The 42,023-nt window shown below is 58.4% G+C and carries 40 protein-coding genes (1 of these 40 only partly in view); 31 read left to right on the top strand and 9 right to left on the bottom strand.

Features of this window, described 5'->3' with window-relative positions; all coding sequences use genetic code 11:
• The coding region (locus tag ACEVJL_RS05035) for a transposase (RefSeq protein ID WP_374737088.1) at nt 1-628 on the top strand (628 nt) is incomplete at its 5' end.
• A gap of 160 nt (nt 629-788) precedes the next feature.
• On the opposite strand, the gene ACEVJL_RS05030 is transcribed toward ACEVJL_RS05035, so the two are convergent.
• The 3 genes from ACEVJL_RS05030 to ACEVJL_RS05020 all read right to left on the bottom strand — a co-directional run bounded on the left by ACEVJL_RS05030 (nt 789) and on the right by ACEVJL_RS05020 (nt 2,725).
• A complete protein-coding gene (locus tag ACEVJL_RS05030; RefSeq protein WP_374737087.1) occupies nt 789-1,079 on the bottom strand; it encodes a putative quinol monooxygenase in 291 nt (96 codons plus the stop codon).
• Nucleotides 1,080-1,094: 15 nt separating this feature from the next.
• Entirely contained in the window at nt 1,095-1,517 is a 423-nt protein-coding gene (ruvX, locus tag ACEVJL_RS05025) for a Holliday junction resolvase RuvX (RefSeq protein WP_008981622.1), read from the bottom strand.
• A 74-nt stretch (nt 1,518-1,591) separates the two neighbouring features.
• Nucleotides 1,592-2,725 carry a tyrosine-type recombinase/integrase gene (locus ACEVJL_RS05020; RefSeq protein ID WP_374737086.1) on the bottom strand — a complete coding sequence of 378 codons (1,134 nt, stop codon included), beginning with the start codon at nt 2,723-2,725 and terminating at the stop codon, nt 1,592-1,594.
• Nucleotides 2,726-3,153: 428 nt separating this feature from the next.
• Here ACEVJL_RS05020 and ACEVJL_RS05015 point away from each other — a divergent pair, with 428 nt between their 5' ends.
• A complete protein-coding gene (locus ACEVJL_RS05015) occupies nt 3,154-4,740 on the top strand; it encodes an NAD(P)/FAD-dependent oxidoreductase (RefSeq protein WP_374737085.1) in 1,587 nt (528 codons plus the stop codon).
• Between the two features lie 292 nt (nt 4,741-5,032).
• On the opposite strand, the gene ACEVJL_RS05010 is transcribed toward ACEVJL_RS05015, so the two are convergent.
• Nucleotides 5,033-5,602, bottom strand: a complete 570-nt coding sequence (locus tag ACEVJL_RS05010; protein WP_374737084.1) for a uracil-DNA glycosylase — start codon at nt 5,600-5,602, stop codon at nt 5,033-5,035.
• Between the two features lie 340 nt (nt 5,603-5,942).
• Here ACEVJL_RS05010 and mraZ point away from each other — a divergent pair, with 340 nt between their 5' ends.
• The 16 genes from mraZ (at nt 5,943) to ACEVJL_RS04930 (ending at nt 21,979) form a co-directional block, all read left to right on the top strand.
• Complete coding sequence (gene mraZ, locus ACEVJL_RS05005) at nt 5,943-6,356, top strand: division/cell wall cluster transcriptional repressor MraZ (protein ID WP_008981626.1); 414 nt, start codon at nt 5,943-5,945, stop codon at nt 6,354-6,356.
• Nucleotides 6,357-6,362: 6 nt separating this feature from the next.
• A complete protein-coding gene (gene rsmH / locus ACEVJL_RS05000; protein WP_151076243.1) occupies nt 6,363-7,346 on the top strand; it encodes a 16S rRNA (cytosine(1402)-N(4))-methyltransferase RsmH in 984 nt (327 codons plus the stop codon).
• 5 nt (nt 7,347-7,351) lie between these two features.
• Complete coding sequence (locus tag ACEVJL_RS04995) at nt 7,352-7,909, top strand: hypothetical protein (RefSeq protein WP_020989894.1); 558 nt, start codon at nt 7,352-7,354, stop codon at nt 7,907-7,909.
• 92 nt (nt 7,910-8,001) lie between these two features.
• Nucleotides 8,002-10,452: a penicillin-binding transpeptidase domain-containing protein gene (locus ACEVJL_RS04990; RefSeq protein ID WP_374737082.1), complete on the top strand. Its 2,451-nt coding sequence runs from the start codon at nt 8,002-8,004 to the stop codon at nt 10,450-10,452.
• A gap of 61 nt (nt 10,453-10,513) precedes the next feature.
• Nucleotides 10,514-12,001, top strand: a complete 1,488-nt coding sequence (locus ACEVJL_RS04985) for a UDP-N-acetylmuramoyl-L-alanyl-D-glutamate--2,6-diaminopimelate ligase (protein WP_302668542.1) — start codon at nt 10,514-10,516, stop codon at nt 11,999-12,001.
• 68 nt (nt 12,002-12,069) lie between these two features.
• Entirely contained in the window at nt 12,070-13,059 is a 990-nt protein-coding gene (gene mraY / locus ACEVJL_RS04980) for a phospho-N-acetylmuramoyl-pentapeptide-transferase (RefSeq protein ID WP_008981631.1), read from the top strand.
• 71 nt (nt 13,060-13,130) lie between these two features.
• The gene (locus tag ACEVJL_RS04975) at nt 13,131-14,333 is read left to right on the top strand and encodes an FtsW/RodA/SpoVE family cell cycle protein (RefSeq protein ID WP_235395602.1); all 1,203 of its coding nucleotides are present in this window, start codon (nt 13,131-13,133) and stop codon (nt 14,331-14,333) included.
• 33 nt (nt 14,334-14,366) lie between these two features.
• A complete protein-coding gene (gene murG / locus ACEVJL_RS04970) occupies nt 14,367-15,488 on the top strand; it encodes an undecaprenyldiphospho-muramoylpentapeptide beta-N-acetylglucosaminyltransferase (protein ID WP_151076241.1) in 1,122 nt (373 codons plus the stop codon).
• A gap of 60 nt (nt 15,489-15,548) precedes the next feature.
• Entirely contained in the window at nt 15,549-16,889 is a 1,341-nt protein-coding gene (gene murA / locus ACEVJL_RS04965) for a UDP-N-acetylglucosamine 1-carboxyvinyltransferase (RefSeq protein ID WP_235395613.1), read from the top strand.
• Nucleotides 16,825-17,667, top strand: a complete 843-nt coding sequence (locus ACEVJL_RS04960) for a cell division protein FtsQ/DivIB (RefSeq protein ID WP_374737080.1) — start codon at nt 16,825-16,827, stop codon at nt 17,665-17,667. Before murA ends, ACEVJL_RS04960 begins: the two co-directional genes overlap by 65 nt.
• 143 nt (nt 17,668-17,810) lie before the next feature.
• A complete protein-coding gene (ftsZ, locus tag ACEVJL_RS04955) occupies nt 17,811-18,962 on the top strand; it encodes a cell division protein FtsZ (RefSeq protein ID WP_020989895.1) in 1,152 nt (383 codons plus the stop codon).
• A gap of 75 nt (nt 18,963-19,037) precedes the next feature.
• Complete coding sequence (locus tag ACEVJL_RS04950) at nt 19,038-19,568, top strand: RNA polymerase sigma factor (protein ID WP_374737079.1); 531 nt, start codon at nt 19,038-19,040, stop codon at nt 19,566-19,568.
• Nucleotides 19,565-20,257 (top strand): DUF4367 domain-containing protein, encoded by a 693-nt coding sequence (locus ACEVJL_RS04945; protein WP_374737078.1) that lies wholly within the window; start codon nt 19,565-19,567, stop codon nt 20,255-20,257. The genes ACEVJL_RS04950 and ACEVJL_RS04945 overlap by 4 nt, the downstream gene beginning before the upstream one ends.
• A 152-nt stretch (nt 20,258-20,409) precedes the next feature.
• Entirely contained in the window at nt 20,410-20,835 is a 426-nt protein-coding gene (locus tag ACEVJL_RS04940; protein ID WP_235395624.1) for a hypothetical protein, read from the top strand.
• Between the two features lie 59 nt (nt 20,836-20,894).
• Nucleotides 20,895-21,518, top strand: a complete 624-nt coding sequence (locus ACEVJL_RS04935; RefSeq protein WP_325207710.1) for a hypothetical protein — start codon at nt 20,895-20,897, stop codon at nt 21,516-21,518.
• Between the two features lie 20 nt (nt 21,519-21,538).
• Complete coding sequence (locus tag ACEVJL_RS04930; RefSeq protein WP_325207711.1) at nt 21,539-21,979, top strand: hypothetical protein; 441 nt, start codon at nt 21,539-21,541, stop codon at nt 21,977-21,979.
• A 497-nt stretch (nt 21,980-22,476) separates the two neighbouring features.
• Here the strand turns inward: ACEVJL_RS04930 and ACEVJL_RS04925 are convergent, their stop codons facing one another.
• The 3 genes from ACEVJL_RS04925 to ACEVJL_RS04915 all read right to left on the bottom strand — a co-directional run bounded on the left by ACEVJL_RS04925 (nt 22,477) and on the right by ACEVJL_RS04915 (nt 25,367).
• Complete coding sequence (locus ACEVJL_RS04925) at nt 22,477-23,304, bottom strand: glycosyltransferase family 8 protein (protein ID WP_374737077.1); 828 nt, start codon at nt 23,302-23,304, stop codon at nt 22,477-22,479.
• 121 nt (nt 23,305-23,425) lie between these two features.
• Nucleotides 23,426-23,827: a hypothetical protein gene (locus tag ACEVJL_RS04920; protein ID WP_008981639.1), complete on the bottom strand. Its 402-nt coding sequence runs from the start codon at nt 23,825-23,827 to the stop codon at nt 23,426-23,428.
• A gap of 175 nt (nt 23,828-24,002) precedes the next feature.
• On the bottom strand, nt 24,003-25,367 hold the full coding sequence (locus ACEVJL_RS04915; RefSeq protein WP_008981640.1) for a uracil-xanthine permease family protein: 1,365 nt from the start codon (nt 25,365-25,367) through the stop codon (nt 24,003-24,005).
• 334 nt (nt 25,368-25,701) lie between these two features.
• Between ACEVJL_RS04915 and ACEVJL_RS04910 the strand changes: the two genes are divergently transcribed.
• The 3 genes from ACEVJL_RS04910 (at nt 25,702) to ACEVJL_RS04900 (ending at nt 28,087) form a co-directional block, all read left to right on the top strand.
• The gene (locus tag ACEVJL_RS04910; RefSeq protein WP_374737075.1) at nt 25,702-26,961 is read left to right on the top strand and encodes a diaminopimelate decarboxylase; all 1,260 of its coding nucleotides are present in this window, start codon (nt 25,702-25,704) and stop codon (nt 26,959-26,961) included.
• An 86-nt stretch (nt 26,962-27,047) separates the two neighbouring features.
• The gene (locus ACEVJL_RS04905; protein WP_235395646.1) at nt 27,048-27,410 is read left to right on the top strand and encodes a CidA/LrgA family protein; all 363 of its coding nucleotides are present in this window, start codon (nt 27,048-27,050) and stop codon (nt 27,408-27,410) included.
• Nucleotides 27,410-28,087, top strand: a complete 678-nt coding sequence (locus ACEVJL_RS04900) for an LrgB family protein (RefSeq protein WP_008981643.1) — start codon at nt 27,410-27,412, stop codon at nt 28,085-28,087. Before ACEVJL_RS04905 ends, ACEVJL_RS04900 begins: the two co-directional genes overlap by 1 nt.
• A gap of 136 nt (nt 28,088-28,223) precedes the next feature.
• Here ACEVJL_RS04900 and coaBC read toward each other — a convergent pair whose 3' ends face one another.
• Entirely contained in the window at nt 28,224-29,423 is a 1,200-nt protein-coding gene (gene coaBC, locus ACEVJL_RS04895) for a bifunctional phosphopantothenoylcysteine decarboxylase/phosphopantothenate--cysteine ligase CoaBC (protein WP_374737074.1), read from the bottom strand.
• A 207-nt stretch (nt 29,424-29,630) separates the two neighbouring features.
• Here coaBC and ACEVJL_RS04890 point away from each other — a divergent pair, with 207 nt between their 5' ends.
• From ACEVJL_RS04890 to mreB, 4 genes are all read left to right on the top strand, one after another.
• Complete coding sequence (locus ACEVJL_RS04890; protein WP_374737073.1) at nt 29,631-30,398, top strand: type III pantothenate kinase; 768 nt, start codon at nt 29,631-29,633, stop codon at nt 30,396-30,398.
• Between the two features lie 977 nt (nt 30,399-31,375).
• On the top strand, nt 31,376-31,561 hold the full coding sequence (locus ACEVJL_RS04885) for a hypothetical protein (RefSeq protein WP_374737092.1): 186 nt from the start codon (nt 31,376-31,378) through the stop codon (nt 31,559-31,561).
• Entirely contained in the window at nt 31,558-32,217 is a 660-nt protein-coding gene (locus ACEVJL_RS04880; protein ID WP_235395664.1) for a ComF family protein, read from the top strand. The genes ACEVJL_RS04885 and ACEVJL_RS04880 overlap by 4 nt, the downstream gene beginning before the upstream one ends.
• 146 nt (nt 32,218-32,363) lie before the next feature.
• Nucleotides 32,364-33,398, top strand: a complete 1,035-nt coding sequence (gene mreB, locus ACEVJL_RS04875; protein WP_008981648.1) for a rod shape-determining protein — start codon at nt 32,364-32,366, stop codon at nt 33,396-33,398.
• 465 nt (nt 33,399-33,863) lie between these two features.
• On the opposite strand, the gene ACEVJL_RS04870 is transcribed toward mreB, so the two are convergent.
• Entirely contained in the window at nt 33,864-34,745 is an 882-nt protein-coding gene (locus ACEVJL_RS04870) for a LysR family transcriptional regulator (protein WP_302668554.1), read from the bottom strand.
• Nucleotides 34,746-34,969: 224 nt separating this feature from the next.
• Between ACEVJL_RS04870 and argC the strand changes: the two genes are divergently transcribed.
• The 6 genes from argC to ACEVJL_RS04840 all read left to right on the top strand — a co-directional run.
• Nucleotides 34,970-36,043, top strand: coding sequence for an N-acetyl-gamma-glutamyl-phosphate reductase (argC, locus tag ACEVJL_RS04865; RefSeq protein WP_008981650.1), 1,074 nt, complete (start codon nt 34,970-34,972; stop codon nt 36,041-36,043).
• Nucleotides 36,044-36,089: 46 nt separating this feature from the next.
• Nucleotides 36,090-37,313, top strand: a complete 1,224-nt coding sequence (gene argJ, locus ACEVJL_RS04860) for a bifunctional glutamate N-acetyltransferase/amino-acid acetyltransferase ArgJ (RefSeq protein ID WP_040649747.1) — start codon at nt 36,090-36,092, stop codon at nt 37,311-37,313.
• A 15-nt stretch (nt 37,314-37,328) separates the two neighbouring features.
• The gene (gene argB / locus ACEVJL_RS04855) at nt 37,329-38,210 is read left to right on the top strand and encodes an acetylglutamate kinase (RefSeq protein ID WP_040649748.1); all 882 of its coding nucleotides are present in this window, start codon (nt 37,329-37,331) and stop codon (nt 38,208-38,210) included.
• 75 nt (nt 38,211-38,285) lie between these two features.
• The gene (locus ACEVJL_RS04850) at nt 38,286-39,509 is read left to right on the top strand and encodes an aspartate aminotransferase family protein (RefSeq protein WP_110442119.1); all 1,224 of its coding nucleotides are present in this window, start codon (nt 38,286-38,288) and stop codon (nt 39,507-39,509) included.
• A gap of 249 nt (nt 39,510-39,758) precedes the next feature.
• Nucleotides 39,759-41,216 (top strand): Na+/H+ antiporter NhaC, encoded by a 1,458-nt coding sequence (nhaC, locus tag ACEVJL_RS04845; RefSeq protein ID WP_325207581.1) that lies wholly within the window; start codon nt 39,759-39,761, stop codon nt 41,214-41,216.
• Between the two features lie 26 nt (nt 41,217-41,242).
• Nucleotides 41,243-42,023 carry the 5' portion of an alanine racemase gene (locus ACEVJL_RS04840; protein ID WP_235395677.1) on the top strand. Its footprint extends 314 nt past the window's final position, so only the first 781 of its 1,095 coding nucleotides appear in the window; it begins with the start codon at nt 41,243-41,245; the stop codon falls past the right edge of the window.

Below are 42,023 nucleotides of genomic sequence, written 5' to 3'. Positions count from 1 at the left end.
TACAGAGCGTTACCAGAAATGGTGCAAACGCAAGGGATACCATTTCAGAGCAGAGAAAGCGTTGGACATCTATGCCAGCAGCTGTGGCCACTTTACTACGCTGCCGAAGAACGACAATACGAAACTACTCATTACCACAGCAGCACAACAGCTTCTTACGGGCAAAATGACACTGGCGGCACTGCGGGCGGAGATGACGCGAATCGCGTCCCAACTCCCGGAATACGAAACTGTGTGCGCCATGTACGGCGTTGGTGAAACAACTGCCGCGCAGCTCATGGCCGAGATCGGTGATGTGCGTCGTTTTCCGCGCCGCAGCTCCATTGTGGGCTTTGCAGGTGTTGATCCGGGAATAGACGAGTCCGGAAAGCACAGCGCCAAAAGCGTTCCTACTACAAAACGAGGCTCTCCGCATCTGCGCAAAACGCTCTATCAGATCGTCTGTACTTACCTGAAAAAGTCTCCAGCAGATGAGCCGGTCTACCAGTTCCTCGATAAGAAACGTGCAGAAGGCAAGCCATATTTCGTTTACATGACTGCCGCCCAGAACAAGTTCCTGCGCATCTACTACGCCCGCGTGAAGGAATGCCTGGAGGCCTTTGATTCTCAAACAGCAGAGCAAAAATAACTATTAATAACTTAGACTCACTCCAGCTGGTGGAAGTCTTTTCTCCAGCTTGATTTGTTGCGCTTTTTTGATCTCGCAAACTTTGCGGGATTTTTTTCATTTTAGGACTTGACTTTTATTTGCAGGACTCCTCACAAATATTCCCGCCGGAGAAGTGGGGTCACTCCTCGGCAGTGCCGGATACGATCTGGGTCCCCACCACGCAGTCCGCCTTGATCTTGCCCAGGGCGGCCATATGGGGGGGAGTCAGGTGGACCTGCTGGGCTGCCCGGTCCCGCCAGCGCTCCACCAGCAGCAGGGTGTTGTCCTCCTGCGCGGGCAGGTAGTAGGCATACTGGAGGCAGCCGTCCTCCTGCCGTACGGCATCCAAAATGCCCTGGGCCTGTACCTCCTTTAAAAAGGTATCCCGCATACCGGGCTTCATGGTGTAGGTCACGTTAAGAAGCAGCATCGTTTGCCCTCCTGTTCAGCGGTTCTTCATGCGCTGAAAATCCAGATATCCCTCTAAAATCAGCGAAGCGGCCACCGCGTCCACGGTTTTCTTCCGCTTCTTTGCGTTTTTGCCCCCCTCGGCCAGAATGCGGTGGGCATCCACGGTAGTGCGCCGCTCGTCCCACAGCACCGGCTCCAGACCGGTGGCCTGGGCGACCTGGGCGGCAAAGTCCCGGTAGAGCTGGGCGCGGGGTCCCTCCGTGCCGTCCATATTTCGGGGAAAGCCCATGACCAGCTGGTCCACCTGGTGCTCTTTGACCAGCCGCGCCAGCTCCGAGAGCACCACCTCCGCCTTGCGGGAGTGGATGGTGGTAGTCATCCCGGCCAGAAAGCCGGTGGGGTCGGAGATGGCAACGCCGGTGTGGGCGTCGCCGTAGTCGATGGCCATGACGCGCAAACAATCAACTCCTTCCAATCTCTTCCCCTACACTATACAAGAAAAAACGCGGCCTTACAAGAGGAAGACGCGGCTTATTTCAGCGCGTCGGACACCCGCAGCATCAGGTCCTCGTGGGTGCGGTCCACCAGGTGGGTGTAGATGCGTCCGGTGGTGGAGGGAGTGGAGTGGCCCAGGGCCTTGCCGATGTCGAAGAGGGAGGCTCCCTGGCAGGATGCGATGGTGGCAAAGGTGTGGCGCAGGCCGTGGAAGGTGAGGCGGGGCAGATTATTGCGGCGCACAAAACGGGTGAAGGCCAGAGACAGGGCGTTGGGGGAGTAGGGGCGCTGCTTATGGTCCAGGACCACGTAGCCCTCGGGGTTAAAATTGGCCGGGTCCTGGCAGCGCAGGGCCTCCTGGCGGCTCTGCTCCTGCTCCAGCAGCAGGCACAGCTCATCGGCCAGATAGAGGGTGCGCACTGAGGCGCGGTTTTTGGTCTCCTTCTGCACGATGTTGGCTCCGTAGGCGGTGCGGGCCTCCCGGATGATGACCAGGCGGCGCTGAAGGTCCACATTGTCCCACTTCAGACCGCAGATCTCCTCCCGGCGCATACCCAGACTGCCCGCCAGCTTTACCGGCAGCTCCAGAGGTTTTCCCTGGATGAGCTGGTAGAGCTGCTTGAGCTCCAGGTTGTCGTAGAAGGAGGTCTCCTTGGGACGGGGACGGGGCGGCTCCACCCGGTTCATGGGGGAGACGGGGATCATCTCCTGGCGCACCGCCGAGCGCAGGGCGCTGGAGAGCAGGTCGTGGTGGCGGCGCATGGTGTTGGAGGAGAGGTTGGCCTCCCGCTGGGTGGTGGTGTAGTACTCCTGGACCTGTTTGGCGCTGAGCTTGGTCAGGGGCGTGTCTCCCAGGGCGGGGTCAATGTGGTTGTCGATGATCTTCTGGTAGGCGTACACCGTGGTCTCCGCCCGGTTGGGGCGCACGATGGAGTCCATCCAGTATTCCAGCCACTGGGACAGGGTCATCTCCTGGGCGGGAACAAACTGGGGCTGTTCCCGGGTGGCATGAAATTCCTTCAGACCGTTTCGGGCCGCGGCCAGGGTGGGGAAGGTACGGTATTGCTTGATGCGCTTACCATTTTCATCCCGCCCCAGGTCCATGCTGACGTAGTAGAGATGGCGTATGTCGTCGTATGAGATATTTCGTTCTACTGTTTTCCTGGCCATAGTCGGTCCTCCTTTTAAAACTGATGGATGGGCAATTACCAAACACACACAGGGTGCCCTCCGTGTTTATTTTTGGCAGCTCTGGGAATAAAAAATTCATGTCCGCCCACAAAAGTGCCTGGGAGCAAAAAACCCGGACGCCCGGGTGTGGACATTATGTGGGAACCCTTTCCACGAAAAAACGCGCCTGCCTGGCATGATGTCGGCAGGGCAGCTGGAAGAGAAGGATTGAAGCGGGAAAATTGTTAAGATACACCAAAAGAGAAGGGCAGATGAAATGGTGGCTTGTCACATTGTATCATATTCTGTCGAAAAAGTCATGCCTTATATCTCCTGGTAAAATTTTCAGAGCAAAAAGAGGAAAATACAGAGAAAAAACAAGCTTTTAAGAATGGCGGGGGTATGGTACACTGGGGGCGGGTGATAACATGATACGGATTCAAAATATTCCCCTGCCTGTGGGCGGGAGTTTGGAACAGCTGCGCCGCAAAGCGGCCCGGACGCTGGGGCTGCGTCCCGGGGCATTGAAGCAGGTGCGGCTGGTGCGTCAGTCCATCGACGCACGGAAAAAGCAGGATGTACACTATGTATATACCTTGGATGTGGAAGTGGAGCAGGAGGAGGCGGTGCTGTCGGCCTGCACGGCCCGCAACGTCTCCCTGGTCCATCCGGTACCCTACGCGTTCCCTGAGGTAAAGCGCCGTTCCACCAACATGCCGGTGGTGGCGGGAATGGGGCCGGCGGGCCTGTTTGCCGCCCTGTTTCTGGCCCGGAACGGGATTCCCTGCGTGGTGCTGGAGCGGGGCCAGGATGTGGATACCCGAACCAAAGATGTAGAGCGGTTCTGGAAGGACGGCACTCTGGACCCCAGCTCCAATGTGCAGTTTGGCGAAGGAGGTGCAGGCACCTTCTCCGACGGCAAACTGACCACCGGGACCCACGACCCCCGCATTGCCGCAGTGATGGACGCCCTCATTGAAGCGGGAGCGCCGGAGGACGTGAAGTGGTCCCACAAGCCCCACATCGGTACCGATATTTTGCGCCAGGTGGTGAAAACCATCCGTCAGGAGCTCATCTCCCTGGGCTGTGACGTGCGCTTTGGCAGCTGCCTCACTGGATTGGAACACAGCGGCGGACAGCTCAGTGGCATTTGGGTGGAGGGACCGGAGGGGCGCTACCGCCTGGACTGTGACGCCCTGGTGCTGGCGCCCGGCCACTCCGCCCGGGATACCTTCCGGATGCTGGAGCAGGAGGGGGTGCCCATGGAGCAGAAGAGCTTTGCCATCGGTGTGCGCATCGAGCACAAGCAGAAGCTCATCTCCCAGGCCCAGTACGGCCCCTTCTGGGACCAGCTGCCGCCCACCGACTATAAGCTGGCCTGCCATCTGCCCAACGGCCGCTCTGCCTTTACCTTCTGTGTGTGCCCCGGCGGCCAGGTGGTAGCCTCGGCCTCAGAGCCGGGCCAGCTGGTGACCAACGGCATGAGCTACCGCAGCCGGGATGGAGAGAACATCAACGGCGGCTTCCTGGTGGGAGTTGGTCCGGAGGATTTTCAGACCTTCGGCGCCGACCCACTGGCGGGAGTGCGCTTCCAGGAGCAGTGGGAGCGTGCAGCGTTTCAGGCGGGAGGCGGCGGCTTCATGGCTCCGGCTCAGCGGGTGGAGGATTTTCTGGCAAAGCGCGCCTCCCATGGACCTGGAGAAGTGCGGCCTACCTACCAGCCCGGCGTGACCTGGACTACACTGGAGGACTGTCTGCCTGATTATGTCACCGACACTCTCCGGGGAGCGCTGCCTGTTCTGGACCGGAAGCTCCACGGTTTTGCCCATCCCGACGGGGTGCTCACCGGAGTGGAGACCCGGTCGTCCTCCCCGGTGCGGATCGTTCGGGACGAGACGTACCAGTCCACCCTGCGGGGGTTGTATCCCTGCGGCGAGGGGGCTGGCTACGCCGGTGGTATCGTGAGCGCCGCCGTGGATGGCATCCGGGTGGCGGAAGCGGTGGCCCGGGGATAAAGAAAGCCCCCTCGCCGGGGGCCCCGCAAGGCGGGGCGGCGCCCAGCGCCGTACAAGCGTTTTGCCAAAGGCAAAACCTTGGCGCAGGGCGAATTCATTTCGACCGAGCATTTTAAATCCCAAAGGGTTCCCGGAAGGCTTTGCCTTCCGGGAAATGGGGGCGGGATACGCCGGTGGTATCGTGAGTGCTGCCGTGGATGGCATCCGGGTGGCCGAAGCGGTGGCCCGGGGATAATGGAATAAAAGAAAACACAGGGCGCTGCTTTTGGCAGCGCCCTGTGTTTTATACCTTTTAATACGTATGGTCGCAGATCTCCTGGATCTTGGCCTGGAGGTGCTTCAGGTCCTCGAAGGTCTCGGGGCGGCGGCGGGGGTCCCGCAGAATGGCCGCCGGGTGGAACAGAGCCATCATCTGCACGCCGGACTTTTCAAACCACTGGCCGTGCTCCTTGGTGATCTTGAAGTCGGGCTTGATCAAACGCATGGCGGCAATGCGGCCCAGACACACGATGATCTTGGGACGAATGAGGGCCACCTGGTTGCGCAGATAGCCGATGCAGGCGTCCTGCTCCGTGTTCAGGGGATCCCGGTTCTGAGGCGGACGGCACTTGACCATGTTGGCGATGTACACGTTCTTCTCCCGGCTCAGGTCGATGACCTCCAGCATGTCGTCCAGCAGCTTGCCGCCCCGGCCCACAAAGGGCAATCCCTGCAGGTCCTCGTTCTCGCCGGGGCCTTCTCCAATGAGCATGACCTCCGCATCCCGGGGGCCGGTGCCGAAGACCACGTTATGGCGGGTCTGGGACAGGGCGCACTTTTGGCAGGAGAGGCACTCCTGCTCCAATTCTTTCCAATCCAGCATAGCGTTTCCCTCACTCCGTGTTGATTTGTTCGAGTGTACCATAAAATGACGAAGGACGCAATGGTGGAAGATGGCAGATAAAAACCACAAGATATTGTGCCAAAAAAGAAACAAAAGCACAACGAAAAAACGAAATGAGAAATTATGTAAAATAAAATAGAACGTATGTTTTATGTGAAAAAGCGGTCGAAACCCAGGGAAACCTGCGGTTTTTTTCTGTGCAAATCGGAAAAAAAGGGTTGCTTTTTATGTCAACAGCTTTTATACTAAAACACAAGGGTGGGGGAAAGTGGAGCCATTCCCCACAAAAAGGGTTTCAAGTGGGGGAGAGGTGAATGGGATGACCGGCACGTACGAGCACAGCATCGACGCCAAAGGCCGCCTGTTCATCCCCGCCAAGCTCCGGGAGGAGCTGGGCGTCTCCTTTTACCTGGCCATGGGTATCGACACCTGTCTGGCCATCTACCCCCAGGCCACCTGGGACAAGTTTACCGAAAAATTTGCCTCCCTGCCCATGACACAATCCAGAGTGATGCGTCCCCTGTTTGCCAACGCGGTGAAATGCGAGCTGGACAGCCAGGGACGCATTGTTATTCCTCAGAAGCTGCGCAAGTACGCTCAGCTGGAAAAGGACGCGGTCATTCTGGGTGTGAACGACCGGGCTGAAATCTGGAGCGCCAAGCTCTGGCAGGAAGACGAGGAGGAGATGACCCCCGCCAAGATGGCCGAGTGCATGAGCGCTTTGGGGTTCTGATCTGATATGAGTGAGACATTTACCCACCGTCCGGTGCTGCTGGACGAGTGTATCGAAGCTTTGAATATCCGCCCCGACGGGATCTATTTGGATGGAACTCTGGGACGGGCGGGCCACAGCCGGGAGATCGCCCGGCGGCTGACCACGGGACGGCTCATCTGTGTGGACCGGGACCAGGCCGCTCTGGACGCGGCTCAGGACCGTCTGAAGGACTGGATGGACCGGGTCACCCTGGTGCACAGCAACTTTGATCAGCTGGACGCCATTCTGGACCGCCTGGGACTGGCCGGTGTGGACGGCATGCTGTTTGATCTGGGCGTGTCCTCCCCGCAGCTGGACGACGGCTCCCGGGGATTCTCCTACATGGCCGACGCCCCTCTGGATATGCGGATGGACCGCTCTGAGGGACTCACCGCCGCCGATGTGGTGAACCAGTGGTCTCAGGAGGAACTGCGGCGCATTTTGAGCCAGTACGGCGAGGAGCGCTACGCCCCTTCCATTGCCGCCGCCATCGTCCGCCGCCGCCAGGACAAGCCCATTGAGACCACCCTGGAGCTGGTGGATATCATCAAAAGTGCCATGCCCGCCCGGGCGCTGAAAGAGAAGCAGCACCCGGCCAAGCGGAGCTTTCAGGCCATCCGCATCGCCGTAAACGATGAGCTGGCCAGCGTGGACCGGATGGTCCGTGCCGCGGTTCCCCGCCTCAACAAGGGGGGACGGCTGGCCGTCATTACCTTCCACTCGTTGGAGGACCGGATCGTGAAGACCGATCTGGCCGAATTTGCCAAGGGATGTACCTGTCCGCCGGATTTCCCGGTGTGTGTGTGCGGGAAGACCCCGGACGTGAAGCTGACACCCCGCAAGCCCATCCTTCCCTCTGAGCGGGAGGTGGAGGAAAACCCCCGCGCCCGAAGCGCCAAGCTGCGGGTGGCCGAGAAATTAAAAGACCCCACGCAATCGTTTTGTGAAATCGGGAGAGAAATGGAGTGACCGGAATGGCAAGCCGCCATCGCACCAACACAGCCTCATATAATACCTACGGCAGCGTGGCATACGCTCCCGCTTACGAAGGCGGCGCCCTTCGCAGCCCCAAGGAGCGGACCCTTCAGCCCCAGCCCAAGGTCCGCACCCACGAGCGTACCCGCAGCCTCACCCGGACAAAGGTTCAGGTCCGGGAGGCAGGCGAGATTTCTCCCTTTGCCGTGGTTGGATTTTTGGCGGTGGGTGTGTTTGCGGTGCTGGTGATTTTCAGCTATGCCCAGTTCACCGTGGCCAACAGCCAGCTCTCCTCCCTGCGCAGTGAGCTGAGCGATCTGCAGGCGCAGAACGTGACCCTCTCGGCTGAGTATGAGCGGGTCTTTGACATGGAGCGTATCCAGGCCGCCGTGGGAGACACCATGGTCCGGCCCACCAACGACCAAGTGGTCTACCTGGATCTGTCCCAGCCCGACAACGTGGTGCTGAGCGAGGATCAGGAGCGGTCCACCGGTATCCGGGGAGCCCTGGAGGGTCTGGAGGACATTTTCCATCAAGTGATCGAATATTTCCGCTGAGATAGCGCATATAGTGAGCTGTAAAGCGGCACATCAGACAAGGGCGCAAGAAAGAAATTTCTTGCGCCCTTCTACCGCAAAGGAGGACTCAGATGTACAGACAACGGCAGCCCGAACCCCGGAAAAACCCCAGCGAGCGCAGCCGCCAGTCCAAACGGCTGGTGTTCCGCCGCTCTATGGTACTCATGGGCGTGTTTGGCCTGGGATTATTTATTCCTCTGCTGATCCAGCTGTGGAACATCGCCATCGTGCACCACGATGAGTATCAGACCAAAGCCATCGAGCAGCAGCTGATGGACGTGACCGTGTCAGCCAACCGGGGCGAGATCCTGGATGCCAACGGCGACGTGCTGGCCATGTCGGCCACGGTATACAACCTGATCCTGGCTCCCAAGGACCTGGTGGCCAGTGTGAGTGAGAGTAAGTTCAAGGATGAGGACGGCAACCTGGACGAGGATGCCTACAACGCCGAGATCCAGCGCAAGCGGGATGTGGTGGTGGACGGCCTGTGTGAGCTGATGCCTGACCTGGACCGGGAAAAGCTGGAACAGCGCATGGAGAAGACCAACTCCCAGTATGAGGTGCTGGCCACCCAGATCGAGGAGCAGGACGCCAAGGCCATCCGGGCCTTTATTGAGGAGAACAATACCTCCTACTACCTCTATCTCACCCCCAGCACCAAGCGCTACTACCCCTACGGTTCCCTGGCCAGCCAGGTGCTGGGCTTTGTGAACTCCGAGGGCGGCGCCTACGGCCTGGAGGCCTGGTACGAGGACCTGCTCAAGGGCGTGCCCGGCCGTGTGGTGACGGGCAAGACCGCCCAGAACGTGGAGATGTACAACAGCTACTCCAACTACATCGACGCCATCAACGGCTACGATCTGACCCTGACCCTGGACGCTACCATCCAGTCCTACGCTCAGCAGGCGTTGGAAAAGGGCATTGAGATGTACGACGTGCAAAACGGCGGCTTCTGCCTGGTGATGGATCCCCAGACCGGAAAGGTGCTGGCCATGGCCAGTTCTCCCAACTTTGATCCCAATAACTACTCGGTCATTACCGACAGCTTCCTGCTGGAGGATGTGGACACCGATACGGCCACCATCTACCAGCAGCTGAAGGCGGAGAACGACACAAAACCTGCAGACGAGCAGCTCACCGACGCGGAGCTTCAGGAGCAGGCCCAGGCTCAGGCCAAGGGCGCGGCCCGTGAGAAGCAGTGGAGCAACCGGACTGTTAAGGAGACCTACGAGCCCGGCTCTACCTTTAAGGCTCTGGTGCTGGCCGCCGCTCTGGAGGAGGGTGTGGTGTCTGAGAACGACACCTTCAACTGCCCCGGCTACTACAACATCGGCGGCTGGCGCATCAACTGTTCCAAGCGCACCGGCCACGGACACCAGACACTGGCCGAGGCGGTACAGAATTCCTGTAACCCCGCCTTCATCGAGATCGGTCAGCGGCTGGGAGCGGAGAAGTTCTATGAATACTTCCAGGCCTTTGGTATGACGGAGAAGACCGGCATCGACCTGCCCGGCGAGGAAAAGGGCGTCAACTGGGGCAGCAACATGGGCATCGTAGACCTGGCGGTGGCCTCCTTCGGTCAGCGCTTCAACGTCACCCCCCTGCAGATGGTCACCGGCTTCTCCGCCGTCATCAACGGCGGCAATCTGTACCAGCCCTATGTGGTGCAGAAGGTCACTGATTCGGAGGGAAATACCGTCAAAGAGAACAGCTCCACCCTGGTGCGCCAGGTTGTGAGCGAGCAGACCAGCCAGCGGGCACGGGCCATCCTGGAGACCGTCGTCTCTGAGGGCGGCGGCAGCAACGCCTACCAGGCAGGCTACCGCATCGGCGGTAAGACCGGTTCCGCCGAGACCCTGGAGGACGGACGTACCATCGTCTCCTTTATGGGCTTCGCTCCGGCGGACGATCCCCAGGTCATTGTCCTGATGGCCTACGACACCCCCAAGGAGGCCTCTCCCGGCAGCTCCTACGGCACCTGTGGCGTGTACATCAGCGGTGGCGCCATGGCAGCTCCCCGGGCGGGCGAGCTCATTGCCCAGATCCTGGACTACATGGGAGTGGAGAAACAGTACACCACCGAGGAGTCGGCGGCCACCACGGTCACCACGCCTCAGGTCACCGGATACACCGTGGCCGACGCGGCCGTCCGGCTGGAGAAGAAAAACCTGACCTACCGCACGGTGGGAACGGGCGACGTGGTCACCAGTCAGGTTCCTGCCGCCAACTCCGCCGTGCCCGGCGGCTCCACCGTGATCCTCTACCTGGGGGATGCGGCACCGGAGGAGACGACCACCGTGCCCAACGTGGTGGGTATGAGCTATGAAGGGGCAAAGAAAGCCCTGGAGGCCCAGGGCCTGTTCATGCAGGCGGCGGGCAGCAGCACCTTCTACAGCGAGAGCTCCAAGGCCCAGAGCCAGAGCGTAGCTGCCGGAGAGAGCGTGGCCACCGGCACCATCGTGCAGGTCCAGTTCAGCACGTTGGTGGAGGACGGGGCCGCCGACTTCTATGAGATAACATAGTTCCCTTTTCCACGCGCATAACTTAGAGAGAATGAAACTGCACCCGTGAGGGGTGACGACTGTGAAGCTGTGGCAATTGTTAGCCGGCGTTCCCCTCACGGGGGAACCTTATTCTCAGGAAATGGAAATTACTTCCATATCCTATGACACCCGAACCCTGCTTCCTGGCGCGCTGTTTGTGGCGCTGCCGGGGGCCAAGACAGACGGCAGTCTGTACATTGACGAGGCCCTGGCCAAAGGGGCTGCGGCGGTGGTATGCCGCCGCCGGCCCCAGCGGGAGGGGGTATTCTTCACCACGCCTGACCCGCGGCGGGCTCTGGCTTTGCTGGCGGAAAACTGGTTTGGCCATCCCGGCCGGGAGATGACCCTCATCGGGGTCACCGGCACCAACGGAAAGACCACCACTACCTTTTTAATTAAGGAAATGCTGGAGGGGGCGTTAAAGACCCAGGTGGGGCTCATCGGTACCATCCAGAACATGGTGGGGGAGCGGGTGCTGCCCGCCCACCGCACCACGCCCGAGAGCTACGAGGTTCAGCAGCTTTTAAGGGAGATGGCCGACAGCGGCTGTACCCATGTGGTGATGGAGGTGTCCTCCCACGCACTGGTGCAGCACCGGGTGGAGGGACTGGATTTTTCCGTGGCCGCCTTCACCAACCTGACCCAGGACCACCTGGACTACCACCATACCATGGAGGAGTACCGCTCCGCCAAGGAGCGCCTGTTCCATCAGTGCCGCCGTGCAGTGCTGAACCTGGACGACGAGGCGGGGCGGTGGTACCGGGAGCGGCTGGCCTGTCCGGTGTTCACCTACTCAGAGAACAAGGACCAGGCCGACCTAACCGCCAAGGGCATCCGCCTCTACCCCGGACAGGTGGAGTTTGAAGCAGTGGCCCGGGAGCAGATCCAGCGGGTGTTCCTGCCCATTCCCGGCGGCTTTACCATCTACAACGCCCTGTGCGCCCTGTCGGTAGGACTGTGTCTGGGACTGCGGCTAAGCGAGTGCGCTGCCGCCCTGCGCAGCGCCCGGGGCGTGAAGGGGAGAGTGGAGGTAGTCCCTGTACCCACCGCCTACACGGTACTCATCGACTACGCCCACAGCCCCAACGCTCTGGAAAATATCCTGCTCACCGCCCGGGATTTTACCGCCGGAAGGCTCATCTGTCTGTTTGGCTGCGGCGGCGACCGGGACCGCACCAAGCGGCCTATTATGGGCGGCGTGGTGAAGGAACTGGCCGATCTGGCTGTGGTCACCTCGGATAATCCCCGCACCGAAGATCCCGAGGACATCATCCGGGATATCCTGGCGGGCATGGAGGGAGAGGGAGCCCAGATCCATGTGGAGCCAGACCGGCGGCAGGCCATTGCCTGGGCGCTGTCTCAGGGGCGGCCGGGGGATGTGATCGTGCTGGCGGGGAAGGGACATGAGACCTACCAGGAGATCCAGGGGGTGCAGTACCCCATGGACGAGCGGGAAATCGTGGCCCAATATTTTTCCAGCGCCCCTTCGTGGGAAAGGACTGGAAATCTTCCGGCGGGTGTAGTATAATACCTTGTTTCAATCCTTCGCAGTTCTGCCCCTGGCACAAAAGAGAAAGAGGACCTGGAGGTTTCGACATGACATATATTCTCAGCTTCATTGTGGCCTTTGGCGTGACCGCCATTGCCGGACAGATTTTGATCCCGGTGCTGCGCCGGCTGAAAGCCGGACAGTCCATCCGGGAGGACGGACCCACCTGGCATATGTCCAAACAGGGTACCCCCACCATGGGCGGCCTGATGTTTATTCTGGGTATCGCCGTGGCGGTGGTGGCCGCGGGCTGGCAGGATTTCCAGCACGGACTTCATAACCACATTGTGGTGTTCCTGTTTGCCCTTGTGTTTGGCGCCATCGGCTTCATCGACGATTTCCAGAAGCTGCGCCACCACGCCAACGAGGGCCTCACCGCCCCCCAGAAGTTCCTGCTTCAGCTGGCGGCGGCCATCGTGTTTACCCTGCTGCTGCGGAAGGACGGCTACCTCAGCCCTGACCTGTATATCCCCTTCTTCAACATTGAGATCGTGGGTATCCCCTGGGTGATTTACATGATCTTTGCCGCCTTTGTTATGGTGGGCACCGTCAACGCGGTGAATCTTACCGACGGCATTGACGGCCTGGCCACCGGCGTGACCATCCCGGTGATGATCTTCTACGTCGCCGTGTCCGCCTGGTATGGCAAGAGCGATCTGGTCACCGTCTCCGCCGCCATGGCGGGCGGCCTGTCCGCGTTCCTGATCTATAACTTCCATCCGGCCAAGGTGTTCATGGGTGATACCGGCTCCCTGTTTTTGGGCGGCGCGGTGTGCGGCATGGCCTTTGCCCTGGACCTGCCCCTGGTGATCCCCATTGTGGGCCTGGTGTATGTGCTGGAGGTGCTCTCCGACATCATCCAGGTGGTCTACTTCAAGAAGACCGGCGGCAAGCGCTTTTTCCGCATGGCTCCCCTGCACCACCACCTGGAGCTGGGCGGCTGGAGCGAGACAAAGCTGTTCTGCGTGTTCTCCGGTGCTACCCTGATCCTGTGCGTGCTGGCCTTCTGGGGCGTGATGTATCGTTATCCCATGTGATGACAATTTGTGATCTTTTTTAGTGCATATCCTATTAGTATAGACTTATCCCGCCTCAAAGGAGGAATTCCATGGCCCGAAAACCCAAACGTGACCTGACGGTAGAAGAGCAGCTGGCCCGGGGGCCCATGGATCTGCCCTTTTTGATGCTGGTGATGATCCTGCTGGGCATCGGCCTGATTATGATGTTCTCGGCCTCCTATGCCACAGCCTATTATGACAGCAAGGTGGCCGACCCCCTGTACTATATCAAGCGCCAGGCCATGTTTGCCGTGGTGGGTGTGGCGGTCATGTATGTGGTGTCCAAGATCAACTACCAGACCTTCCGGTGGATGTCGGTGCCCGCTCTAATTTTCAGCATCATTTTGCTGCTGCTGGTATTTACCCCGCTGGGCCGAAGTCACAACGGCGCCCGGCGGTGGCTGTATCTGGGCGTGGAGTTCCAGCCGTCCGAGATCGCCAAAATTGCAGTCATCCTGTTTTTTGCCGCCCGGCTTTGTAAGCGGGACAGCCGAAAACCTCTGCGGTATAAAAACCGCACCTTTACCGGGCGGATGCTCAACCGCCTGGAGCGCATTGGCTTTCTGGAGCTGGTGCCCTACATCGCCGTGCTGGGCACGGTACTGCTGCTGGTGCTGCTGGAGCGGCACATGTCCGGCACCATTCTGGTCATGGTGGGTGCCGCAGCGGTGCTGTTTGCCGCGGGCATCAATATCTGGTGGTTCATCGGCGGCGGCGCGGTGGTAGGTGCCCTGCTGGCCTTTATCATGCTGGCCACACCCTATATGAACGCCCGTATCGAACTGTGGCTGGATCCCTGGGGCCAACGCCAGGGGAACGGCTACCAGACGGTGCAGTCCCTGCTGGCCATGGGGTCGGGCGGTCTGCTGGGTCTGGGGCTGGGCAACAGCAAACAGAAAATGCTCTATCTCCCCGAACCGGAAAACGACTTCGTTTTCCCCATCGTGGTGGAGGAGCTGGGCTATATCGGCGGAGCCGTGGTGATTATCCTGTTTGCCCTGCTTATTCTGCGGGGCTACTGGCTGGCTCTCCACGCCCGGGATAAGTTCGGAGCCCTGACCATTGTGGGCATCATCACCCTGTTTGCCACCCAGGTGTTTTTGAACATCGCTGTGGTTACCAACCTGATTCCCAATACCGGCATTTCTCTGCCCTTCTTCAGTTACGGCGGAACAGCCCTGCTGATACAGTTGGGGGAGATGGGTATGATATTAAGTATCTCCCGTCAGATCCCCGCGCCCAAGCACGATTAAGGCCCTTGGCCTGATATAGAACGAGGTGGTTTCATGAATATCCTCTTTACCTGCGGCGGTACCGCCGGACATGTGAACCCGGCGGTAGCCCTGGCACGCATTTTCCAGGAGCGCAATCCCGGCTGCCGGGTGCTGTTTGTGGGAGCGGACGGAGGGATGGAGACCCGGCTGGTGCCCAAGGAGGGCTACCCCATCCAGACGGTGACCATCACCAACTTCCACCGCTCTCTGGCTCCTGCCGACATCGCCCACAATCTGGGCACCCTGGTGAATATGCAGAAGTCCAAGAAGCAGGCCCAGCGCATTTTGGATGAGTTCCAGCCCGACCTGGTGGTGGGCACCGGAGGCTATGCCTCCTTCCCTGTGGTAAAGGAGGCCGCCCGGCGGCATATCCCCACCGCCGTCCACGAGTCCAACGCCGTGCCCGGACTGACCACCAAGGCCCTGTCCAAGGTGGTGGACTGCGTGATGGTGGGCTTTGAGGAGAGCCGGGCCCACTACGATAACCCCGATAAGGTGGTAGTCACCGGCACCCCCGTGCGGGGCGACTTCTTCCGCTACACCCGGGAGGAGGCCCGCAAGCAGCTGGGTATTGAGGACAACCGTCCTCTGCTGCTGTCCTACTGGGGCTCCCTGGGCGCGGAGGTGATGAACCGCCAGATGGTGGATTTCATCGCCAAGGAGTGCTATGAGGGCGCCCCGTTCCGCCACATCCACGGCGCGGGCCGGGACTTCTCCTGGATGCAGGAGGAGCTGCTGCGCCGGGGGCTGAAGCTGGGGGACAACGGGGTGGAGGTCCGGGAGTATATCTACGATATGCCCCTGGTGATGGCCGCCGCCGACGTGGTTCTCTGCCGGGCGGGTGCCTCCACCATCTCGGAGCTCACCGCCATTGCCAAGCCGGCCATTCTGGTGCCCTCTCCCAACGTCACAGCCAACCACCAGGAGAAGAACGCCCGGGTGCTGGCCGACCAGGGAGCGGCGGTGCTGCTGCTGGAGAAGGACTGCCAGAGGGACGAGCTCTACGAGCAGGCCGAAGCGCTGCTGCGGGACCGGCCCCGCCGGGACAGCATGATCCGGGCGCTGACCAGCATGGCGGTGCCCGATGCGGGGGAAAAGATCTATATTACCCTGCGCTCGCTGATGCGGGGCTGAAACCACTTTTTTGATGTTTGCATAGGATAGCCTGAACGAAATGAAGTTGGAGGCTATCCCATGAGCATGTATGAAATCCAAGGCGGCAGGCCGCTGGGCGGGCGGCTGAGGGTCCAGGGGGCCAAGAACAGTGTTCTTCCCCTGCTGGCCGCCGCGCTGCTGGCTCCGGGCCAGAGCGTGATCCATAACTGCCCCGATCTGTCTGATGTGTCCGCCACCCTGGATATTCTGGCCCTGCTGGGCTGCCGGGTGGCCCGGGAGGGGGAGACCGTGACGGTGGACGCCGCCGCCCTGAGCGGCAGCGCCATTCCCGAGCGGCTGATGCGGGAGATGCGCTCCTCGGTGATTTTTCTGGGGGCGCTGCTGGCCCGTACCGGGAGCGCCCGGCTGTGCTATCCCGGAGGCTGCGAGCTGGGTCCCCGGCCCATCGATCTGCACCTGGCCGCCCTGCGGGGGCTGGGAGCGGAGATCCGAGAGAATGGAGAGTGCCTTACCTGCACCGCGGGCCGCGGACTGCGGGGGGCGCGGATCCATCTGCCCTTTCCCAGTGTGGGGGCCACCGAGAACGCCATGCTGTGCGCCTGCGGAGCTCAGGGGGTGACCACCTTGGTGGGAGCCGCCCGGGAGCCGGAGATCGTGGATCTGGAGCGCTTTCTCAACAAATTGGGAGCCAGGGTGTCCGGCGCGGGCACGCCGGTGGTCACCATTGAAGGAGGCCATCCCCTTCACGGAGCGGAGCACACGGTGATGGGCGACCGCATCGTGGCATCCACCTGGCTGTGCGCCTGCGGGGCGGCAGGAGGGGAGATTGTCCTGACCGGTGTGGAGCCCTCCTCCCTGGATACGGTACTCTCCTGTCTGGAACAGGCGGGGGGAGAACTGGAGTGCCGGGGAGAGGAGATCCGCTTCCGGAGCACGAAACCCCTGCGGGGCATCCCACCGGTACATACCGCACCTTATCCCGGCTTTCCCACCGACGCCCAGGCCATTCTGATGGCCGCCCTGGCAGGTGGAAGAGGCCAGACTTTGTTTGTAGAAAATATGTTTGAAAGCCGCTACCGCCATGTGGCGCAGCTGCAGCGCATGGGGGCGGATATCCGGGTGTGGGGCCGCTCCGCCGTAGTGACGGGCTGCCCTCTGTACGGCCAGCGGGTGGAGAGCACCGACCTGCGAGGCGGGGCCGCTCTGGTGGTGGCCGCCCTGGGGGCGGAGGGAACGACCCAGGTGACCCAGCTGAGCCATATCCGCCGGGGCTATCAGGATATGGAAGGCACCCTTCGGCAGCTGGGAGCAGACATCCGCCTGCTCCCCACAAACAGAGATACAGGAGAAGACCATGGCATCTGTGAGACACAACCGAAAGCGAAAACGCCGCCGCAGCCGGCTTGGCGTGCTCTTTAAGCTGCTGTGCCTGGCGGCGCTGGTGGCGGCCCTTACCTTTGGCGCCACGGTATTCTTTCAGGTGGAGACCATTGCCGTGACGGGCAACAGCCGCTATACCCAGGATGAGATCATTGCCGCCTCCGGGGTACAGGTGGGGGATAACCTGTTTCGCATGAACAAGAAACAGATTTCTCAGGAGATCCTCCATCAGCTGCCCTATGTGGAGTCGGTATCCATTCTCCGCGGGCTGCCCAGCACCATCACCTTCCAGGTGACCGAGTGGGATGCGGTGGCTCAGGTAGAGGTGTATGCCCAGGAGCAGACGGAGGAGAGCGGAGAGGAAGGGGAGTCCCAGCAGGCCGCGGCCAAGGAGGCCTGGCTCATCAGCGTGGGCGGCAAGCTGCTGGAGCCGGTCTCTGCCTCTCACACCGCGCCCATCTCGGTGACCGGGCTTACGGCCCTGGCGCCTGAGGCGGGCTCGATGCTGGCGGTGCCCCAGGATCAGCAGAGCAAGCTTACCGCGCTGACCAACGTTTTGGAGAAGCTCCAGCAGCAGGGTATGATGAGCCGGGTCTCTTCCGTTGATCTGACCCACGTCTCCTGTATGGTGCTGCGGCTGGACGGGAGCATCGACGCCAAACTGCCTCTCACGGGGGATACCGCGTATTATCTCCGAGCGCTTAATGCCGCCGTGGAGGAGGAAAACCGCCGCCGCGGCGGTCAGGCGGTGGGTATCATGGATCTCACGCAAAAGGAATATACCGCCATCTTTACTCCGGCTGAGAGTGGTGGATGATATTTTCCAACTTTTTCTCTTGACCTGCTGAAAAAAGAGCGATACAATGAATCAAGATATAGCCTTGATTCTGCATCCGCTCACAATTGCTTGTTTTTGGGCGTTTGTGGCGGAGTTTCATTTTATACTTAGGAGGAACGACAATGGCCTTCGGAATGGATATGGGTCCTGACAGCGTAGTCAATATTAAAGTAATCGGTGTAGGCGGCGGCGGCAACAACGTAGTCAACCGCATGGTGCGCACCGGAACCAAGGGTGTCGATTTTATTGCGGTGAATACCGATAAGCAGGCGCTGGCCGTCTCTGCCGCTACCTATAAGATTCAGATCGGTGAAAAGCTCACCAACGGCCAGGGCGCCGGCTCCAACCCTGAGGTGGGCCGCAAGAGCGCCGAGGAGAACCGCACCCAGATCTCCAAGGCTCTGGAGGACGCCGACATGGTATTCATCACCGCCGGTATGGGCGGCGGCACCGGCACCGGCGCGGCTCCCATCGTGGCCGACATCGCCAAGGAGATGGGCATCCTCACCGTAGGCGTAGTTACCAAGCCGTTCCGTTTTGAGGGCATGCGCCGGATGAAGCAGGCCGAGGGCGGTATTGAGGAACTGCGCTGCAAGGTGGACTCCCTGGTCATCATCCCCAACGAGCGCCTGAAGCTGGCTACCGATCAGAAGATCACCATGCTCAATGCCTTTGAGATCGCCGACGACGTGCTGCAGCAGGCCGTTCAGTCCATTTCCGACCTTATTAAGAACACTGGCTTCATCAACCTGGACTTTGCCGACGTGTCCGCCGTTATGAAGGACGCTGGCCGTGCTCACATGGGTGTGGGCCGCGCCGCCGGCAAGAGCAAGGCCGAGGAGGCCGCCAAAATGGCCATTTCCAGCCCCCTGCTGGAGACCTCCATCAACGGCGCCAAGGGCGTGCTGATCAACGTCACCGGTTCCATGGACATCGGCCTGGAAGAGGTAGAGACCGCCGCCAACCTGGTGCAGGAGGCCGCCCACCCCGAGGCCAACATCATCTTCGGTGCCGCCTTTGACGACACCCTGGAGGATGAGTTGCGGGTCACCGTCATTGCCACCGGCTTTGACGAGAAGGAGGAGGCTGCCGCCGCTCCTGCTGCTGATATGTCCCAGAAGCCTTTCTCCCAGGCGGGAGACCGGGTGAAGGAGAGCCAGCAGGCCGCGCCTCAGGGCGAGGCTTCTGCCGCCCCTGTGGTTGAGCCTGAGAAGGCCGCCGTCAGCGATGACGACTGGGATATCCTGGAGCGCATTTTCAGCCGCAAGCGCTGATTCCGCCCTACATATACGTATCCGCCCCGGAGAAGGTTCCCCTTCTCTGGGGCTTTTTTCTTAAAGGAGTACGCCGTGCTGATCTATCTCTCTATGATCGAAGATGCGGAGGACCAAAATAAATTTGAGCAAGTGTACCTCCGGTATAAAAATCTCATGTTTTATGTGGCCCACCGTATTTTGAACGACGCTCAGGAGGCGGAGGACGCGGTCCACGACGCATTTGTGCGCATTGCGGAGCACATCGACCAGGTGGGCGAACCGGACTGTCCAAAAACCAGGGGCTTCGTGGTTATTATTGTTGAACGGGTGGCGCTGAACCGTTTGGAGCGCCGCCGCCGGCGGGAGGCTCTGCCTTTGGAGGAGTGGACGCCCACTGCCCAGCGGGAGGACCCGGCGCCGGAGGAGGAAGAGGCCTTCAGCCGGGCCATGGCACGCCTGTCCCCACGGTACAGGGAGCTGCTGCTTTTGAAGCACTGGCAGGGCTTTTCCGACCGGGAGATCGGAAAGATGCTGTCCATGTCCCAAGGCAATGTGGCCAGGACGATCCAGCGGGCCAAGGAGAAACTGCGGGAAGCGCTGAAGGAAGAGGGGGTGGAGGTATGAACGAGAAACTGGACCGGCTGCTGGAGCAGTACAGCGCCGCCGCGGGCGAGTTCTGGCTGGAGGAAAGCCTGCCTGAGGACATTCCGGAGCATACCTTTTCCCACAAATTCCAGCGGAGGATGGACAAGCTGCTGCGCCGCCAGCGGCGCTCCCCGGCCGTGCGGGCGGCACTGACCTATGCCAGGCGGGCAGCCATTTTTGTGCTGGCCTTTGTGGCCCTGTCCTTCTCGGTACGCATGACAGTGGATGCCGCCTTCCGACGGCAGGTATTACAGGTGGTGGTGCAGGTGTTCTCTGACTTTACAGAGTTCCGCTATACCTCCGATGTGAAAGCCAAAGAGCAGCCCGGAGAGCTGGAGTTTACCTATCTGCCGGAGGGGATGGAAAGAGTAGAAACCGAGTTGGATGAAAGAGATTATTTTGTCTGGTACGAGGATTGTGATGGGCGATTTATCACTTTAGATCAGTCCCTAGTAGAAGGAAATGATGAGTTGATATGGATGCTGGATACAGAAGATGCAGAGGTCACGGAGTTTAAGGTTCATAATTATGATGCGATTGGCATTCAAAAGGGGGCAGACTGTACGATTCATTGGACAGATGACCAAATGGTATATGTGTTGTTAGGAAGAAATCTACCGATGGAGGAACTGGAAAAGGTTGCGGAAGGGATTCAGATAGATGAGTAAGCCTGAAGCGGCTGGAAGCCTTGGAATACAAGGCTTCCAGCCGCTTTCCTATATGGTCTAAAATTTTTTGAAAATTATTAAAAATCAGTGTCCAAAATCGAGACGCTTATTGGTTATAAAGAACAAACACAAAAAGAAAGGATATGATTCCCATGTTCCAGAAAAAAGCGCTTCTCCCGGCCCTATGTGTGTCCATTTGCCTGTGTGCTGGTATGATACCAAATGTATCAGCGGTAGAAAATGTAAATTCAACCATTGTAACACCTTGCTCAATGTATATTACTGATGCAAAAGTACGCTTTGCTATAGATAAAGGTATAGCAACAATTAAGGCATCTGTAATTGGGCAAGATGGTGTAGATCGATGTAAAGTGGAGGTAACTCTTCAAGAAAAAGTAGGTAGCACCTGGAAAATAGTCGGCACATGGACAGATGAGACGGGTGGAGTGCGGGCCTCCGTGTCAGAAACAAAGGCGGTGACGGCAGGCAAAACCTACCGGGCCAAAGTAGTGGTGACGGCCTGGTCGGGAAGCAAGTCGGAGACGAAGACAATCTTGTCCCCGGAGAAGAAGGCGTAAGATTCAGTAAGAAAAGGATTGTCTGCTTGTACTGTACATAGGAAAGGAGTATAGTAAGCATGAAAAAGATATGGAGCGTATTTTTAAGTTTTACTATTTTGGCTTCAATGTTTAGCACAAATGCATTTGCATACGGCAAAGAATCTCAAATGCAATCTGAGCGAACAGAACTTCATGAATGCATTAAAGAACAATTAATTGCGCAAGATGCTCTGTACTTAATGGATTTCTATGATTCTGTGATTGAAAATCTTTTAATCTCGAAATACAATAATACAATTAATTCAACAGCGGCAAGTTCTTGGTATGCGCCTAATGGTGGTATTATTTGGGGAAGAGCACCTAACATAGAAGTAGAAGCCGCCTTTTTTAATAAATCGGATGCGAAAGACCTACAAAATGACATGGGGAAACCAAACGCTATAAAGGTAACGCTCGAATTTCTATTAGGAGCGGCTTGGTTCCCCATCGGCGCATTGTTTACATTTTCTGAACTTGCACGTGCCATTGCATATAGTGATATGTGGGGGAAAATTGATACTGATAAGGAAGGGTGCTGCGTCTATGCCACCTATGATACATTAGAAATGAAAACCATAACTGTAATCTTTGGGTGGACACCTCCAACAATGAGTGTAAATTCTACGATTACGGTTACAGACCATTACATTAAGCCGTATTGATTGAGGAGGGATCCAAGCGCATGAAGGGTCAGTGTAAGATAACTTTGGTGCGGGCTCTTGGTTTTTACAGCTTTTTCCTGATCTTTGCGCTGGTGTATTTGGTGAAAGGGATTTTTCAGTATGAATGGATCTGCCCCGATATGGCATACTATGCCGTTTGTGTTATTTTTTTGGGGTTAGAGTTGGCCGATGGATTTATTTTATACAGAAAAGGGTACTTGTGCTGCGCATTTGCTCCAATTTTATTCCTGGAGATATTGTTCGGACAGCAGATACACCATCTAACATTTATTTATATATTTGCCGTGCTATTATTTGTAATTAAGGGAGTTGAGTTGTGCCTTGCTGTTGTGAAACGCCGTAGAAATGAACTGCGTTCGGAACCCTTCTATGATGGTGCAGATGGTGTGGTCCTATTATCTATTTTAGTCGATGTAATAATTCTGATTCAAATTATGTAACAGGAAAATGAGCGAATGTGAGGTGCAAATCCATGTCACTTAGAACGAGAAAGACCCTGGAAGTTCTTTGCTTCCTCCTTTCCTGCAGCATGGCGGTGATACTATGCTGCGTCCGGATGTCGGTTTATGTTGGATTTGTGTTATTGCTCGTTTTAGCGCTGTTTCCCGGGGTGCCTACCTTCGGCTGGGGCAGGGAGCGGTTGGAGTTTCTCCAGCGCACCCAGCAGTTCCGCGTCGGATCGCGCCTGATGTGGATATTGTTTTTGGTAGTGATCGTTCTGGGCGAGAGCTTTTTTTACCTTTACCTGGGGACCTCCGGAGAGCAGACAGTGGCTGATGGTAAACGGTGGGTATATTGTCTTTCCGGCGCTGTGGAATGTGATTCGGAGCTGGGTCTACGTGCTTTACCTGTTTGCACCTCAAAAAATCCGTTTCCGGGAGCAGCCGGAAGAGGAGTAAAAAACTGGGCCGCAGGTCAAACCTGCGGCCCGTATTTATTATTCCGCTTCTTTTGGTGGCTGGAACCGGACCAGGTCGGCATATTGCTGCCACACACAGTCCAGCTTACCCAGATAGTTGGCTTTCCAGGGTTTATTTCGGCCGCAGTAGTGGACAATAGCGCTGTTCTCCAACACCCAGTCCAGGTCCACCGGGTGGCCGGGAGTGAGCAGAGCGGCGGTGAGCAGCCGCTCCGTCATGTTGTACCGCCAGGGATTCAGACGCAGGATGCGGTCTCCGTACAGGGCGCTGATCACGTCCTGGTCGGGGAGAAGCAGGGTCTTGCGGTGGGCCTGGACGTAGTCCAGCACGGGCTGGATCTGCTGCTCCCGGCGCAGCACCGGCAGGTTCATCAGCAGCACCCCGGAATTGATGTAGGGGCCGGGAGTCTCCGACTGGAGCCGGATGGCGTTAAATTTCTCCATCCCCTTGGCCACGTGGCTGGCCGCCGCAAAGAAGTATTCCTCCAGGGGAAGCTCCCACAAGCTGTCCAGAGGGTGATTTACCACCAGGTCCGGGTCCAGATAGAGGACCCGTTCCAGGTCCTGGGGGAGCTGAAAGGCGGCAAAAATGCGGTCGTACATCTCCATGGGGTAGCGGTCGGTGGTGGGAGCCTGGGGCAGCAGGTGGGGATCGGCAGCCACGGGGACCAGGGTGAGGGCGGACTCATCCACAGAGCGCTCCAGAGCGGTGAAGTCTTCCGTTGTGAGAGAGCGGTGGAGGATAAAGACCCGCATGGGCGTACCGGGGTGCTGGCAGACCAGGCTTTTGAGCATCACAGACAGGGGATAGAGGTAGGCGCGGTTGACAGTGACTAAGATATCCATGGAGATCCCTTTCTATATAGTTCTTAATTGTACTACGTATTATACGCAGAAGAGGCGTAGAGAACAAGAGGAAATATAAGAAAAAGGCGGGGCACACGGCCCCGCCTTACGCGGTTACGGATTATTCCTTGGGCTGTTCCTCGTCGGCAGCGGGCTCCTCAGGGACGATGTCAGCCTCGGTGACCTCGTTTTCAGGCTCCTCAGCGGCCTCGGGGGTCACGTCGATGATCTCGCCCTCCGCCTCGGCGGTAGCCTTGAGTTCCGCGATGCGGTCGTTGTTGGTCTCAATGGCGGCACGGGCGGCAGTGATCTTCTCACAGGCGGCAGCATAAGCACCGTCGGGAGTGGTGCCGTGCTCAGCGTAATACAGCTTGCCCAGTTCCACATAGGCCTTCTTGATGGTATCTTCCTCGGCCATGTTGGAGGCCTTCAGCTTGGCAATCTCCGCCAGACGCTTGGACGTGGCCACAACACTCTGAGCCAGGTCGGTTGCTCTCTCCTGGAGATCATTGATAAAATCCATGGTAGTACCTCCTTGAAATACGGTCTCCCGTTTACTGAGCCCATTTTAGCGTATTTCCTCCCCCCACGCAAGAACCTGATGTTGGATTTAATGGTTTTTTTAAGTTTTGTAAGGGGAGATTTCAGAAAGGGCCCCGGTGGAAAAACCACCGGGGCCCTGGTGCTGAGATGGGGGATCAGACCTTGAAGTTGACGGCGGTGTCGCCCTTCTCGTCGTGGCCGAACTCGTAGTCCTTGCCGGGGAGAATGGCGTTGAGCACGATGCCGGTGATGGCGGCCACAGCCAGACCGGACAGGCTGATGGTGGCCTCGCCCACCTGGAAGCTCACCGCGCCGGAGTAGTTGATGCCGATGGCCAGCACCATGATGAGGGCGGCGATGATGACGTTGCGGCTGTTGGTGAAGTCCACCTGGTTTTCCACCACGTTGCGCACGCCAACGGCGGAGATCATGCCGTAGAGCACCATGGACACGCCGCCCATAGTAGCGGTGGGCATGGCGGACACCAGGGCCGCAAACTTGGGGGAGAAGGAGAACAGAATGGCCAGACCGGCGGCGATGCGGATGACCCGGGGGTCATAGACCTTGCTCAGGGCCAGCACACCGGTGTTCTCACCGTAGGTGGTGTTGGCGGGGGCGCCGAAGATGGAGGCCAGGGTGGTGGCCAGACCGTCGCCCAGCAGGGTGCGGTGGAAGCCGGGGTCCTGGAGGTAGTTGCGCTCACAGGTGGAGGAGATGGCGCACATGTCGCCGATGTGCTCCACCATGGTGGCCAGGGACAGAGGCATGATGGTCACTGCGGCGGTGAGCAGCAGGCCGGTGTCCAGGTCAGGACGGCTGAACAGACCAAAGAGGGTGTCCTGAAACTGGAAGGGCAGGCCGATCCAGGGGGCGTCGGCCAGAGCCTGGAGCTTGGCGGGGTCCATGGTGTGCATGCCGGTGACCTGGCAGATGACAGCCACGCCGTAGGAGCCCACCACACCCAGCAGGATGGGGATGATCTTTACCATGCCCTTGCCCCAGATGTTGCAGCCCACCACGATGGCGATGGCGATAAGGGCAATGGCCCAGTTATCCCGGCAGTTGGTGATGGCGGTGGAGGAGAGGGTCAGGCCGATGCAGATGATGACCGGGCCGGTGACGATGGGGGGGAAGTAGCGCATGACCTTTTTGGTGCCGAACACCTTGAAGAGGGCGGAGAGGATCACGTACATCAACCCCGCCAGAGCCACGCCGAAGCAGGCATAGGGCAGCATCTGGGTGTTGGCGGTGCCGTCCTCCAGCATGGGGGCGATGGCCTGATAGCCGCCGATGAAGGCGAAGGAGGAGCCCAGGAAGGCGGGGACCTTCCGCTTGGTGAGGAAGTGGAACAGCAGGGTGCCCAGACCCGCGAAGAGCAGGGTGGCGGACACGCTCAGCCCGGTGAGGGCGGGTACCAGCACGGTGGCGCCGAACATGGCGAACATGTGCTGCACGCCCAGGATGAACATTTTGGTCCGTCCCAGCTGCCGGGCATCATAAATGGCTTGATTTTGCGGCATAGTGATTCTCCCTTCTTGTTTACACACAGGCCAAACGGCCATAAAAAAAGACAATCGCCCAGCGATTGTCAAACACAAAACGGAAAAGAAAGAAACACGCGGCCGGTACCAAGAACGGTCATGACATTCCCTCCTTTTCCTATTTCTAAACCGGTATAATAGCAGATTTCACACAAAAGCGCAAGAGGAAATTTCCCGATTCATGGGGAAATTGCAGGAATCGAAGGGAAGAAGAAGGGGGCGGTTGACTTTAGCGAGAAAAATGGATAAACTACAAATGATTTTGTATTTGCCTGCAGTCAAACTCTGCCAGAGAAAAAAGGAGCGATGGACCTTGAAGAAGCCTTTTGTTACCCTGGAGCAGCTCCAGGAGATGGTGAAGACCTATCCCACCCCCTTCCACCTCTATGACGAGAAGGGTATCCGTGCCAACGCCCGGGCTCTGCGCCAGGCCTTTGCCTGGAACCCCGGCTACACCGAGTATTTTGCTGTGAAGGCCACCCCCAATCCCCAGATCCTGAAGATTCTGAAGGAGGAGGGATGCGGCGTGGACTGCTCCTCCCTCACCGAGCTGATGATGTCCGAGCGCTGCGGGTTCTCCGGAGGACAGATCATGTTCTCCTCCAACGACACCCCCGCCGAGGAGTTCCAGATGGCCGCCAAGCTGGGCGCTACCATCAACCTGGACGACATCACCCACATCGACTTCCTGAAGGAGACCATCGGCTACATCCCCAAGAAGATCTCCTGCCGCTTCAATCCCGGCGGTGTGTTCCAGCTGGGCGAGAGCAAGGAGGGCTTCCAGGTGATGGACAACCCCGGTGATGCCAAGTACGGTATGACTCCCGCCCAGATCACCGAAGCCTTCAAGCGCCTGAAGGCGGAGGGAGCGGAGGAGTTCGGTATCCACGCCTTCCTGGCCTCCAACACCCTGTCCAACGACTACTACCCCGCGCTGGCCCGGATCCTGTTCCAGCTGGCGGTGAAGCTGAAGGAGGAGACCGGAGCTCACATCACCTTCATCAACCTCTCCGGCGGCGTGGGTGTGCCCTACCGTCCCGAGCAGCCTGCCAACGACATCGCCGTCATCGGCGAGGGCGTGCGCAAGGCTTATGAGGAGATCCTGGTGCCCGCCGGCATGGGCGATGTGGCCCTGTGCACCGAGCTGGGCCGCTTTATGCTGGCCCCCTACGGCCACCTGGTCACCAAGGTGCTCCACTTCAAGCACACCTACAAGGAGTATGTGGGCGTGGACGCCTGCGCGGCCAACCTGATGCGGCCCGCCATGTACGGTGCCTACCACCACATCACCGTCATGGGCAAGGAGGACGCCCCCTGCGACCACAAATACGACGTGACCGGCGCCCTGTGCGAGAACAACGACAAGTTTGCCGTGGACCGTATGCTGCCGGAAATTGAGATCGGTGACCTGCTGGTTATCCACGACACCGGCGCCCACGGCCACGCCATGGGCTATCAGTATAACGGCCGCCTGCGCTCTGCTGAGGTGCTGCTCCAGGAGGACGGCTCCACCCGGCTGATCCGCCGTGCCGAGACTCCCGAGGACTACTTCGCCACTGCAATTTGGGAGTAATTCCGGGCATTATAAGTATATCAACGGTTGGAGCGCCCCGGCCCCAGGCCGGGGCGCTCGTGTTTTTTCTTTGGGAGAGAATCAAAATGAATATCATGGGACAACTGGCCCTTATTTTTGGGCTGTCGCTGGCGGGAGAGGGCGTGGCGGCGCTGCTTCCGGTGTCTTTTCCGTCCAGTGTGATCAGTATGGTGCTGCTGATGGCGCTGCTGCTCACCGGAGTGATCAAGGACAAGCATATCAAGACAGTCTCCAACTTTCTGGTGGCCAATATGGCCTTCTTCTTTATTCCATCGTTTGTTGGCATCGTGGAGCACGGAACACTGCTGAAAAGTCAGGCCCTGCCTCTGCTGGTGATCGTGGGACTGACCACGCCGGTAGTTTATCTGGTCACCGGATGGACGGTGCAGCTGCTGATGCTGCGCCGCAGAAAGGGGGAGAGAAAATAATGGATGCCATGTTGAGTTCCCCGTTTTTCGGACTGGCTCTTTCGGCAGCGGCATGGTGCGGGGGTGTATGGCTGCAAAAAAAGACAAAGTGGGTGCTGTGTAACCCGCTGCTGGTTGCTTCTCTGGTGATCATCGCTCTGCTGGCGGTGTTTGGAATCCCTCTGGAGGACTACAACCAGGGGGGCGACATCATCAAGATGATGCTGGGGCCGGTGACAGCGGTGCTGGCCCTGAATATCTACTACCAGCGCCAGACTTTGAAGGAATACTTTGTTCCGGTACTGGTGGGCTGCCTGGCGGGCAGTGCGGCCAGCCTGGGCAGTGTGCTGGCCCTGTGCCGCCTGTTTGAGATGGAGGACATGCTCACCGCCTCTCTGCTGCCCAAGAGCGTGACCACCGCCATCGCGGTGGGCATCGCCGAGAGCCGCGGCGGCGCGGCGGGTATCGCAGCGGCGGCGGTGGTGCTGGCCGGCGTGGTAGGAGCAGTGTTTGCCCCCCTGTTTGCCAAGTGGTTCCGGGTTACCGATCCGGTGGCACAGGGACTGGCCACCGGCGCATGCAGCCATGCCCTGGGTACCACCAAGGCCATGGAGATGGGCGAGCTCCAAGGAGCCATGAGCTCTATTGCCATCTGCGTGTGCGGTATCTTTACTTCGATTTTAGCCCTGTTTATTTAACAAAAAGGAGTGCTTTTCCAAGGAAAAGCACTCCTTTTTCTTGCCCAATGTTCTTGTAGGGGGACCAGCCTTCTTGTCCTGACTATCTCTCATGGACCCCAGAGGCGAAACGAAGTTTCGCACAAAGTTCTTTTGCTTACTTTTCTTTCAAGAAAAGTAAGGCGGAGGAGAGGATGCGGGAGGCGGCTTCCTCTTTGGAGAGGAGAGGCAGCTCCTCAATGCCGTCCCGGGTGATCAGCGTGATCACGTTGGTATCGGTGCCGAAGCCGGCTCCCGCCACTTTCAGGTTGTTGGCGCAGATCATATCCACGTTCTTTTTCTCCAGCTTGGCCCGGCTGTTTTCCAGCATGTCCCGGGTCTCCATGGAGAAGCCGCAGATCACCTGGCCTGGACGGCGGTGCTGGCCCAGGTACTGCAAAATGTCAGTGGTGCGCTTGAGAGGGATGGACAGGTCACCATCCTTCTTCTTCACCTTGTCGTCGCTGTACCCAATGGGGGTGTAATCAGCCACGGCTGCGGCCTTGAAGATCATGTCCGCGTTGGGACTGTGAGCGGCCACCGCCTCGAACATGTCCTGGGCGGAGACCACAGGTACCACGTCCACAAAGGGAGGCGGAGTGATGGCGGTAGGTCCGGTGACCAGGGTGACCTGAGCTCCCCGGAGCATGGCCATGCGGGCGATGGCGTAGCCCATCTTGCCCGTGGAGTGGTTGGTGAGGTAGCGCACTGGGTCCAGGGACTCCTGAGTGGGACCGGCGGTGACTAAGACGTGCTTGCCCTCCAGGTCGTGGGGGCAGGCCAGCTGGCGCAGCACGTGCTGGAGCAGGTCCTCCGGCTCAGGCATTTTGCCCGCACCCACCGCGCCGCAGGCCAAACGGCCGCTGGCGGGGGCGATGACCTCCCAGCCGTAGCGGCGGAGAATATCTAGGTTGTCCTGGGTGACGGGATTTTCGTACATATTGGTGTTCATGGCCGGGGCAATGAGCTTGGGGCACTTGCAGGCCAGAACGGTGGTGGTGAGCATGTCGTCAGCCAGGCCGTGGGCCAGCTTGGCACACACGTTGGCGGTGGCCGGGGCGATGAGCACCAGGTCGGTGCGCTGGGCCAGAGCGATGTGCTCCACCTGGTGGGAGAAGTTGCGGTCGAAGGTGTCCACCATGGTGCGGCGGCCGGTGAGCTGCTCAAAGGTGAGTGGGGTGACAAACTTGGTGGCGTGCTCGGTCATCACGACCTCTACCTGGCAGTGCTGCTTGACCAGGGCGGAGGCCAGCGCCGCAGCTTTGTAGGCGGCAATGCCGCCGGTGACGCCCAAAAGAACGGTTTTTCCCTGTAACATGTTAAAACCCTCTTACGTTTCTAAAAACTGCCGCCCAGGCGGGCGGTACAGCAAGATTATGGCATAAAAATTGCCGCTTGTAAAGAAACTTGTCCAGATATGCAAAATTCCCGCGAATCTCAGTCTTGCAAAGAAAGGACGGATTCGCTATAATGGTGCGGTTAAAAGACGGATTTCTTTACTTTATATCTGCTAGAGGTGAGATACATGCTCTTGGCCATCGACATCGGCAACAGCAACATTGTCATCGGCGGGATTCAGGACGATACAATCGTCTTTGAGGCCCGGATTGCTACCGACCGCATCAAGACCTCCGACCAGTACGGCGTGGAGATCAAAAATATTCTCTCCCTGTTTGAAGTACCGGTGGAGACGGTGGAGGATGTGATCATCTCCTCGGTGGTGCCTCCTGTGTTCAACGCGGTGCGTACCGGCGCCTACAAGGTGACCGGGCTGACCCCCATGGTGGTGGGACCGGGCATCAAGACCGGGCTGAACATTCAGATGGACAACCCCGCTTCCGTGGGCAGCGACCTCATCGTGGCCGCCGTGGCTGCCCTGCAGGAGTATACCGCGCCTTTGATGCTCATTGACATGGGTACCGCTACGACCATCACTGTGGTGGATCAGGGCAACAACTACATCGGCGGAGCCATCATCCCCGGTGTGCGGGTGTCGGCGGAGGCCCTGTCCAGCCGGGCGGCACAGCTGCCGGGCATTCAGCTGGACCGGCCCAAGCGTGCCATCGGGAAGAACACCATCGAGTGTATGCGCAGCGGTATTATGTACGGTGCGGCGGCCATGCTGGATGGAATGGTGGAGCGCATGGAGGCCGAGCTGGGCAAGCCGGTCACTGTGGTGGCCACCGGCGGTATTGCGCAGTTTATTGTGCCTTTGTGCAAGCGGGAGATGACCATTGAGAAGGATCTGCTGCTCAAGGGCTTGAATGTGATCTACAAGAAGAATAAGAAGTAAGAGACGGGCCGTCGTTCTGACGGTCCGCCTGCTTTTCTGGAAAGAAAAGTAGGCAAAAGAACTTTGTGCGAAACTTCGTTTCGCCCCGCTTTCTTGAAAGAAAGCTTGGCAAAGAACTTCCTGCGAAACTTCGTTTCGCCTCTGGAAAAGAAAATGGCGGGATAGGTGTACGGGATTGTGCAGAGAGTGGCCTTGTTACAGTAACAGTGAAAGTAATTGTTGAAGTCATTGTCTCTGTTATAGTTACGTCAGCGTGCCGCGGTCCGGCGCGGCGGCAGGGAGAGGAGAACTTTTTTGGAGAAGAGTTCCGCCCTGCGGGGCGGGTGCCTTTCTGGGTCACCAGAAAGGCACCAAAGAGTGACTGGGGGTCTCCTTCGATGAGCACTTGGCTTGCGCCAGTGCTCATAGGCGTCGCCCCCCAGACCCCCTTTTACGGGGGACGCCCTCCAGAGGGACTGGTTATGACCTCCCGGCGGACCTAAAACAAGTTCCGCAGTTTTTCTTGCCTCGGCCCACTGGGGCCTACATGCCTAAAATTTGGAGAGAGGATGGGCTGAAATGACACCGCCTACTCTGGCAAAGCCGTGGTAGCTGGTCTGCCCGACCACCGCCGCACCCAACAGGAAGGGGCGCAGTAGGCGGTTGCACGTTAGAACGCACAAAGCGGCAAATTTTGATTGCAAAAGGCCCCTGTGGGCCGAGATTAGAGGGATGCACGGTCAAAACTTAGGCCGCCGGAAGTGACCAAAAGTCCAAAGTGGCCCGCTCTCGTAACGGGGGACCGGGGGAAAGCCGCCTAGGAACACCGCCGCAGGCGAAGTGTTCCTCGAAGGCGTCCCCCGGCGATCTTTGGTTCTTTCCATCGCTGGAAAGAACATTTTTTATTTTGCGCAAATTTTCCATACTAGAATCAAGTTAATAACAAGATAATTTAAAGGTGAATCCAATATAATCAAGTCCAATTTCAGTCTTGGATGGTGAAACCTTTGAAGCGTGATAAACATCTTGGTATTACGATCACCCGTGAAATGCATCAAAAGCTGGTGTACATTTCATCCTATGAGGGCCGCTCCATGAGCGGCCAGATCCTCTATCTGATTCAACAGTGCATCCGCAATTTTGAAAAAGAACACGGCCCCATTCCGGAGGACAAAGAACCATGATGTGGAGCGATTGGGCTCTGGACCTGTTGTTTCCCCCGAAATGTCCCTACTGCCAAGAGCTGTTGGAGGGCTCCTATGTCCCGGCCTGCACCAGGTGTCAGCCTGTGCTGCCCTGGCTGGTGGGGACGCAGGGCGAGCGCAAGGTGGATTTTACCGCCGGGTGTCTCTCGCCCCTGGCCTACCGGGACAAGGTGGTGGATTCCATCCACCGCTTCAAATTTTCCGGCCGGGCCAGCTACGCCCGCGCCTATGCCATCCTGGTGGCCCAGTGTGTCCGGGACCATTGGGACAAGCCGCTGGACGCTGTCACCTGGACGCCGCTGAGCCGACAGCGCCGGCGGGAACGAGGCTATGACCAGGCTCAGCTGCTGGCGAAATGGGTTGCCCGGGAATTGGAACTGCCTGTTTTGGGCATGTTAGACAAGGTTCGAGATATTCCGCCCCAATCCGGCATTCAGGACGACGCGCGCCGTCGGGCCAACGTGCTGGGGGCGTACCGCCTGCGCAAGGATGCCAGACCAGAGGGCATGAACCTGCTGCTGGTGGACGATGTGGTGACCAGCGGCTCCACCCTGAGCGAGTGCGCCCGGCTGCTGTCCGGCGCAGGCGCGGAGACGGTGGTATGTGCCACCCTGGCTCAGGCAAGGAAAAATTGAATCACAAAACGGGCGCAAATTCCTGGAAATATGGCGAAATACTAGTTGAAAACCGCTGCTTGAGCCGTTATAATGAAAAATGTCTGAATACAACTTATCCGGCGGGAAGCTCCGGCCGGAACGGAATCATAATAAGGTGGAAGGCTATGTTTAATTTGTTTAGCAAAGACATCGGGATCGACCTGGGCACCGCCTCTGTTTTGGTATACATCAAGGGAAAGGGCGTTGTTCTGCGCGAGCCCTCCGTGGTGGCCATGGATAAAAACACCGGCAAGCTGCTGAAGGTGGGCACCGACGCCCAGGCTATGCTGGGCCGTACCCCCGGCAACATCGTTGCCATGCGTCCCCTGCGTGAGGGCGTGATCTCCGACTACGACATGACCGAGCGGATGCTCAAGGAGTTTATCAAGAAGGTGACCACCTTCTCCCTCTTCAAGCCCCGTCTGCTCATCTGCGTGCCCTCCGGCATCACCGAGGTTGAGGAGCGCGCCGTGGTCGACGCCGGCATCCAGGCTGGCGCCCGCCGGGCCTACCTCATTGAGGAGCCTGTGGCCGCTGCCATCGGCGCCGGCATCGATATCACCAAGCCCGACGGCCACATGGTTGTTGACATCGGCGGCGGTACCGCTGATATTGCCGTCATCTCTCTGGGCGGCGTGGTTGAGTCCGCTTCCATCAAGATCGCCGGCGACAAGTTCGACGAGGCGGTGGTGAAGTATATCCGCCGCAAGCACAACGTCCTCATCGGCGATCGTACCGCCGAGGAGCTGAAGATGAAGATCGGTTGCGTGTTCCCCCGTCCTGAGGAGGTCACCATGGAGATCAAGGGCCGCTGCCTGATGACCGGCCTGCCCCGCGTGTTCTCCGTCTCCTCCAGCGAGATGATCGAGGCCTTCGAGGAGGTCTCCAGCCGCATCCTGGAGGCTATTCACGGTGTTCTGGAGCGTACTCCCCCCGAACTGGTGGCCGATATCTCCACCAACGGCATCGTGATGACTGGCGGCGGCTCTCTGCTGTGGGGCTTTGATAAGCTCATCGAGTCTCACACCGGCATTGAGACCCACGTGGCTGAGGATGCCATCTCCTGCGTGGCCGAGGGTACCGGCAAGAGCCTGGACAGCCTGGACCAGATGCAGGACGGTACCATGAACCTGTCCCGCCGCAAGCAGATGAACTATTGATTTTGCACTTTGTACAAAGAGGCGGCCCCTGTGGGGGCCGCTTCTTTTTTTGCAGTTGGAACAAACGGTAAAAATGAAAATAAATTGAAATAAAGTGGATATCCGGTATAAACGAGGCCCCGGACGCCCAATTCGGCGTCCGGGGCCTGTATGCTTTTGAGCCAGTTAAAATGTTTGAATCGGAAAAACCACTTTTCGGAGGAGAGAATCCTCAGAGTCAAGAGAGAAAGGGGAAAACACGGGGGAGAAAAGGGAAAGAAAGGCAAGTTCAGGAAGAAAAATGAAAGAAACAGATACGATTGAATAATATACGAATATACGTATAAATATACAGTCAAAATTTGTGGAATTCACTATTTCTTTTTGTCTGGTTTTATGGTATGCTTAACAAGGTAACAGAAGAAAAGTTCACTTCGTCTGTGCATATCAACCAGAAAAATTGAGGTAAGTCCCCCGAATTCTCCGTTAACCCACGGTCATCTTTCTGGCCCACTGTTTAGCATGTTCCACGAATAACTTGGTAATCGTGGAGGGAGGAACGTCCCGCTTGACCGCGATGCCGATGTCCCGAACCTGAGGAATATCAAAGGGTTTGGCCACAATATGGTAGCGGTTTGGGTAGAGCATCAGTTCATGGACCACGCTGATGCCCAGACCGCACTCCACCATAGACAAAATGGCGTAATCGTTGCTGACCTCATAGCGGATGTTAGGCTTCTGCTGGAGGTGATCCAGGAACTTGGTGATCTCGTGGTCCTGCTCCTCCTTCAAATTGATGAAGTCCTCGTTGGACAGCTGAGCGATGGGGTAGCAGGGGGCGTTGGCCAGCGGATGGTTCTCCGGCAGGATGGCTACCAGGGTGTCCTGCAATAAGAAGGAGGCCTCCAGGTCGTTGGAGACGGGCAGATTAAGGAAGCCGCAGTCCACCAGACCCCGGCGCAGCCAGGAAGCGATCTGATTATATTCTCCGTTGATGAGCTGAAAATCAATGTGGGGATAGATCTCATGGAAGGACTTGATCATCTGGGGCAGCCAGCCGCTGGAGATGGAGGAGAAGGCGCCCACCCGGATGGAGCCAGAGCTGAGACCGTGGATTTCAGAAATAGCGTAGTTGAGATCCTCATAGTCTTTACAGATGGCCTGGAGTTTGGGCAGAAGTACCAAACCCTCCGAGCTGATCTCGATGCCGGAGCGGTTTCGGGTGAGCAGTTTGACTCCCCAGGCGTCCTCCAGGTCGGCAATCATGCGGCTGATGGCAGACTGGGTGTAGCCCAGCTGGGCGGCTGCGTGGGTAATGCTGCCGGTTTCAATGGTTTTCAAGTAGGCTATATATTTGCGAATACTCATAAAAATGTTGGCTCCTTCTTCATGAAATTACGACATTCCACTTAGGAATGTGAAACAGAAAAAAGAATTTCTTGTATATTCTGCCTAGCAATTATATAATACACAGTAGGAAAATTCAACAGAATCATTACGATCCATTCAAAAATAATTTAAAATGGAAGTAAAGATTGCGAAAATGGAATTCCTGGTTGGATGTTTTACAACAAAAAAGGAGGAAAAGTGTCATGATTCGTTTTTCTATTTGCGGTGCTGCCAGCTATGCTTGTGGTGAATTGCTTCGCCTGATGGTGCACCATCCCGAGACACAGGTCGCCCATCTGGCTGATAGCTTTGCTGCCGGCCGGAAGATCCAGGATGAGCACGCTGCTCTGATGGGCTTCTACGACCAGGAGATCCTCCCCCTCAACGACGAGACTCTGGACATGATCGTCAAGGACAGCGACGTGGTCTTCACCGCTGTGGACGCCGGCACCGTGTGCGGCATTGCCGAGAAGGTCCTGGCTGCCGGCAAGAAATTCATCGACTTCGGCGCTGACATCCGCTTCCGTGACGCCAAGACCTGGGAGAAGTGGTATCACCTGGAGCACCCCAACTATGAGATGACCAAGGAGGCCGTCTACTGCATCCCCGAGATCCAGCGCGATCTGGCCAAGGGCAAGAGCCTCATCTCCAACCCCGGCTGCTATCCCACCGCCACCACTCTGGGCCTGTACCCCGTGGTGAAGGAGGGCATGGTGGTGGAGAACACCATCATCGTGGACGCCAAGAGCGGCTACACCGGCGCCGGCCGTCGTCCCGCTCCCAACAAGCTGCTCACCGAGGCCACCAATAACTTCTGCGCCTACGCTCTGGGCGGCTCTCACCGCCACACCCCCGAGATCGAGCAGAACATCGCTTACATCCAGGGCAGAGATCTGATGAAGCCCGAGACCTGGCAGTTCATCAACTTCCAGCCTCACCTGACTCCCCAGATCCGCGGCATCGAGGTCACCATCTATGCCACCCTGAACAAGGATATCACCAACGACGAGCTCTTCGAGCTGTATCAGAACTACTACAAGGATGAGCCCTTCGTGCGCGTCTTCCCCGCCAGCAAGCCCGCTCAGACCAAGTGGACCGCCGGCACCAACATGTGCTGCATGACTCCCACCTATGACGCCCGTACCAAGCGCCTGCTGGTCAGCTCCGTCATCGACAACATCGGCAAGGGCGCCGCTGGTCAGGCAATCCAGAACATGAACATCATCTTCGATCTGCCTGAGACCACCGGCCTGCTGATCCCCCCCATGTACCCCTGATTGATCAAACACATCATTGTCGTGACGGAAGAAAGGAAGGATACCTATGGCTTATAAACTGATCCAGGGCGGCGGCGTGACCACCCCCAAGGGCTTCCTGGCCGGCGCCTGCTATGTGGGCGTGAAGAGCCGCAAGAGTGAAAAGCCCGACGTGGCTATGATTTATTCTGAATATCCCGCCTCCTGTGCGGCCATGTTCACCACCAATAAGTTCTGCGCCGCTCCCGTGATTCTGGACCGTGAGATCCTGAAGAAGGGTAAGGCCCGCGCTGTTGTCATCAACAGCGGCAACGCCAACGCCGCCACCGGCGAGCAGGGCATCAAGAATGCCAAGCTGGTGGAGACCGAGGCTGAGAAGCTGCTGGGACTGGGCGAGGACGAGGTCTTCGTGTGCTCCACCGGCGTCATCGGTCAGCAGTTGCCCGTTGAGAAGGTGCTGGAGGGCGTGCGCCGCATCGCTCCCGACATGAGCGCCGACAAGGGCTCTGAGGCCGCCTGGGCTATCATGACCACCGACCTGGTCCGCAAGGAGACCGCTCTGGAGTTGGAGCTGTCCGGCGGCACCATCCGCATCGGCGCCTGCGCCAAGGGCTCCGGTATGATCCACCCCAACATGGCCACCATGCTGGCTTACATCACCACCGACGCCAAGGTGGACGCCGCTGTGGTCCAGGAGATGCTGAAGAAGAGCACCGACAAGAGCTTTAACATGATGACCGTGGACGGCGACACCAGCACCAACGACTCCCTGTTCCTGCTGGCCAACGGCGCTTCCGGCGTGGCCGTGGAGACCGAGGAAGACAAGGCTGCCTTTGCTGCCGCTCTGGATGACATCTGCATGGATATGGCCCGCCGCATCGCTTCCGACGGCGAGGGCGCGACCCACCTCATCATCGTAGAGGCCGGCGGTCTGCCCACCGAGAAGGACGCCAAGATGGTGGCCCGTTCCATCGCTGGCTCCACCCTGTTTAAGGCCGCCGTGTTCGGCAAGGATGCCAACTGGGGCCGCATCATGGCCGCTGCCGGTTACTCCGGCGCCGACGTGGATCCCACCAAGGCCGACTGCATCCTGAAGAGCGCCGCCGGCGAGGTGGTGGTGATGGAGAACGGCTTCGGCACCGACTTCAGCGAGGAGCTGGCCAAGAAGGTGCTCACCGAGCATGATATCACCGTCATCGTGAACTTCCACAGCGGCGACGGCCAGGCCACCGCGTTCGGCTGCGACCTGACCTACGATTACGTCAAGATCAACGGCGATTACCGTTCTTAAGAGGAGGGGCGCGCTATGAATGATGTAGCCAGCAAGGTTGCCACCCTGATGGAGGCAATGCCCTATCTCAAGAAGTACGCCGGTAAGGTTATTGTGATTAAGTATGGCGGCAACGCCATGATCAACGAGGAGCTGAAGGCCGCCGTCCTCCAGGACGTGGTGATGCTCAAGCTCCTGGGGATGAAGCCCGTGCTCAGCCACGGCGGCGGCCCCGGCATCAACAAGATGCTGGAGAAGCTGGATATCCCCGTGCAGTTCATCAACGGCCTGCGCTATACCTCCGCTGACATCATCAGCGTGGTAGAGGCGGTGCTCATCGGCCAGGTGAACAGCGAGCTGGTTGGCCGGATCAACGCCATCGGCGGCGAGGCCGTGGGCCTGTCCGGTATCAGCGCCAACATCTATAAGTGCGTGCAGCGCAGCGAGGAGCTGGGCTTCGTGGGCGACATCGTCGAAGTGAACGCCGCTCCCGTGCAGGCTCTGCTGGACGCCGGTTACATCCCCGTGGTGGCTCCTGTGGGTACCGACGGGAATGGTCAGAGCTTCAATATCAACGGCGACACCGCCGCTGGTAAGCTGGCCAGCGCTCTGGGCGCTGAGAAGCTGATGCTCCTGACCGATATCGAGGGTCTGTGCAACGACATCAAGATCCGCGACGTCATCAGCTATCTGAACATCGCCGACGTGCAGGGCCTGAAGGATCAGGGCACCATCGCCGGCGGTATGATCCCCAAGGTGGACTGCTGTGTCCAGGCCATTGAGGAGGGCGTGACCAACGTCCACATCATCGACGGCCGCAAGCCCCACAGCATTCTCTACGAGGCCTTTGCCAACGAGGGCATCGGTACCACCGTGGGTAAGGATCAGCCCAGCGTGGGCATCAAGTGGAATAAGTGAATTTTCCGGACCCCCTCCGCGGGAGTTCCCTCCCGGGAGGGCCGGAACAAATCAATAAAAAGGAGGACTCTTCCCATGATTGAGAGATTCAAGAGCAATGCTGAGGCCATCGCCGCTGCTGATAAGTATCTGTACGGCAACCACGCCAGAATGCCCATCGTGATGGACAAGGGCGAGGGCTGCTGGGTCTGGGATCTGGACGGCAACAAGTATCTGGATTTCGTGGGCGGCATCGCCGTCAATGGCCTGGGTCACCATCACCCCGCTATCGTGAAGGCTCTGGACCGCGCCAAGGATATGATGCACTGCTCCAACTACTACTACAACGAGCCCGCCATCCAGGTTTGTAAGATGATTTGCGAGAACAGCTGCTTTGACAAGGTGTTCTTTGCCAACTCCGGCGCTGAGGCTAACGAAGGCCAGATCAAGCTGGCCCGTAAGTACGCCAAGGACCATGGCCACCCCGAGCGCTATGTGGTCATCTCCATGCTGAAGTCCTTCCATGGCCGCACGCTGGCTACCGCCACTGCTACCGGTCAGGAGATCGTTCACAATCCCAAGTGGTTCTCCCCTCTGCCTGAGGGCTTCCGCTATGCCGAGTTCAATAACCTGGAGTCCGTGAAGGCCCAGATGGGCGATGACGTGTGCGCCATTCTCACCGAGCCTGTTCAGGGCGAGGGCGGCGTGCGTCCCGCTTCCCAGGAGTTCCTCCAGGGCCTGCGTGACCTGTGCGACGAGAAGGGCATCCTGCTCATGTTCGACGAGGTCCAGGTCGGCTCCGGCCGTACCGGCAAGCTGTTCGCCCACCAGAACTACGGCGTGGAGCCCGACACCTGCTCCATGGCTAAGGCTCTGGGCTCCGGCGTGCCCATCGGCGCTGTCTGCGCCCGCGGCGAGGCCGCTCTGACCCTGACTCCCGGCACCCACGGCTCCACCTTCGCAGGCGGCCCCCTGGCCTGCGGCCTGGCGGAGGCGACCCTGGACACCATGCTCCACGAGGGCGTGATGGACAACGCGGTGAAGGTGGGCGAGTACTTCCGTGCCAAGCTCACCGAGCTGTCCGGCAAGCACCCCGGCACCATCACCGAGGTCCGCGGCATGGGCATGATCAACGGCGCCGAGCTCAAGGACAACGAGATCGGTCCCAAGATCGTCCAGAAGTGCTTCGAGCAGAAGGTCCTTATCAACTGCACCGCGGGCAACGTCCTGCGCTTCATTCCCCCGCTGATCGCCAGCGAGGAAGAGGTTGATATCGTTGTGGCCGCCATCGACAAGGCCATGACCGAGCTGGGTGTGTAAGATCCAGTTTAAAGCAGTCATTTAACACACGCATTGGGGCGAGATCTGGGCGCGCCGGCGGGCGCGCCCAGACTTGCACCTGGAGGTCTGTGTTGTAAAGCTCTGAGAGGGAGGAGGTGCATAGCGGTACCAGGCTAAACGTCCACAAGCAATCCAACGCTGAATCAAAAAATGCAGAACATGCAAAGTAATGAAAGAAAGGTTGGTAGCAATTCTATGAGTGAGACAAATAAATCCAGAGACGGCCGCATGCCAAAAGTATGGGAAGCCCTTATCACCTTGGTTGCTTTGATTGCCCTGCTGGCAGTTGGCATCATTATCTTTGGTGCCCCCGTTCATGTACCTATGTTCTGCGGCGTGTGCGTCGCGGCTCTGATGGCACTGTATCTGGGCTATAAGTGGGATGTTATTGAGAAGATGATGATGGACGGCATCTATAAGGCCCTCCAGTCCATCTGTATCCTGATCATCGTTGGTATCCTCATCGGCGTGTGGATCAACGCCGGCGTGGTGCCCACCATGATTTACTATGGCCTGCAGATCATCCATCCCTCCATCTTCTTCATCGCCACCGTGCTGGTCTGCTCCATCACCTCTCTGGCCACCGGTACCTCCTGGGGTACCATGGGCACCATGGGTGTGGCGTTCATGGGCATCGGTTTCGGCCTTGGCATGAGCCCCGCTATGACTGCCGGCGCCATTCTCTCTGGTGCGTATTTCGGCGACAAGATGTCTCCTCTGTCTGACACCACGAACCTGGCCCCCGCTATGGCCGGCACTGACGTTATCGCTCACGTGAAGGCCATGATGATCCCCACCGCTATCACCTATGTGATCACTCTGGTGGTCTTTGGTGTGCTGGGCACTATGCAGTATCACGGCGGCGAGGCCGATATGAGCCGCGTGACTGAGTTTGCCAATGCAATGAACGCTGCCCACGGCGGATTCTTCAACATCAACCCCATCCTGCTGCTGCCCCCCGTCATTGTTATTGTGGCCGTGGCCATGAAGATGCCCGCCATCCCCGGCATTACCCTGGGTATCTTCTCCGGCGCCATCCTGGGCCTCATTTTCCAGCCTGGGGACTGCAACCTGGGTACTCTGTTTAGCTTCGGCCTGGAGGGCTTTACCTTTACCGATGCTGCCAAGGAGGCGCTGCAGTCCGCTGTGAGCGCAGAGACCTATGACACCATGATCAAGCTGCTGGAAAAGGGCGGCATCATGAACATGATGAACTCCGTGGCCATGACCATCATCGCTATGATGTTCGGCGGCATTATGGAAGGCACCCACCAGCTGGAGGTCGTCGTCAACCAGATCAAGAAGCTGGCCAAGGGTCCTGCCGGCCTGGTTGCTGTTACCGAGGTTACCTGCGTCATCTCCAACATGACCATGCCCGAGCAGTACATCTCCATCGTGGTTCCCGGCCGTATGTACGCCGAGGAGTACCGCAAGATGGGCCTGCATCCTGCCGTTCTGTCCTCCGCTCTGGAGGGTGCCGGTACTGTTACCTCCGCTCTGATCCCCTGGAACACCTGCGGTGTGTACATCTCCGACACTTTGGGTATCGGTGTTGCCCAGTATGGCTTCTTCGCCATCTTCAACTGGCTGATGCCTATCATCAACTGGCTGTGTGCCGCTCTGGGCCTGACCCTGAAGGACCTGGACAACAAGCCCTACAAGCGTCAGAAGGCTGTGAAGGCCTAATTTACGCGGTTTAAAGGAACGAACATATGAGCCAACCGAGTTATCAATATCCCCATGTGGAGATCGATCTGGGAAAGCTCAAGGAAAACCTGGCAGCGTTCCAAGAGCGCTGCCAGGCTTCTTCTATTGAGATTTCCGGCGTAGTAAAGGGATTCCACGCGCTGCCCGCAGCGGCAAAGGTCTATGAGGAAGTAGGGGTGTCCAGTATTGCCTCCTCCCGGATGGACCAGCTGCGCGGACTGAAGGAGGCTGGAATCCGAACTCCGCTCATGCTCATCCGCATCCCCATGCCCAGTGAGGTGGAGGATGTGGTGACCTGGTCGGATATCAGTCTAAACAGCGAATGCTCCGTCCTGCGGCTGCTGGATGAAGCGGCCCGAAACAAGGGAAAGACCCACAAGGTGATCCTTATGGTGGACCTGGGTGACCTGCGGGAGGGCTTCTGGGACTGGGATGAGCTGGTGGCCGCCGCTCTGGAGGTGGAGCACGACCTGCCCAACCTGGAACTGCTGGGCGTGGGCACCAACCTGGGATGCTATGGCTCTATCCAGGCCACTCCGGAAAAAATGCACGACCTGGTGGCGGCTGCCGAGCAGGTGGAGAAAGCCATCGGTCGGAAGCTGGAGGTCATCTCCGGCGGCGCGTCCTCCTCCCTTCATATGGTGCTGGACGGTACCATGCCGCCCCGCATTAACCATCTGCGGGTGGGGGAGGGCATCCTCCTGGGCAGCATCTGGGGCTGCAATATGGACTTTATGCACAAGGACATTATGGTCCTCCGGGCGCAGGTCATTGAATCCAAGGTCA

The organism is Flintibacter porci, assembly GCF_041925195.1.
Taxonomy (GTDB): Bacteria; Bacillota; Clostridia; order Oscillospirales; family Oscillospiraceae; genus Lawsonibacter; species Lawsonibacter porci.
Note: the sequence above shows the minus strand (reverse complement) of the source record. Positions and strands in the feature narration are given on the sequence as shown.

Bases quoted from the DNA above. Each gene is read 5' to 3' on its own strand.
- ACEVJL_RS05030 (WP_374737087.1), bottom strand. From the start codon at position 1,079: ATGCTGCTTCTTAACGTGACCTACACCATGAAGCCCGGTATGCGGGAT.
- ACEVJL_RS05020 (WP_374737086.1), bottom strand. From the start codon at position 2,725: ATGGCCAGGAAAACAGTAGAACGAAATATCTCATACGACGACATACGC.
- ACEVJL_RS05015 (WP_374737085.1), top strand. From the start codon at position 3,154: ATGATACGGATTCAAAATATTCCCCTGCCTGTGGGCGGGAGTTTGGAA.
- ACEVJL_RS05010 (WP_374737084.1), bottom strand. From the start codon at position 5,602: ATGCTGGATTGGAAAGAATTGGAGCAGGAGTGCCTCTCCTGCCAAAAG.
- mraZ (WP_008981626.1), top strand. From the start codon at position 5,943: ATGACCGGCACGTACGAGCACAGCATCGACGCCAAAGGCCGCCTGTTC.
- rsmH (WP_151076243.1), top strand. From the start codon at position 6,363: ATGAGTGAGACATTTACCCACCGTCCGGTGCTGCTGGACGAGTGTATC.
- ACEVJL_RS04995 (WP_020989894.1), top strand. From the start codon at position 7,352: ATGGCAAGCCGCCATCGCACCAACACAGCCTCATATAATACCTACGGC.
- ACEVJL_RS04990 (WP_374737082.1), top strand. From the start codon at position 8,002: ATGTACAGACAACGGCAGCCCGAACCCCGGAAAAACCCCAGCGAGCGC.
- mraY (WP_008981631.1), top strand. From the start codon at position 12,070: ATGACATATATTCTCAGCTTCATTGTGGCCTTTGGCGTGACCGCCATT.
- ACEVJL_RS04975 (WP_235395602.1), top strand. From the start codon at position 13,131: ATGGCCCGAAAACCCAAACGTGACCTGACGGTAGAAGAGCAGCTGGCC.
- murG (WP_151076241.1), top strand. From the start codon at position 14,367: ATGAATATCCTCTTTACCTGCGGCGGTACCGCCGGACATGTGAACCCG.
- murA (WP_235395613.1), top strand. From the start codon at position 15,549: ATGAGCATGTATGAAATCCAAGGCGGCAGGCCGCTGGGCGGGCGGCTG.
- ACEVJL_RS04960 (WP_374737080.1), top strand. From the start codon at position 16,825: ATGGCATCTGTGAGACACAACCGAAAGCGAAAACGCCGCCGCAGCCGG.
- ftsZ (WP_020989895.1), top strand. From the start codon at position 17,811: ATGGCCTTCGGAATGGATATGGGTCCTGACAGCGTAGTCAATATTAAA.
- ACEVJL_RS04945 (WP_374737078.1), top strand. From the start codon at position 19,565: ATGAACGAGAAACTGGACCGGCTGCTGGAGCAGTACAGCGCCGCCGCG.
- ACEVJL_RS04940 (WP_235395624.1), top strand. From the start codon at position 20,410: ATGTTCCAGAAAAAAGCGCTTCTCCCGGCCCTATGTGTGTCCATTTGC.
- ACEVJL_RS04935 (WP_325207710.1), top strand. From the start codon at position 20,895: ATGAAAAAGATATGGAGCGTATTTTTAAGTTTTACTATTTTGGCTTCA.
- ACEVJL_RS04930 (WP_325207711.1), top strand. From the start codon at position 21,539: ATGAAGGGTCAGTGTAAGATAACTTTGGTGCGGGCTCTTGGTTTTTAC.
- ACEVJL_RS04925 (WP_374737077.1), bottom strand. From the start codon at position 23,304: ATGGATATCTTAGTCACTGTCAACCGCGCCTACCTCTATCCCCTGTCT.
- ACEVJL_RS04920 (WP_008981639.1), bottom strand. From the start codon at position 23,827: ATGGATTTTATCAATGATCTCCAGGAGAGAGCAACCGACCTGGCTCAG.
- ACEVJL_RS04915 (WP_008981640.1), bottom strand. From the start codon at position 25,367: ATGCCGCAAAATCAAGCCATTTATGATGCCCGGCAGCTGGGACGGACC.
- ACEVJL_RS04905 (WP_235395646.1), top strand. From the start codon at position 27,048: ATGAATATCATGGGACAACTGGCCCTTATTTTTGGGCTGTCGCTGGCG.
- ACEVJL_RS04900 (WP_008981643.1), top strand. From the start codon at position 27,410: ATGGATGCCATGTTGAGTTCCCCGTTTTTCGGACTGGCTCTTTCGGCA.
- coaBC (WP_374737074.1), bottom strand. From the start codon at position 29,423: ATGTTACAGGGAAAAACCGTTCTTTTGGGCGTCACCGGCGGCATTGCC.
- ACEVJL_RS04890 (WP_374737073.1), top strand. From the start codon at position 29,631: ATGCTCTTGGCCATCGACATCGGCAACAGCAACATTGTCATCGGCGGG.
- ACEVJL_RS04880 (WP_235395664.1), top strand. From the start codon at position 31,558: ATGATGTGGAGCGATTGGGCTCTGGACCTGTTGTTTCCCCCGAAATGT.
- mreB (WP_008981648.1), top strand. From the start codon at position 32,364: ATGTTTAATTTGTTTAGCAAAGACATCGGGATCGACCTGGGCACCGCC.
- ACEVJL_RS04870 (WP_302668554.1), bottom strand. From the start codon at position 34,745: ATGAGTATTCGCAAATATATAGCCTACTTGAAAACCATTGAAACCGGC.
- argC (WP_008981650.1), top strand. From the start codon at position 34,970: ATGATTCGTTTTTCTATTTGCGGTGCTGCCAGCTATGCTTGTGGTGAA.
- argJ (WP_040649747.1), top strand. From the start codon at position 36,090: ATGGCTTATAAACTGATCCAGGGCGGCGGCGTGACCACCCCCAAGGGC.
- argB (WP_040649748.1), top strand. From the start codon at position 37,329: ATGAATGATGTAGCCAGCAAGGTTGCCACCCTGATGGAGGCAATGCCC.
- ACEVJL_RS04850 (WP_110442119.1), top strand. From the start codon at position 38,286: ATGATTGAGAGATTCAAGAGCAATGCTGAGGCCATCGCCGCTGCTGAT.
- nhaC (WP_325207581.1), top strand. From the start codon at position 39,759: ATGCCAAAAGTATGGGAAGCCCTTATCACCTTGGTTGCTTTGATTGCC.